General features: G+C 72.5%; 53 protein-coding genes and 3 pseudogenes (1 of these 56 only partly in view). 21 read left to right on the top strand and 35 right to left on the bottom strand.

What is annotated here, in order from left to right:
- Window positions 1–325 carry the 3' portion of a TIGR03086 family metal-binding protein gene (locus AB0O36_RS14600; RefSeq protein ID WP_365109132.1) on the top strand. Its footprint begins 278 nt before the window's first position, so 325 of the gene's 603 nt are visible here — the last part of the coding sequence; its start codon lies off the left edge, out of view; the stop codon is at window positions 323–325.
- A gap of 86 nt (window positions 326–411) precedes the next feature.
- Here the strand turns inward: AB0O36_RS14600 and AB0O36_RS14595 are convergent, their stop codons facing one another.
- Together AB0O36_RS14595 and AB0O36_RS14590 are read right to left on the bottom strand one after the other, a co-directional pair.
- Complete coding sequence (locus AB0O36_RS14595) at window positions 412–552, bottom strand: hypothetical protein (RefSeq protein ID WP_365109129.1); 141 nt, start codon at window positions 550–552, stop codon at window positions 412–414.
- A 142-nt stretch (window positions 553–694) separates the two neighbouring features.
- Window positions 695–1,345 carry a GAP family protein gene (locus AB0O36_RS14590; RefSeq protein WP_365109127.1) on the bottom strand — a complete coding sequence of 217 codons (651 nt, stop codon included), beginning with the start codon at window positions 1,343–1,345 and terminating at the stop codon, window positions 695–697.
- A gap of 84 nt (window positions 1,346–1,429) precedes the next feature.
- Here AB0O36_RS14590 and AB0O36_RS14585 point away from each other — a divergent pair, with 84 nt between their 5' ends.
- Window positions 1,430–1,783, top strand: a complete 354-nt coding sequence (locus AB0O36_RS14585; protein WP_365109124.1) for a hypothetical protein — start codon at window positions 1,430–1,432, stop codon at window positions 1,781–1,783.
- 10 nt (window positions 1,784–1,793) lie between these two features.
- Here the strand turns inward: AB0O36_RS14585 and AB0O36_RS14580 are convergent, their stop codons facing one another.
- The gene (locus AB0O36_RS14580; RefSeq protein ID WP_365109122.1) at window positions 1,794–2,825 is read right to left on the bottom strand and encodes an MBL fold metallo-hydrolase; all 1,032 of its coding nucleotides are present in this window, start codon (window positions 2,823–2,825) and stop codon (window positions 1,794–1,796) included.
- Between the two features lie 252 nt (window positions 2,826–3,077).
- Between AB0O36_RS14580 and AB0O36_RS14575 the strand changes: the two genes are divergently transcribed.
- From AB0O36_RS14575 to AB0O36_RS14565, 3 genes are read left to right on the top strand one after another with little or no spacing between them, the layout of a single operon-like run.
- On the top strand, window positions 3,078–3,569 hold the full coding sequence (locus tag AB0O36_RS14575; RefSeq protein ID WP_365109119.1) for a hypothetical protein: 492 nt from the start codon (window positions 3,078–3,080) through the stop codon (window positions 3,567–3,569).
- A gap of 36 nt (window positions 3,570–3,605) precedes the next feature.
- The gene (locus tag AB0O36_RS14570; protein ID WP_365109116.1) at window positions 3,606–4,523 is read left to right on the top strand and encodes a hypothetical protein; all 918 of its coding nucleotides are present in this window, start codon (window positions 3,606–3,608) and stop codon (window positions 4,521–4,523) included.
- Window positions 4,524–4,575: 52 nt separating this feature from the next.
- Window positions 4,576–4,962 (top strand): glyoxalase superfamily protein, encoded by a 387-nt coding sequence (locus AB0O36_RS14565; RefSeq protein ID WP_365109113.1) that lies wholly within the window; start codon window positions 4,576–4,578, stop codon window positions 4,960–4,962.
- A gap of 4 nt (window positions 4,963–4,966) precedes the next feature.
- Here the strand turns inward: AB0O36_RS14565 and AB0O36_RS14560 are convergent, their stop codons facing one another.
- The 5 genes from AB0O36_RS14560 to AB0O36_RS14540 all read right to left on the bottom strand — a co-directional run bounded on the left by AB0O36_RS14560 (window position 4,967) and on the right by AB0O36_RS14540 (window position 9,219).
- Complete coding sequence (locus AB0O36_RS14560; RefSeq protein ID WP_365109110.1) at window positions 4,967–5,365, bottom strand: nuclear transport factor 2 family protein; 399 nt, start codon at window positions 5,363–5,365, stop codon at window positions 4,967–4,969.
- A gap of 83 nt (window positions 5,366–5,448) precedes the next feature.
- Window positions 5,449–6,354: an NAD-dependent protein deacetylase gene (locus AB0O36_RS14555; protein ID WP_365109107.1), complete on the bottom strand. Its 906-nt coding sequence runs from the start codon at window positions 6,352–6,354 to the stop codon at window positions 5,449–5,451.
- Between the two features lie 74 nt (window positions 6,355–6,428).
- Entirely contained in the window at window positions 6,429–7,445 is a 1,017-nt protein-coding gene (locus tag AB0O36_RS14550) for a MerR family transcriptional regulator (protein WP_365109104.1), read from the bottom strand.
- Window positions 7,446–7,451: 6 nt separating this feature from the next.
- Window positions 7,452–8,111, bottom strand: coding sequence for a HEAT repeat domain-containing protein (locus tag AB0O36_RS14545; protein ID WP_365109101.1), 660 nt, complete (start codon window positions 8,109–8,111; stop codon window positions 7,452–7,454).
- A gap of 178 nt (window positions 8,112–8,289) precedes the next feature.
- The gene (locus AB0O36_RS14540; protein WP_365109098.1) at window positions 8,290–9,219 is read right to left on the bottom strand and encodes a serine hydrolase; all 930 of its coding nucleotides are present in this window, start codon (window positions 9,217–9,219) and stop codon (window positions 8,290–8,292) included.
- Window positions 9,220–9,434: 215 nt separating this feature from the next.
- On the opposite strand from AB0O36_RS14540, the gene AB0O36_RS14535 reads away from it, so the two are divergent.
- Window positions 9,435–10,133 (top strand): ribonuclease H, encoded by a 699-nt coding sequence (locus AB0O36_RS14535; RefSeq protein ID WP_365109095.1) that lies wholly within the window; start codon window positions 9,435–9,437, stop codon window positions 10,131–10,133.
- Window positions 10,134–10,152: 19 nt separating this feature from the next.
- On the opposite strand, the gene AB0O36_RS14530 is transcribed toward AB0O36_RS14535, so the two are convergent.
- The 3 genes from AB0O36_RS14530 to AB0O36_RS14520 form a co-directional block, all read right to left on the bottom strand.
- On the bottom strand, window positions 10,153–11,052 hold the full coding sequence (locus AB0O36_RS14530; protein ID WP_365109093.1) for an ADP-ribosylglycohydrolase family protein: 900 nt from the start codon (window positions 11,050–11,052) through the stop codon (window positions 10,153–10,155).
- 181 nt (window positions 11,053–11,233) lie between these two features.
- On the bottom strand, window positions 11,234–12,547 hold the full coding sequence (locus AB0O36_RS14525) for a M20/M25/M40 family metallo-hydrolase (protein WP_365109090.1): 1,314 nt from the start codon (window positions 12,545–12,547) through the stop codon (window positions 11,234–11,236).
- A 156-nt stretch (window positions 12,548–12,703) separates the two neighbouring features.
- Window positions 12,704–13,540 (bottom strand): peptidoglycan recognition family protein, encoded by an 837-nt coding sequence (locus AB0O36_RS14520; protein ID WP_365109088.1) that lies wholly within the window; start codon window positions 13,538–13,540, stop codon window positions 12,704–12,706.
- Between the two features lie 395 nt (window positions 13,541–13,935).
- Here AB0O36_RS14520 and AB0O36_RS14515 point away from each other — a divergent pair, with 395 nt between their 5' ends.
- Window positions 13,936–14,352: a TipAS antibiotic-recognition domain-containing protein gene (locus AB0O36_RS14515; RefSeq protein ID WP_365109085.1), complete on the top strand. Its 417-nt coding sequence runs from the start codon at window positions 13,936–13,938 to the stop codon at window positions 14,350–14,352.
- Window positions 14,353–14,416: 64 nt separating this feature from the next.
- On the opposite strand, the gene AB0O36_RS14510 is transcribed toward AB0O36_RS14515, so the two are convergent.
- From AB0O36_RS14510 to AB0O36_RS14475, 8 genes are all read right to left on the bottom strand, one after another.
- Window positions 14,417–14,554, bottom strand: coding sequence for a hypothetical protein (locus AB0O36_RS14510; RefSeq protein ID WP_365109082.1), 138 nt, complete (start codon window positions 14,552–14,554; stop codon window positions 14,417–14,419).
- A gap of 185 nt (window positions 14,555–14,739) precedes the next feature.
- On the bottom strand, window positions 14,740–15,645 hold the full coding sequence (locus AB0O36_RS14505; RefSeq protein ID WP_365109079.1) for a hypothetical protein: 906 nt from the start codon (window positions 15,643–15,645) through the stop codon (window positions 14,740–14,742).
- A gap of 269 nt (window positions 15,646–15,914) precedes the next feature.
- Window positions 15,915–16,364: a nuclear transport factor 2 family protein gene (locus AB0O36_RS14500; RefSeq protein ID WP_365109076.1), complete on the bottom strand. Its 450-nt coding sequence runs from the start codon at window positions 16,362–16,364 to the stop codon at window positions 15,915–15,917.
- Between the two features lie 38 nt (window positions 16,365–16,402).
- Complete coding sequence (locus tag AB0O36_RS14495) at window positions 16,403–17,131, bottom strand: YafY family protein (protein ID WP_365109073.1); 729 nt, start codon at window positions 17,129–17,131, stop codon at window positions 16,403–16,405.
- Window positions 17,132–17,247: 116 nt separating this feature from the next.
- Window positions 17,248–17,676, bottom strand: a complete 429-nt coding sequence (locus AB0O36_RS14490) for a hypothetical protein (protein WP_365109072.1) — start codon at window positions 17,674–17,676, stop codon at window positions 17,248–17,250.
- 9 nt (window positions 17,677–17,685) lie between these two features.
- Window positions 17,686–17,934, bottom strand: a complete 249-nt coding sequence (locus tag AB0O36_RS14485) for a hypothetical protein (RefSeq protein ID WP_365109069.1) — start codon at window positions 17,932–17,934, stop codon at window positions 17,686–17,688.
- A 392-nt stretch (window positions 17,935–18,326) separates the two neighbouring features.
- A complete protein-coding gene (locus AB0O36_RS14480) occupies window positions 18,327–18,815 on the bottom strand; it encodes a hypothetical protein (protein WP_365109066.1) in 489 nt (162 codons plus the stop codon).
- A gap of 58 nt (window positions 18,816–18,873) precedes the next feature.
- Window positions 18,874–20,637: an NlpC/P60 family protein gene (locus tag AB0O36_RS14475; RefSeq protein WP_365109063.1), complete on the bottom strand. Its 1,764-nt coding sequence runs from the start codon at window positions 20,635–20,637 to the stop codon at window positions 18,874–18,876.
- A 276-nt stretch (window positions 20,638–20,913) separates the two neighbouring features.
- Here AB0O36_RS14475 and AB0O36_RS14470 point away from each other — a divergent pair, with 276 nt between their 5' ends.
- Window positions 20,914–21,729: a hypothetical protein gene (locus AB0O36_RS14470; RefSeq protein WP_365109060.1), complete on the top strand. Its 816-nt coding sequence runs from the start codon at window positions 20,914–20,916 to the stop codon at window positions 21,727–21,729.
- 31 nt (window positions 21,730–21,760) lie between these two features.
- Here the strand turns inward: AB0O36_RS14470 and AB0O36_RS14465 are convergent, their stop codons facing one another.
- Complete coding sequence (locus tag AB0O36_RS14465; protein ID WP_365109057.1) at window positions 21,761–23,185, bottom strand: beta-propeller fold lactonase family protein; 1,425 nt, start codon at window positions 23,183–23,185, stop codon at window positions 21,761–21,763.
- A gap of 753 nt (window positions 23,186–23,938) precedes the next feature.
- The gene (locus AB0O36_RS14460) at window positions 23,939–24,943 is read right to left on the bottom strand and encodes a zinc-binding dehydrogenase (RefSeq protein ID WP_365109054.1); all 1,005 of its coding nucleotides are present in this window, start codon (window positions 24,941–24,943) and stop codon (window positions 23,939–23,941) included.
- Between the two features lie 197 nt (window positions 24,944–25,140).
- On the opposite strand from AB0O36_RS14460, the gene AB0O36_RS14455 reads away from it, so the two are divergent.
- Window positions 25,141–25,701: a DUF6817 domain-containing protein gene (locus AB0O36_RS14455; protein WP_365109051.1), complete on the top strand. Its 561-nt coding sequence runs from the start codon at window positions 25,141–25,143 to the stop codon at window positions 25,699–25,701.
- A gap of 38 nt (window positions 25,702–25,739) precedes the next feature.
- Here AB0O36_RS14455 and AB0O36_RS14450 read toward each other — a convergent pair whose 3' ends face one another.
- The 5 genes from AB0O36_RS14450 to AB0O36_RS14430 form a co-directional block, all read right to left on the bottom strand.
- Window positions 25,740–26,417 carry a DUF5825 family protein gene (locus tag AB0O36_RS14450; RefSeq protein ID WP_365109049.1) on the bottom strand — a complete coding sequence of 226 codons (678 nt, stop codon included), beginning with the start codon at window positions 26,415–26,417 and terminating at the stop codon, window positions 25,740–25,742.
- A 107-nt stretch (window positions 26,418–26,524) separates the two neighbouring features.
- Window positions 26,525–28,432, bottom strand: a complete 1,908-nt coding sequence (locus tag AB0O36_RS14445) for a RiPP maturation radical SAM C-methyltransferase (protein WP_365109046.1) — start codon at window positions 28,430–28,432, stop codon at window positions 26,525–26,527.
- Window positions 28,433–28,658: 226 nt separating this feature from the next.
- Window positions 28,659–30,578, bottom strand: coding sequence for a prolyl oligopeptidase family serine peptidase (locus AB0O36_RS14440; protein WP_365109043.1), 1,920 nt, complete (start codon window positions 30,576–30,578; stop codon window positions 28,659–28,661).
- The gene (locus AB0O36_RS14435) at window positions 30,575–31,837 is read right to left on the bottom strand and encodes an MFS transporter (protein ID WP_365109040.1); all 1,263 of its coding nucleotides are present in this window, start codon (window positions 31,835–31,837) and stop codon (window positions 30,575–30,577) included. Before AB0O36_RS14435 ends, AB0O36_RS14440 begins: the two co-directional genes overlap by 4 nt.
- Before the next feature lie 406 nt (window positions 31,838–32,243).
- Entirely contained in the window at window positions 32,244–33,374 is a 1,131-nt protein-coding gene (locus AB0O36_RS14430) for an NADH:flavin oxidoreductase (protein WP_365109038.1), read from the bottom strand.
- A 229-nt stretch (window positions 33,375–33,603) separates the two neighbouring features.
- Here AB0O36_RS14430 and AB0O36_RS14425 point away from each other — a divergent pair, with 229 nt between their 5' ends.
- On the top strand, window positions 33,604–34,134 hold the full coding sequence (locus tag AB0O36_RS14425; protein ID WP_365109035.1) for a MarR family transcriptional regulator: 531 nt from the start codon (window positions 33,604–33,606) through the stop codon (window positions 34,132–34,134).
- A gap of 122 nt (window positions 34,135–34,256) precedes the next feature.
- Window positions 34,257–35,024 carry a maleylpyruvate isomerase family mycothiol-dependent enzyme gene (locus tag AB0O36_RS14420; RefSeq protein WP_365109032.1) on the top strand — a complete coding sequence of 256 codons (768 nt, stop codon included), beginning with the start codon at window positions 34,257–34,259 and terminating at the stop codon, window positions 35,022–35,024.
- 7 nt (window positions 35,025–35,031) lie between these two features.
- Here the strand turns inward: AB0O36_RS14420 and AB0O36_RS14415 are convergent, their stop codons facing one another.
- Entirely contained in the window at window positions 35,032–35,979 is a 948-nt protein-coding gene (locus AB0O36_RS14415) for a DMT family transporter (RefSeq protein WP_365109029.1), read from the bottom strand.
- Window positions 35,980–36,060: 81 nt separating this feature from the next.
- On the opposite strand from AB0O36_RS14415, the gene AB0O36_RS14410 reads away from it, so the two are divergent.
- Together AB0O36_RS14410 and AB0O36_RS14405 are read left to right on the top strand one after the other, a co-directional pair.
- Window positions 36,061–36,963 carry a LysR family transcriptional regulator gene (locus AB0O36_RS14410; protein ID WP_365109026.1) on the top strand — a complete coding sequence of 301 codons (903 nt, stop codon included), beginning with the start codon at window positions 36,061–36,063 and terminating at the stop codon, window positions 36,961–36,963.
- Window positions 36,964–37,203: 240 nt separating this feature from the next.
- Window positions 37,204–37,464: a hypothetical protein gene (locus AB0O36_RS14405; RefSeq protein WP_365109024.1), complete on the top strand. Its 261-nt coding sequence runs from the start codon at window positions 37,204–37,206 to the stop codon at window positions 37,462–37,464.
- A 102-nt stretch (window positions 37,465–37,566) separates the two neighbouring features.
- Here AB0O36_RS14405 and AB0O36_RS14400 read toward each other — a convergent pair whose 3' ends face one another.
- Window positions 37,567–38,112, bottom strand: a complete 546-nt coding sequence (locus AB0O36_RS14400) for a CGNR zinc finger domain-containing protein (protein WP_365109021.1) — start codon at window positions 38,110–38,112, stop codon at window positions 37,567–37,569.
- A gap of 130 nt (window positions 38,113–38,242) precedes the next feature.
- Here AB0O36_RS14400 and AB0O36_RS14395 point away from each other — a divergent pair, with 130 nt between their 5' ends.
- The gene (locus AB0O36_RS14395) at window positions 38,243–39,595 is read left to right on the top strand and encodes an MFS transporter (RefSeq protein ID WP_365109019.1); all 1,353 of its coding nucleotides are present in this window, start codon (window positions 38,243–38,245) and stop codon (window positions 39,593–39,595) included.
- Between the two features lie 187 nt (window positions 39,596–39,782).
- Window positions 39,783–40,928 (top strand): hypothetical protein, encoded by a 1,146-nt coding sequence (locus tag AB0O36_RS14390; protein ID WP_365109016.1) that lies wholly within the window; start codon window positions 39,783–39,785, stop codon window positions 40,926–40,928.
- A 31-nt stretch (window positions 40,929–40,959) separates the two neighbouring features.
- On the opposite strand, the pseudogene AB0O36_RS14385 reads toward AB0O36_RS14390, so the two are convergent.
- Window positions 40,960–41,668: pseudogene (locus AB0O36_RS14385) on the bottom strand (hypothetical protein).
- A 217-nt stretch (window positions 41,669–41,885) separates the two neighbouring features.
- On the opposite strand from AB0O36_RS14385, the gene AB0O36_RS14380 reads away from it, so the two are divergent.
- Both AB0O36_RS14380 and AB0O36_RS14375 read left to right on the top strand, forming a co-directional pair.
- Window positions 41,886–43,268 carry an FAD-binding protein gene (locus AB0O36_RS14380; RefSeq protein WP_365109013.1) on the top strand — a complete coding sequence of 461 codons (1,383 nt, stop codon included), beginning with the start codon at window positions 41,886–41,888 and terminating at the stop codon, window positions 43,266–43,268.
- Between the two features lie 74 nt (window positions 43,269–43,342).
- Window positions 43,343–43,453, top strand: a pseudogene (locus AB0O36_RS14375) (IS5/IS1182 family transposase); the annotation flags it as partial.
- A gap of 17 nt (window positions 43,454–43,470) precedes the next feature.
- Here AB0O36_RS14375 and AB0O36_RS14370 read toward each other — a convergent pair.
- Window positions 43,471–44,283, bottom strand: coding sequence for an alpha/beta fold hydrolase (locus tag AB0O36_RS14370; protein ID WP_365109011.1), 813 nt, complete (start codon window positions 44,281–44,283; stop codon window positions 43,471–43,473).
- Between the two features lie 90 nt (window positions 44,284–44,373).
- On the opposite strand from AB0O36_RS14370, the gene AB0O36_RS14365 reads away from it, so the two are divergent.
- On the top strand, window positions 44,374–44,718 hold the full coding sequence (locus AB0O36_RS14365; protein ID WP_365109008.1) for a hypothetical protein: 345 nt from the start codon (window positions 44,374–44,376) through the stop codon (window positions 44,716–44,718).
- A 252-nt stretch (window positions 44,719–44,970) separates the two neighbouring features.
- On the opposite strand, the gene AB0O36_RS14360 is transcribed toward AB0O36_RS14365, so the two are convergent.
- Window positions 44,971–45,552 (bottom strand): TetR/AcrR family transcriptional regulator, encoded by a 582-nt coding sequence (locus tag AB0O36_RS14360; RefSeq protein ID WP_365109005.1) that lies wholly within the window; start codon window positions 45,550–45,552, stop codon window positions 44,971–44,973.
- A gap of 111 nt (window positions 45,553–45,663) precedes the next feature.
- Between AB0O36_RS14360 and AB0O36_RS14355 the strand changes: the two genes are divergently transcribed.
- The 3 genes from AB0O36_RS14355 to AB0O36_RS14345 all read left to right on the top strand — a co-directional run bounded on the left by AB0O36_RS14355 (window position 45,664) and on the right by AB0O36_RS14345 (window position 48,786).
- Window positions 45,664–46,542, top strand: a complete 879-nt coding sequence (locus AB0O36_RS14355; protein WP_365109003.1) for a hypothetical protein — start codon at window positions 45,664–45,666, stop codon at window positions 46,540–46,542.
- A 373-nt stretch (window positions 46,543–46,915) separates the two neighbouring features.
- Entirely contained in the window at window positions 46,916–47,299 is a 384-nt protein-coding gene (locus AB0O36_RS14350; RefSeq protein ID WP_365109000.1) for a hypothetical protein, read from the top strand.
- A 119-nt stretch (window positions 47,300–47,418) separates the two neighbouring features.
- Window positions 47,419–48,786 (top strand): hypothetical protein, encoded by a 1,368-nt coding sequence (locus tag AB0O36_RS14345; RefSeq protein ID WP_365108997.1) that lies wholly within the window; start codon window positions 47,419–47,421, stop codon window positions 48,784–48,786.
- A gap of 241 nt (window positions 48,787–49,027) precedes the next feature.
- Here the strand turns inward: AB0O36_RS14345 and AB0O36_RS14340 are convergent, their stop codons facing one another.
- The 4 genes and pseudogenes from AB0O36_RS14340 to AB0O36_RS14325 all read right to left on the bottom strand — a co-directional run.
- Window positions 49,028–53,470, bottom strand: coding sequence for a caspase family protein (locus tag AB0O36_RS14340; protein WP_365108995.1), 4,443 nt, complete (start codon window positions 53,468–53,470; stop codon window positions 49,028–49,030).
- On the bottom strand, window positions 53,467–53,970 hold the full coding sequence (locus AB0O36_RS14335; RefSeq protein ID WP_365108992.1) for a hypothetical protein: 504 nt from the start codon (window positions 53,968–53,970) through the stop codon (window positions 53,467–53,469). The genes AB0O36_RS14340 and AB0O36_RS14335 overlap by 4 nt, the downstream gene beginning before the upstream one ends.
- Window positions 53,971–54,261: 291 nt before the next feature.
- Window positions 54,262–54,493: pseudogene (locus tag AB0O36_RS14330) on the bottom strand (IS630 family transposase); the annotation flags it as partial.
- A 222-nt stretch (window positions 54,494–54,715) separates the two neighbouring features.
- Window positions 54,716–55,500: PP2C family protein-serine/threonine phosphatase (locus AB0O36_RS14325; RefSeq protein WP_365108989.1), on the bottom strand; the 785-nt coding region annotated here is incomplete at its 5' end.

Genomic DNA, 55,500 nt, shown 5'->3' with positions numbered 1-55,500 from the left:
CGGGGCGTGGAACGACCCGGCCGCCTGGACCGGCATGACCCGCGCCGGCGGCATCGACCTGCCCGGTGGCGTCGCGGCCGCGGTGGCCGCCGACGAACTGGTCATCCACGGCTGGGACCTGGCCCGCGCCACCGGCCAGGAGTACGCACCCGACCAGGCCGCGCTGCACACCGCGTACGCGTTCCTGCTGGCGGCCGTCGACGACGAGGGCCGCGCCGGCATCTTCGGCCCGGTGGTGCCCGTACCGGACGACGCCCCGCTGCTGGACCGGGCAGTCGGCCTGAGCGGACGCGATCCGGCCTGGACGCCGCCGCCGTCCCCGTGACAGCGCCACCGGCCCCGGCAACCGGTCGTCCCCAAGCGCAAGCGCGAAGCCCTGCCGCCCCGGACGGCCGCGCGGAAGCCGGCCCGCTACCAGCGGCAGATGGCCCGGCGCCGCACGCCGAAGAACCGGCCCGACACCGCCGGATACCGGAAGGCCCGCGCCCGGGCGGCGAAGGTCTCGAAGAAGATCGCCAGGCAGCGGCAGGACACGGCCCGCACGTGGGCCAAGTCTGTCGTCCGTGAACTCTGCCCGCGTGATGCTCGTCCGGGCCGGCCTCAACCCGGCTGGTGCTGATCTTGTAAGAGCTGTCCCCTGCCAGGGGACAGCCGAGGTGAGCTGGGAATCCCCGCCCTCAGGACGGGGAGGAGGTCAAACCTGTACGAGTCCCTCGACGAGCACGAGCACCCCGATCGCGGCGATGACGACGGCCATGACGGCGGCGGCGTTGCGCTCCAGCAGGCTGCGGGCCCGGGCGAGCGGCCCCACGACACGCTCCCCGAGGACGAGGCGCAGCAGAACGGGAAGGACCACCGTGGCTGCGGCGCAGGCCGTGAACAGGGCCACGGCCGCCACCGCACCCGCCGGGGTCGGGGCCGGCTCCTCGGTCGCGACCGCGATGCCCGCCGCGGCGGACAGCAGGAAGACCTTCGGGTTGCACAGGGACAGCAGCAGCCCGAGCCGGAACGCCCGGCCCGGCGTGGCGCCCGCCAGCAGCCGCATCCAGCCGGGAGCCGCCTTGCCGTGCCGCACCAGCCACTGCCGGATCCCCACCGCGACCAGGAGCGCGCCGAACCCGATCCGCACCCAGGCCGTCCAGGAGTGCCCTCCCTCCAGCCGCTGGACGAGCGGGGTCAGTGCCACGCACACCGACACCGGCACGGCGACCCCGGCCACCCAGCCGGCCAGGAAGGCCCCACCGGCCGCATGGGCCCTCGGGGCGAACTGCATGAAGAGCGCGGGGATGAGGGTGAACGGCGAGAGCGCGATCACCGCGGCGAAGAGAAGGACCTCCGCGGTCACCGCCGGCTCCCGTCCTTGATTGCGCCGGGCCCGCGCCCGTACCCGTAGGCTCTGAGGACGATCCGGAGCGCAGCGGACGGAGGCTTGAGGGGATTGCCGGACGAGAGCGAGGCGAGGCGGCTCGCGGAGGAGTTCGGGCGCGGCCGGACCGCCCGGTGGGATGAATGGGCCTTCGAGCTCAGCCGGTGGGAGGTTCCGGACCTGACCGGAACGTTCGCCTTCAGCTGGTATCCCACGGCGAAGAACGAGCGGGGGCGGCCGATCCGCGTCGGCGGGAACTGGCCCATCCTCGTGGACCGGAACACCGGCGCTTGCCGGCTCGTACAGGGCCCGACCGAGTTCTCGGCCCTCCTGGACCGAGCACGGGCGCGCGAGGCCCGCCGGCCGCCGGGGGGACCGGGTACCGGCCCGGGGGAGGGTACCGGCCCGGGCGGCTGAACGCCGGGCACTACCTCAGCCCGGGCCGCGACCACGGCGCGTCGGGGTCGGCGGACTCCGGCCGGAGCCCGATTTCGTGGAGCGCGTTGACCGTCATCATGGCCGTGAACATCGCATTGGGGTTGGCACCGCCACCTCCCAGCGCGGCAGCGGCCTCCGCGTAACCGCTCGCGAAGTCCGCCGCCCGGACCTCCCTCCCCTCCCCGGCCAGCCTCAGGGCCGCCGCCTGCAGTGCGGTGGCCTGTTCCAGCAGCCCGTCCAGGTCGGCCGCCGCCTCCGGGCCACGGCGCACGGCGAAGGTGTGGCCGTCGGTGAGGAGTCCGGCCGAGCCCTCCTCCAGGAGGAGCGCGACGGCACCGAGCACGGTCTGGATCTTGAGCTGGTCGGCGTCGGCCATCGCCCCGCAGGCTCCGTTGCCCTCGTCGGACAGGTGCAGGACGCCGCAGTCCCTCAGGTGCACGATCACGTGTCCGGCCGTGTGGCCCTGGCTGCGCAGGACGCGGACCGCACCGTCCGCGAAGGTCCACCCGGTGAACCGGACCGAGCCGATCCGGACCACCTCCAGCGGCAGCTCCTCGAAGGTCCGGGTCGTCGCGCCGAAGGGCCGCATCGGCCGGAAGACCGACAGCAGCGTGTCCGCCAGCACGGGCGGTGCGGGCAGCGAGCCCAGCCCGCCGATGCGCTCGAAGGACCGAACCCAGTACGACGCCGGGTCCCGCATCTGGTCGAGGTCGGGCGCCGGTACGTAGTGCTCGACCGGCACCCCCAGCTCGTCGGCCAGATCGTTGTTGCCGACGTGGTCGACGTGGCCGTGCGTGGTCAGCACCAGTGCCCGGGACCAGGACCCGACCCGGCCCGTCGCCTCGCGCAGTGCCGCACGGAAGGGCTCCGTGACCCCGGTGTCGACCAGCACCAGGGTGTCGCCGGCCCGGTGTACGAGAGCGTTGGCGACATCCGGCCGGCCGTGCTCGACGTCCAGCTCCTGCCCGAGGACCAGCACGGTCCTGTCGTCGATCCCGACGAGGTCACCGAGCGCGGCCATGGTTCCTCCCGCAGTCCCGTCCGGATCCGCCCCGCCGCGGCACCACCGGCACCGGGAAACGGGCACGGGCCTCCACATCCCAGGCTGACCCACCCCTGAAGGCTCTGCAAACAGACCCCCGTTCCCCCGTCCGGTCGACACCCCGGACCCGGTCGGAGACGATGGACTGACTGCTGCCGGTCCACGCGAAGCCGTACCGGACAGCGCGGGCCACGAGCCGTTTCCCCAGGAGCCCTGCCGAGGAGTGCCACCATGCGCCGACGCGCACGCACCTCCGCCGCCGCCGCCCTGATCGCGCTGGGCGTCTCGGCGCTCGCCGCATCGCCGACGGCGGCGTACGCCGCCCGACCCTCCGCCGCACCTGCTGCGGCCTGCACCGTGTCCGCCGCAGACTCGGCGGACCGGGTCACCGTCGCGGGCCAGGGGTTCACACCGGGGCAGGCCCGACTGTCCTCGCCGCGCGGAGGCACGACGTCCTTCAACGTCCCGGACGGCGGCACCTTCCGGATCGGGAACAAGCCGGACGACAGGTACGCGGTCACCCAGGGCGGCGGCACCACCGTGTGCACGGGAGGTACGAAGCCGACCACCACACCGGGCACGACCTACAAGGCGGGCCTCATCGGGGGCTGGGACGCCGTACGCGCCAACTGCGACGCCAAACCCCCGGCCTCGGCCAACAAGGCGTTCTCGGACGGCTGGGCCAAGGGCGCGTCCGTGGCCAAGGACGTCTTCTGCGGGTGAACGGGCACGTCCTGTCGGATTGTAGGATCGGCGCCCGTGACAGAGATCGACTACGGGCAGTTCCACGAGTGGCTCGAACAGGCACGCGCGGCGAACACGGCCAACACGGCCAACACCACCGACTCCGACGCGAGATGGGAGCTGCTGCGCAGGTTCCAGGAGGAATGGGGGTACCAGCCCGCTCCCGAGGAGCCCAAGCCGTACGTCAGCCGCCTGGGGGCGGCGGACCCCCAGGTGCCGGACGAGGACGAGGACGAGGACGAAGCCGAAGCCGAAGCCGATGCCGGCGCGGACGGCCCGCAGGACGTGGACCCGTCGCTGGCGGTGCCCGCCGCCCTGTCCGAGTGGTGGGGCCTGTCCTTCAACTCCTTCGCGGACCGGCCGGAGGTCTACGAGACCAACCCGGTCTGGCCGCCCACCGTCCGCCCCGACCCCACCGGCTACGGAGTGGCCGGCGGGCTGCCCGAGGGCAATGCGTTCGCAGGCCCCGAAGAGGACCTGCGCGTCTGTGTGTTCATGGCCGAGAACCAGTACTGCAACGAGTGGGGTTACGCCGCCGCCCGCGCCGGCCTCGCCGACCCGCAGGTGCTGGTCTCCGGGCTGGACGAGGAGGGCAGGCCGACCTGGGTGCTCCAGAGCCACTCGGTCTCCGAGTTCTTCCTCCAGCTGGCCGTCACCCGGCTGCCCGCCGACCACGGGTGGATGGTCGAGGAGGGCGTGGCGGACCCCGGGGTGGCGGACCGCGTCCGGGCCTCGCTCCGGCCGATGGGCTTCCTGCCGTGGCTCGAACTCGGCGCCCACACGGAGTACTTCGGCGGCCTCGACGTGATCGTCGCGCTCAACAGCGGCTACGGCGACTCCGAACTCGTCGCCTACGGCCGCACCGCCGAGGCCATGGAGCGGCTCGCGGAGACGCTCGGCCTCGACTGGACGGATTGGCTCTCCGACGTGTGAGGTCCTCGGTGATCCGCTCTCCTCCACGGGCCGCCTGGGGGAGAGTGGGTCCATGGTTCACGTACTGGGCAGCAGGATGCTGCTGCGTCCCACCGACCCCGACCGTTCCCGCGCCTTCTACGGCGGCACCCTCGGTCTCGCCGTCCACCGCGAATTCGGCACCGGACCGGAGCGCGGCACCGTCTACTTCCTCGGCGGCGGGTTCCTGGAGCTGTCCGGCCGCGGTGATGCCCCGCCCGGGCCGGGACTGCGGCTGTGGCTCCAGGTGGAGGACGTGCACGAGGCGCACCGGGAGCTCCTCGCCCGCGGCGCCGAGGTGCTGCGGCCACCCCGGCAGGAGCCCTGGGGGCTGATCGAGATGTGGATCGCGGACCCCGACGGCGTACGCATCGCCGTCGTGGAGGTGCCGGCGGACCATCCCCTGCGCTTCCGCCCCTGAACCGTCACCCGGCCCGGCCGGCCGCCTCCCGGGAGATCCGCTCGAACTGGGCGCCCATGGCCTCGGCCAGCGCATGGGCGGCGGTGAGGGGGCGGACCATGACGGTGAACTCGTCGATCTTCCCGTCGTCGTCGAAGTGGAGGAAGTCGCAGCCCTGGATCTGCTTGCCGGCCACGGTGGCGGTGAAGACGAAGGCGTGGTCGCGGCCGTCGGGGTTCGCGATCTCGCGGACGTACCGGAAGTCCTCGAAGACGCGCATCACCGCACGCAGCACCGCTGCGGTGATGGGCTTCCCGGTGTACGGCCTGAAGGCGATCGGGCTGGTGAAGACGACGTCGTCGGCGAGGAGTTCCTCGATCGCGGCGGCGTCCCGGTTCTCGACGGCGGTGCGGAACGGGTGCATGGTCCCCCCTGTTTTTGCAACAAGTTGAATAATGCCTCCCGAGGGTAGACCGCCGGGCCCGATCGGCCAAGACCCCGCCGCGATCAGCCGCGGGCGCCGGCCGGGCCGTCGACGGTGATGCCCAGCCGGTCGGCCACGGCCGCCAGGGTCGAGCCGAGGGGGAGCGCGACCCGGGCGGCGGCGTGCCGGTCGCCCCGCGTCGCGTCCCGGTTGACGATCAGCACCGGCTTTCCGGCCTCGGCCGCCTGGCGGACGAACCGCAGCCCGGACATCACCGTCAGCGACGAGCCCAGGACCAGCAGCGAGTCCGCCCGGCCGACCAGCCCGCGGCAGTGCTCGACCCGCGATGCCGGGACGTTCTCGCCGAAGAACACCACGTCCGGTTTGAGGACACCGCCGCACCGGGAGCAGGGCACCACCCGGAAGTCCCCGACCTGCCCGTCGGTGAGGTCGGCGTCACCGTCCGGGTTCATCCCGCGGGCCACCGGCTCGAAGCCCCGGTTGGCCTCCTCCATCCGCCGGGCGAGTTCGCGGCGCGAACCGGAAGCCCCGCAGGACAGGCACACCACCCGGGCCAGGCTCCCGTGGAGCTCCACCACGCCCTCGCTGCCGGCGGCCTGGTGCAGCCCGTCCACGTTCTGCGTGATCACCCCGGCGAGCAGCCCGTGCCGCTCGAACGCGGCCACCGCCCGGTGCCCGGTGTTGGGCCGCGCCCGGCCGAACGTACGCCAGCCGAGGTGGCTGCGCGCCCAGTAACGGCGGCGCGCACCCGCGCTCGCCGTGAAGTCCTGGTAGGTCATCGGAGTGTGCCGGCTCAGGCTCCCGCCTTCGCCCCGGTAGTCGGGGATCCCCGACTCGGTGGAAATCCCCGCCCCGGTGAGCACCAGGACGCCTCCGGCCCCCAGCGCGTCGGCCACCGGCCCCGGATCCGTCGTCGCCGGCGGCAGGTCCTCGGGAGGGGTCCAGCTCAGGGTGGGCCGCATACGCATGCGTCCAGAGTACGGAACGCACGGCCCCGGCCACGGTGCCGCCGGGGACCGGAGGGGAAATCCGGGGCACCCGGTCAGCGGGTGTCGCGCAGCCCGATCACGTACGCCGCGGTGAGCGCAACGGTCCGGTCCTCGTCCCGGGACAGCTCCGCCAGAGCACGTGCCGCCGTGTCCCCGGGGATGTCCGCCAGCGCCTGGGCCAGCCGCTGCCGCTGCCGCAGCCGGGCGGGGGACCCGGCGGTGCCGTTGCCGAGGCGGTCGACCAGCCCGGCGGCGATCCGGTCCGCCAGCACGGGGTCACGCGCCAGGGCGCTCAGGGCGTCGGCCGCATCGACGTCGTTCGCCTCCTCCACGACCATCTCGATCAGCTCCGGAACCGCGTCGGCCACCTCCCGCGCCCCGAGCGCCAGAGCCGCACTCCTGCGGACCACGACGTCGTGGTCGGCGAGGGCGTCCACCAGCAGCACGGTCGCGTCCCGCTCCGGCACCTCGGCGACGGCCTGGACGGCGCGCCTGCGGACCTCGGCCACCGGAGATCCCAGACCCTCCGCCAGCAGAACCAGCCCGGCACCGCCCGACTGCGCCAGGGCCCAGCGAAGGGCACCGGCGACGATCGGATCCGCCTCGCTCAGCGTCGCCTCCACCAGCGCCTCCACCGGCACCGAACCCCCCTCGCCCGCGGACAGCGCCGCGCGCTGGCGCTTCCCCGGGCTTTCCGATCCCAGCGCATGCAGGAGTGCGACGGCCTGCAGCACGTCCTCCCAGCCCGCGGGCCCGGCGGCATCGATCCGCCGGAGCCGGGTGAGCAGCTCGGTCTCCGTGGCGATGCGTTCCCGGGCCTGCCGGATCAGGTCGTCGATGAGCTCCGAAGGCCTGAAACCGGGATCCTCCAGCGCCCGTGCGACCTCGCGCAGCGACAGCCCCAGGGAACGCAGGCTCTCGATGTGGAAGATCCGCCGGATGTCCTCCTCGGAGTACTCCCGGTAGCCGGCCCCGGTACGCCCCGTCGGCCGCAGCAGGCCGAGCGACTCGTAGTGCCTGAGCATGCGCGCACTGACCCCGGACCGCCGTGCCACGTCGCCGATCAACACCGTCCGTCACTCCTCCCGGCCGGGCGGACCCACGGCCACGATCCGCTTGGCCTCCTCGATCGCGAACTCGAACCCGACATCCGGGTCCCGCGACATCCTCTCCGTGGCGATCGCGTGCCGGCGCACCCCGGGAACCCCCGACGCCATCGCGGCGCGCACGGCCGGCCCCGCCGCCTCGCCGAGTGCGATCAACGCCCGGCTCAGACTCATCTGCGTCTCGCGACCGCCGCGCCCCAGCTGCGTGGCCATGGCCTCCGCCAACCCGGCCTCTCCGCCCTCGGGCACCAGCACCACCGCGGTCCGCCAGGCGCTCCGTGCCACCGCGTCGTCGGCGTCGGTCAGCAGCGCCCGGGTGATGGCCGGCCACGCCCGCCGGTCCCCGACCTTGGACAAGGTGTGCAGGGCCTGGCTCCGTGCCTGCGCACGGTCCGAACGGAGCACCTCGACGAGCCTGGGCACCGTCACCGCGGACGGGTGGCGGGTCAGCGCCCACGTCAGCATGTCCCGTACGAAGAACTCCGGCTCGACGGCGCACCGCTCGATCAGCACGTCGACGGAACGGGGGTCCGCGGCCGTGCCGACCTCCATGGCCGCCCGCAGCCGCACCGACGCACTACCGCTCTCCAGAGCCCGTACCGCTTCCGTTTCCCCTTCCCGCATACCCATCGGGACCACCTCCTTGCCGACAGCGAAGACCCTGCCACCGTGTCAAGGTCAAGCGTGTCGAGGCCGAGTGGCCACGGCGGACCGGGCAGGGGGAGAACGGCCCACGGCCGCGGCGGACGCCCACGGGGCACCCGCCACGGCCGTGGCGGTTCACTGCAGAACGGTCACCCGGAAACGCTCAGAGTGCGGGCGGCGCCGGCGGGATCGCCTCGGCCGGGCTGACCGGCGGCGCGATCCGCTGCGGGGCGATCGTGGTCGGCACGAGGTCCTTGTGGACGGCCTTGGCGATGGCCTGGATGGTGGCGACCCCGTAGTCCATCGTGCTGTTGTCCTGGGTCAGCACCGTCATGTAGTAGTCGTGCCCGCCGCCCTGGAAGGCGCCGACGCTGTGCACCCGCCAGCCGTTCGTGGCGCGCGGCAGCCAGCCGTTCTTCACGTGCACCTTCACGGTGGACGGCGCACCCGCCGGCGTGCCCCAGCGCTGCGAGGAGACGACCTGGTTCATCAGCTTGAGGATGTAGGCCCGGGAGTTGTCGCTGAGCACCGTGTTCTTCGCGGTGATGAGCTGCAGCAGGCGCTGCTCGTCCTGGACGGTGATCCGGGTGAGCCCCCAGTAGCCGTCCGCACCGGGCACGGTGTGCGTCATGCCGGCCGCCGTGAGGAAGCCCTTGATCTTCGTCATGCCGAGCTGGCGCCACAGCGCGGTCGTGGCGTTGTTGTCGGACTTGGTGATCATCGCGGTCGCCAGGTCCACCTCACGCTGCGTGAGGTAGCGGTTCGTCTTCTTGGCGTCCCACAGCAGGGCCGACAGGACGGTCACCTTCACGACGCTGGCCGAGTCGTAGGAGGACGTCGCCCGGAAGGTGCAGGTGGTCTTCGTGGCGCGGTCGTACAGCCCGATCGAGATCGTTCCCTTGCGGTTCGCCATGGCGGCCGTGATGTCCTTCTGGAGCTTCGCGGCGAGCCCGGCCTTGGCCGACGTACAGGTGACCGTCGGCGCGGCAGCGGTCGCGGCCGAGGCGGGTACGGCGGCGGCGAGCGGTACGAGTACCCCGGCCGCGAGACCGGCGGACAGCGTGCGGGCGCGCCGGGATATCCGGTGAGTCATTGGAGGCTTCCCATCCCCTTTTGATGCCGAGCGAGTGCAATCGCGCCCGCTCCACCGACATGACTCACCGGTCGTTCAAAAGGTTGCACGAAATCCGAAACTTCGTTCCTGGACCGCGCGGGACCCGGACGGGCAGCCGGTACGGCCGGTCCCGGCGGTACGGCGGTCCCAGCGGCACGGCGGGGCGGGGTGTCGCGATGCGGCATCATCAAGGGATGTCTGATCGCATCATCGCCGCCTGCGACGGGGCGGCCAAGGGAAACCCGGGCCCGGCCGGCTGGGCGTGGGTCATCGCCGACTCCGAGGGCCGCCCCGAGCGCTGGGAGGCCGGTCCGCTGGGCCACGCCACCAACAACGTCGGTGAACTCACCGCCCTCCGGCGCCTGCTGGAAGCCGTGGCGCCGGGCACCGCCGTCCAGGTGCGGATGGACTCGCAGTACGCCATGAAGGCCGTCACCCAGTGGCTTCCGAACTGGAAGCGCAACGGCTGGAAGACCGCCGCCGGCAAGCCCGTGGCCAACCGCGAGCTGGTGGAGAGCATCGACGAACTGCTCGCGGCCCGCGACGTCGAGTTCCGGTACGTCCCCGCCCACCGGGAGGACGGCGACCACCTCAACGCCATCGCCGACGTGGCCGCCAGTGACGCGGCCGCGACCCAGCAGCCCGCCGGCACCGCCCTGGGAGCCGCCGACATCCCCGCACCCGCCCCGGAACGCACCACCCCGAGCCGCCGCAAACCGGACTCCGCGCGCGCCCGCAAGACCTCCGCCGCGTCCACCCCGGGCACCGGCTCACCGACCCTGAAGGCGAAGTTCAAGGGCACCTGCCCCTGTGGCCGCCCCTATGCCGTCGGAGAGTCGATCACCAAGGTGGGCACCCGCTGGGGCCACCCCGACTGCCGCCCCGCCTCCTGACTCCCGCCCCCCACACCGGCTACGCCGGCAGCGGTTCCAGGGCCGCGTGCCAGGCGGGGGGCAGGGCGGAGACACCCGTGCGGGCGGCGATCACCCCGCCCGCCACGGCACAGGTGGTGTCGATGTCGCCGCGCCCGCGGACCGTCGCCCACAATCCCTCCTCCAGGTCGTCGAGATGCCCCGCCGCGCACCACAGGGCGAACGGCACGGTGTCGGGACCGGACATCCGGTAGCCGGAGCCCAGCACCTCCGCCGCGTGCCGGACCGAGGTGCGCTCCGGCATCCGGGCCGCGATCCGCACCCCCGACCGGACGTCGCTTTCGGGAAGCCGCTCGGCGACCGCCCTGAGGAAGTCCGGCCGGGCCGGCGCGGGCCCGCCCCGGCTGCGGGTCGCCAGGGCCGCGGCGAGGGCGACCGCCACCGCCCCGGCGACCGCTTCCGGATGGTGGTGCGAGACCACGCTCTGCCGAACGGCCTGCTCGGCGACCACGTCCAGGTCGGCGGCGTGCCAGGCGCCGAGCGGAGCGGCGCGCATCGCTGCGCCGTTGCCCCAGGAACCCTGCCCGCCGAACTGGCCGGCCACGACCTCCCGCCAGGACTCGCCCGCGCCGATCCGGCGGAGCACGTCGTGCATCGAGGCCCCGTACCCCCGGTACGCGTCATCGGCGTACGCCGCCGCGAACCGCAGGGCGAGGCGGTCCTGATCGACGACGCCGGCGCCTTCGGCGAGTTCCCGCACCAGAACGAGCGCCTGGGCGGTGTCATCGGTCCACCGCCACGGCGACTCCGGGGGTGGCGTCCGCTCGTCCAGGGGCGTCCGACCCTCCCGGCGCAGGATCCCGAACCAGCGGTCGCCGAAAGCGTCACCGAAGGCGAGGCCGTACAACGAGTCGCGAACGGGAGGAGGCAGGTCGATCATCGGGGAAGTCTCGCAGCGTGACCGCACCCCTGCACGCCGATTTCGGATCGCACCGGCCCCGGGACGTCCCGGGGCCGGGACGTCCGGCCCCGGACACACCGGCGCCCCGCCACCGCAGGGACGGTGACGGGGCGCCGGGGAGCGAGCCGGGCCGGGACCGGGCGGAAGCCCCGGGCCCCGCTCAGCCCCGGTGCGCCGTGCGCTCCGCGAGCCAGCCGGCCATGCCGCGTACGCCCACGCCGATGGCCCGCTCGTCCGGGGAGAAGGCCGGGTAGTGCGGGAAGGCGGTGTCGATCGGGGCGCCCGGGGTGCGCACGCCGAGGAAGCTGTACGTCCCGGGGATCTTCTTCAGGAAGAGGCTGTAGTCCTCGCCGTTGAACGGGAACGCGGCGTGCAGGGTGGTCACCGAGCGGGGGCCGAGGCGGTGGCGCAGGTGCCGTGCCAGGGCGCGCGCGTCGTCCTCGGGGCAGACGAGGGCGGGGAAGGGCTGATCGTTGCGGAAGGTGACGGTGGCGTCGGGGAAGGTGCGGGCGAGGCTGCGGATCCGCTCGCGGACCTCGGACCACCGGTCCTCCGGCCAGCACCGGTAGACGGCACGCAGCGCGCTCCGGCCCTCTGCCGCGTCCATGGGCAGTGCCCTGGTGACGAGGAACTCGGCGAGCGGACCGTTCGGCGTGCGCACCTGGTCCACGAGCCGTTCCAGGTCGGCGTTGTCCTTGGGGAAGGGCACGGTGCCCAGGGCCTCGTAGGCAGCCCCGAAGGCGGCGGCCGTGGCGACGTGGTCGGGGCCGCCGAAGGTGACGGTGGCCGCGTCCTGCCCGGGCAGGCCCACGCCGGGGGTGACCGCGAAGGTGCCGACGGGGAACGGGCCGCAGTGCAGGGCGTGGATCTCCCGCGGCCGGTACCTGTCGAGGACGCCGGCCCCGATCATCGCGGCGGCTCCCGTGAGCGCCTCCTCGGCCGGCTGGAAGAAGAAGACGACCGTGCCGGCGAGGCGGTGGCGCAGCCCGGCGAGGACCTCGGCGACCCCGATGCCGATGGTGGCGTGCAGGTCGTGTCCGCACGCGTGTACCGGGTCCGCCGGGGGCGGATCGGTCTGGACCCCGTTGCCGGGTACGGCGTCCACATCGGCCCGGTAGGCGACGGTACGGCCGGGCAGGGCGCCGCGCAGCACGGCGACGACGCCGTACCCGGCCACGTCCTTCTCCACCACCAGTCCGGCGGCGCCCAGCCGGGCCGCGATGACGCCGGCGACGTGCTTCTCGTTTCCGGCCGTCTGCGGGTTGTCGTACAGGTCGCGCCGCACCGCGATCAGGTCGGCGTCGAGGCGGGCGGCGGCCGCCTCGACGGCGGCCTGGTCGATACGGGCCCGCCCGGCGCCGTGCCCGCTCGCGTGGGCGGTGCCGCCCACGGCGAGTGAGGTGGCGATGCCGGCCGCGGCACCCAGGACCACCCGGCGACCGGGATCGGACCCGGACCCGTGGTTCTCGCTCATTTGTGTTCCCCCTGACACTGAAGATCCTGCTGTCTGACGATCCGTCAACCACGCCTGTGGGGACGGGTGAAGGACAGCATTGACCATCGGTGATCATGAGGCAACTGGAGGTGAAACCTCCGTACGAGCCCGCTCCGACGGAGGCGGGCGGTCCGGCTACCGGCGGGTCCGCGCAGGACCAAGCAGCCCCTGCGGCAGGTACTCCGAGAGCGAGTCGGTGAGGGCCGACGGGTCCCCGGACCAGTCGCGGAGCAGGTTCAGCGGGTGGCGGGGCACGGGCACCGGATCGGTGCTCCCCAGCCGCCCCGCCACGTCCTGCCGCAACTTCGGCAGCAGCGCGTAGAGCGCGTCGCCCGGGCAGGCCGTGCTGTTGAAGTCCCTGTGCCCGTAGATCTCGGAGGCCGGCACGCCGTACTGCCGGCAGATGTGTGCGCACAGGTCGGCGAGGGCGGAGAACTGCGCCTCCGGAGGCTGCTCCGTCACATACGTCCCCTCGTTCTCGATGCCGATGGCCACGCTGTTCTGGCCGACGCAGTGGGCGGCCCGTACCAGCCGGTCCCCGGAGTTCAGCGCGGCGAGGCTGTGGTGGCGGCCTTCCAGGACGAAGGCGCCCCGGCTGATGGTGAAGTGCTGACCGGTGTCGATCCAGCCCTGCAGGTCCATGTGGTACGTCTGGATGGCGCGGGCCAGCTCATGGGCCCGTTCCTGCGAGTAGTCGGTGACGTTGGCCGTGGCCGTGTGGTGGACGACGATCCGCTCGGGGCGCGAGGCGAGGACGACGACGGACTCGGACGCCTCGCGTGCGCCCCAGCCGGCGCACCCGGTGATCTCGGGCACGGCAGAGCCGTCCAGCCCCGGGAACGACCCCGGGCCGGCGGTGGCGGCCCGGGCCCGGGAGGCGCCGGCGGTGGGCAGGACGGTGGCGGCTCCGAGCGCGAGCGCGGCGGAGACCAGAGCCCGGCGCGAGAGCCGGGCGGACGGGGTGAACGTCATGAAGCAGCCTGTTCCGATGGGGGAGGGGCACCCATACAAGTGGGTCCGGCCGCCCGGAGCACGCAGGCGCTCCGTACCCCTCACCCGCCGATTCCCCTCCGGCAGCCCACCTGCCTCCCACCGCACACAGCCCGAGGCCCACTGCACAACGCCCCCCGCACGCCACACACCACCCACACCGCCCACCATCAGCTGCCACACCCACCACACACGTTTCACCCAAACGTGCGAGGCGCCAAGGACGGAGCGCCGGAGGGTCCAAGAAATGGTTTGCCGACCCGGTGGCCGTGTGTCACCTTTCGGCCCGGACCGGAAGTTGATCACCGGCGACCGGTCGATGTCGACATGTCGGCGGCCGCTCGGGGATCCACCGGAGGGGTGACGAAACAATGGGAATGGGTGCCGTGGGGAACAGCTACGAGGATGAGTGCCGCCGGTCGTTGGCCGAGGAGCAGGCGAAGAGCCTTGCCGGGACCAACGACTGGGAACATGTGGACAGGGAGCGGGTCCACCAGGACTGGGACGTCCTGTACCGGGAGATCACGGCTTTCCTGGACGGTGGCTCCCTGCCCGGGGACCAGCAGATCCAGGAGCTCGTCCGCAGGCACTTCGACATCGTCTGCCGCTTCTACACCCCCTCCAGGGAGGCTTACGTCGGCATGTCGCTCTTCTACGCCGAGGACGAGGCCATGAGGGCGTTCCACGATTCCTACCACCCCGGGATGGTGGAGTTCCTGGGCGCCGCGATCAGGGTGTTCGCCGAGCAGGGGAGCGGGTTCGCCCCCAGCGCAGGGGCCGAGGCTTCGGCGTAGTCGGGCGACACGGCCAGGACATTGATGGGCGGGTGCGGTTCGGGCCCAGGGGCTGCAACAGCCTCTAGCCCTGCCGGGCGTCGTCCCGGTGGAGGACCGTGCGGCCGCCGGCGATCACCACGGCGATCACGCAGAGCGCGATGATGGTCTCGGCCCACAGGAAGGCGAACCAGATGGGGACTCCGTCCGGCCCGGCACCCACGCGTCGCGGTGCCCGCAGTGCGATCGTCGCCGACGGGGCCAACGATCCACCGCATCCCGGCGCGCGTGTCGGCGTTGACCGGAGTACCGGTCTCCGACACGACACGACAGGACGTACGTTCAGTCGCGACGCCCAAGAACCGGCCTCGGACGGTCGAGCAGGTCGGCGACCGCGCGGGCCGGCGGCTACACGCCGCCTTCGATGACCGACCAGTCCGAGGAGACGCCGGGCAGTGGGCCGACGAAGGCATAGTGGCCACCGCTGAGCGTCGAGGTCGCTGCGGCCCCGTCGGACCGGTAGAACAACAGGCTGTCCGAGGTCCGGTCCACCGTGTCCCAGACGACGGAGGTTCCGCTGTCACGGAAGGCACCGACCTTGCCGTCGACCGCCGTGCCCACCTTGTAGAAGAACTCGGCATCCGTGGCCGAGAAGGCCAGCACGGAATCCTTGGTCGCGGTCATGTCTCCCAGGAAACCGTCCGCTTCCCTCGCCCCCACCTGCGTGTAGACGCCGTTCCGGAGCGTCCCGTACGCCAGCGCGCTCCGGTGGTCTTCGTCCGTCTCCCCGATGCCCTTCGCGAACACCATGGTGTCGCACGAGCCGGCCGTGATCACCCAGCCTTTGCCGAGGTCGTCGTAGGTTCGCGCCTGCCGGTAGAGGCCGTTCTTCAGGCTGCCCGTGACTCCACGGCCGCTCGACTCGTCGTAGAAGAGCACGGAGTCACCCGATGCCACGACGTCGAACCAACCCTTGAAAGAGCCGGCGAAGACCTTCGCTCGTGTGTATGTGCCCGCCGTGAACGTGCCGGTCTCACCGTCCCCGGTGTGCGGGTTGTACAGCAGCAGCGTGTCACGGCTCACGGCGGCGCGCGTGTAGTTCTCCGGGAGGGTGGACGTCGCCTTCTGACGCCAGTGCCCCGCTGAGAGGGTTCCGGTTGCGGCCGCACCGGTCCGCCCGTTGTAGAACAGCATCGAGGAGTTCGGGGACGTCTGCCTGCAGTACTGCGAAGCGGCTGTCGCGGGCGTACCGGGCCCGGCGGACAGGAGGGCCGTCACGGCAGCGGCAAGTGCGGTCGCCAGGGCCTTCTTCATCGCGCTCCCCTCTCCCTCGCACTCGAACGCGTGCGGCACGGGGGGTGTACGGGATCCCGCCCACCGCTCGCCGGGGGCGGCGGGCCGGTACGTCCCCCCGAGCGGTCGGTCGTCCCCCAGCTCATCGTGCGCGGGATCCGGCACGGTCGCATCTCGGCCCCTTCCGCCAGTCCGCGACGATCCCCACGACCCTCGGCGGCGACAGGCCGCGTCGGGACGGGCCGAGCGGGGCCGGACGCACGGCAGACCGCTCGGCGGGTCACGGCCGATCACGCTGCAAAGCGACGGTCTCCGGTCAGCGACCAGACGCCCGCGATGCGCCCGTCGACGATCGCCAGCAGGTCGATGCCGCTCTTGGTGACGACGTCGCCCGAGCTGCCGACGTAGGTGACGGTCCACCGGGCGGCCACTTCTCCCTGCGTGCCGTCCACGGTCGGCAAGCCGTCGACCGCATACGTGAGCCCCGGGAGCTCCTGCCGGTGGGCACTGATGAACGCGCCCAGGTCCGGCCGGTCGAGCGTGGAGTCGGGGCCGGTACCGGGAACCGTGTTGCCGAACCGGAGCCGGAAGCCGGGCGCGATCAGCTCCGCGACCAGCGCGAGATCGCCGTTCCAGAGCCGGGTCCACCCGTCCAGCAGCGCGACACCCTGCGCACGCGTCAACGTGGCGTTCGTGGCGTTCGTGGCGTTCGTGGGGGACATGGCAGTCGTACGGGGCATGGGGAAACACCTTCCTGTTGTCGGTCGGCCACCAGCCTCTACGCCTCGGGCGACAACCCCCTGTCGGTGTTTACGAGTTCGTCGAGGCCGACGAACTCCCAGCCCAGCGTGTCGAGCTCGGCCAGGTCCACCACGCGCGGCGGCGCCGTCTCGGCCAGTACCTCGACGTGCCGGATGCGGTCCAGCCGGAAGCCCCGTACCGCGGAGCGCAGCCGGCACCAGCCGATGAGGTACCAGTGGTCGCCGCCGAGGAAACCCTGGGGTTCCACGCAGCGGTCGGTGGCGGCGCCCTGCGCGTCGGCGTAGGACAGGCGCAGCACCCGGCGCGACGAGAGCGCCTCGCTCAGCGCGTGGGGCACGCCGACGGGCTGCCGGGCGGGCGCGGCGAGCCGGACCCGACCGGCCAGCTCGCCCACGCCGTGCCGTTCGCGCTGCGGCATGACGGCGAGCACCTTCTGCAGGGCGGACCGGGCGTCCCGGGCGAACGGCGTGCCGGCCAGCGCGTGCAGGGCCACCGCGAGCGCAGTCGCCTCCGCCGGGGTGATCGTCAGCGGCGGGAGCGTCCGGTCCTTGGCGAGTACGTAGCCCCCGTTGCGTCCGGTCTCGGCGTAGAGGGGAACCCCGGCCTGCTGCAGGGCGACGAGGTCGCGCTCGATGGTCCGGGTGCTGACCTCGAACCGGCCCGCCAGCCAGCGCGCACTGCGCGGCCGGGGCGAGGCCGCACGCAGTTCTTCAACCAGGGCGTACAGACGATCGGTTCGATTCATGGACAACGACCGTAACCCAGCCCCCAGCCCCCAGCCCCCAGCCCCCCGACACCCGCCCCCGGCGGCGCGGGGGCGCAGGCCGGGGTACGACGCCCCCTCCGAACGCGGGTGGCGACCTATGTCTCGAAGCCGCGGACCGGAGCAGGAGCGACCGCGCCCCCGGCACGCGCGGCGGCCGCCGCCGCGTCCAGCAGCAGCCAGCCGTCGGCCTCTGCCGCCCGACGTGCCTCCGGCTGCCATCCGCCGGCCACCGCCGCGTCGAGCAGGGCCCGGACGGCGCCCGGTTCGTGCAGGTTCAGGGAGGCGCCCCGCACGTACCCCACGTCCCCGGAACCCAGGGGAGCTCCGCCCGGAACGAACCGGTCCGGGCCCTCGGCGAAGACGATGCGGAGCGGGCCGCCGGTGCCGGCAGGCTGTGGGTACAGCGTGAGGGTCTCGCGACAGGACCGGCCGCCGTCCGTCGCGTCGTGGCCGTGGCGGAGCGTCCACAGGTACGCGCGACCGTCGGCGACCAGGCGACGGGGCTTCCTGGGATTCCGGGGCACGGGGTCACACTACTTCTCGGGCACCGGGTGGAGGACGATCGCGGAGCCGCCCTCCCGGATCTCAATGGCCTCATCGTCATCGCCCTCCAGCACGGCGGTGAAGTCGTACAGGTTGCCGTCGAAACGAATCGTGTCGCCGTACACCCGGTACGAGCCCTCGTTCACGCCGATCTTGAACGCGGGGCAGTGCTGCGCGTTGCACACCACGTTGTTCAGCCTGGAGAACGTGCCGTCCGCGGTCAGTGTCAGGTCCTGCACGTACCACGTGATGCCCGGCCGGGTCCGATCCACATCCTGCGCCCACGATCCGACGGCCCCCGATCCGACCACCCACGGTCCGACCGCGTGGGATCCCCCGTTCACACCGGGCGAGTCCGGGACCGTCCGAGCCGCAGCCGGTTGCGTCAGGGCCGCCACACCCACGACCGCGGTCACCAGCAGCCGGACGGACACGGCCACCGCCGCGGCCGGAACAGTGGACCCCGGTCGCCTACGCATCGTCGTTCTCACAGCCATGGCACCACCATCCCCCACCCCGACCCCCTTCGCGGCGTTCCACCACGGTGCTCCACGCCCCGCATCACCTCATCGACGCAGCCGCCCGTGCACCGGAAGGGGGTGGCCGCACGCCCGGCCGGTGGCCGCTCCGGTCAGGGAGCGGGGAGCCGGGTACCGCACCGGGCGCAGTAGCGGGCGTCGCGGTCGGTGGCCAGACGGCCACACGCGTCGCAGACCCGATTCAGCAGGCAGGCCGGCTCGCCGGCGTCCGAACCGGGCTCCGGGGTGATGTTCAGGGGTGGGCGGCGGCGGTGCGCGGTGGTGTAGGCCAGCCCCTCGGCCCCCGCCCGGACGGCCCGCGTGGTCCCGGCCGGCAGCCACGCGACGCATCCGGGCGCGAGCGACACGGTGCGGTCCGGCGTACGGATCTCACCCGAGCCCGCGACCACGACGAGCAGGACCCCCAGGACCGTCTCGGTGTGCTCGCCGATGACGGCCCCCGCACCCAGCCGGACCAGGTTCGCGTCCAGGTCACGCCCGCCGTCGCCCAGCGCCCACACGACACGGATCCCCCCGGCACCGACCGGGCCGGTGTCCGGCGGGGCGAGGAAGACCGGCGTACCCGGAACAGACGTACCCATACCCACTCCACGGACGGACGAGGACCACGGTTCACGACCGGATTCCTATCAGAGGCCGTCAGAGTCGGTGCACCGTGCGCAGTGTCCTCCCGTACGTGCCGCCCCCGTCCAGCACCGAGGCTCCTGCGACGTCGGCCATCGTGGGGCCGTCGACCGTCATGCGGCTGGAGACGAAGCGGGCCTTGCCCAGCGCGTCGGTGCCCAGGTGGATGCCCACGTGGTCCACCGTCCCGTCCTCGTCGGCATCCCAGAGCAGCAGGTCACCGGGCTGCAGCAGGGCCCGGACCTCCGGGGTGTACCCGGTGGTGCGGGTGAGGCGCACACCGGGGGCGCGTTCGTCCATCTGCTCGGACGTACGCGGCAGTCGGGCAGGGGAGGCGTCGTACATCTCGGCCACCGGAACACCCATGTGGTAGCCGTACACCATTCGGGTGTAGCCGGAGCAGTCGAGCGAGCCGAGGAATGCCTCGTCCGCCTTCTTGAACTTGCCGTTGGGGAAGGTCCAGCCGACGCCCATGTACTCGTGGAAGTCGGCTCCGATGGTGTGCTTGCCCCGCAGGTCGGCCGGGCTGTACGTCGCCTTGCCGAGCACCTGCCTGCCGGCGGCCGGCCCCGCACCGCAGGTCACCCCGGGCGCACCGGGCAGGAACATGGCCGCGTACGCGAGGACGTCGGGGGCGGTGGAACCGATCCAGCCGCGAACGGTCTGCTCCAGGGCCGGGGTCCACGTTCCGTCGAAGGGTTCGGGCAGCACCCGCACCCAGTCGCCGTGGGTGACGCTCGGCGGGGTCGCCCACGCGGCGTCGATGACCCGGAACCCGGTCGCGGACAGGGTGACGGGCAGCTGGGTGCTGCCCTGGTTGGCGAGTGCCCGCAGACCGATCCGGCCCGTGGCGACCGTGTCGTCACCGACCTCGACGCGCCACGCGGCGGGCTGCTCCGATGACGCCCGCCATGCCTTGACCCGGATGCGGGAACCTTCCCGCCGGACGCGTATGCCCCACGCCGTCCCGGCGGGTACGTCCGTGGCGAGGGTGTGGGTCGGCGCCAGCGGGGTCGCATTACCGCCGCTGACCTTCTCCACCCGCAGCTCGACGGCACCGGTGGTGAGGAACGACAGCCGGGCCCGGTGGTGGTGGTCGGGGGAGAGGTAACCGAAGACCACGGCGTACGAACAGGCGTCTCCCGTCGGCACCTTGTCGAATCCCGCGAACGCCTCGACGTCGACGTCGGTGATCCCGTCGTCCTTCAGGGTGGCGTAGCGGCTCGCATTGTCCGTGGTGAGCGCGATGACGCCGCGGCCGGGCCTCACCGAGAAGTCGTCGGCCTCGGGCCCCTCGGTGGTGTCCCACGTGCCGCCGCCCGGGGAATCGCCCCAGTGGGAAGGCTTCCCGGCCTCCGGACCCGTGTCGGGCAGGGTGCGGTTGAAGTCCTCGGTGAACGGCCGCTTGTTCTCCGTGAAGGTGCGCCGTGGGCCGGGCACGACGACGGTGCGGGCGCCGTGGGTGAGCAGGGCGACCCGGCGCCCTCCGGAGGCGATCGCGGTACGCGTCGGGGTGCCGGGCAGAACGGTGGCGGTGAGCTTGGCCTCAAGTGTGACCTGCGTGAACCAGGAGGGATCCAGGGGTGCCATGGTCACGGACGACGCGGGACCGGCGAGCCCGGTGGGAAGCGAAATCGGGGCCGAGGGGGCGCCCGCAACGGCCCCCTCAACGGCCCCCTCAACGGCCCGTGCGGCGGGCGCGACGGCGAGGGTGGAAAGCGGAACGGCAGCGGAGGCGCCGATGGCCGACAGCAGGGTACGCCGGGACATGTGTGTCATGCATAGATCATCCACGGGCCCGTCCACACGGGCCCGTCCACACGGGCCCGTCCACCCTGCGCCGCCCGGGAGTTGCCGGCACCCGGCGCGCCGCCGCCCGAAGGGGCGCTCACGGCGCCCACCGTCCTCCCTCCGGCAGCGGCCAGGACGCGGCGGCTGGAGGTGCCACCGGCAGCACCACGGCCAGAGTGGCCGGAACGCGGCCTTTCGGAACCGGTGGTGCGCCGGTTATCACTGGCGAGTGCGCTCAGATCGCCGCAGCCCGGGAGGCGCCTGATGACGGCCCCGCTGATGACGAACTTCGACGAGGTCTACGCCCTGCCCGACCCACGGGGCTATTTCACCCGGCTGCGCCCCCTGGCCTACCGCACTCCGCAGCATGCCCAGCACGTGTTCCGTGAACTGCTCGGTGAACTCGGCCCCGGCCCGCACACCGTACTGGACCTCTGCTGCTCCTACGGCATCAACGCCACCCTGCTCAACCACTACCTGACCCTGGACCAGTTGTACGCGCGCTACTCCTCTCCGGAGCTGGCCAGGCTCAGTACCGCCGAGCTCATGGCCCGGGACCGGGCGTTCTACAGCACCCGGCGGCGCCGCGACACGGTCCGCACCATCGGGCTGGACTCATCCCGACCCGCCGTCACCTACGCCCACGCAGCCGGCCTGCTCGACGAAGGCCACTGCGCGGACCTGGAGACCGCCGAGCCCGGCGAAGCCCTCCTGCGGGCCGCAGCCGAGGCGGACCTGATCACGGTCACCGGCGGCAGCAGCTTCCTCACCGAGCGGACGTACGGCCCGCTGGTGGCCGCCAACCGGGGCCGTGCCCCGGTGGCTTCCTTCGTCCTGCGGCAGCACGACTACCGCCCGGTCGCCGCCTGTCTGGCGGATGCGGGGCTGGAGGACTGGCGCTCGCCGGTCAGTTACCCGCAGCGCAGGTTCACCGATACCGGAGAGCAGCGCCGGGTCATCAACGCGGTCGTCGCGCGGGGCGAGGATCCGACCGGCAAGGAGGCGGCGGGTTGGCATCACGCCTGGCTGCACGTGGCCAGACCGGCCGGACCGGCCGGTCGGGCCGGCCGGCCGAGGTAGAGCGGAGGGCGAGCCGATCATGCCGGTGCGTTCAGTAGGGCTGCCGGAGGGGCCTGCCACGGCCGTCCTTCACGCAGACGGTCGCGGCGGACGGACCATGGGCCTCGTCGCCGCCGAAAGCGGCCGTGAAGCATGCCTCGCCGCCCTGCCCACGCGGAACCCGGCACGTGGCCCGGCCCCTGCGGTCGGTGGTCTCGGTGCACAGCGCGGTGGAGCCGGTGGTGAAGGCGATGGTCCTGCCCTGCAGGGCGCCGTCGGCCGTGGTCAGCCTGGCCTTCAGGGTGAGCCCGCGGGCGCCCGGGGCACCCGGCGAGTTCGTCCCCTTCCCCTTCCCCTTCCCCTTTCCCTTCGTCCTCTCCGCCTTCAGCGTGAGGGTCGTCGGAGTTCCCGAAGTGACGGGTACGGGTCCGACCGCCACGCCGACGGGGAGGTCGCCGACGGGCACGGTGGCGATGACGGCCGGCGGGTTGGCGGTCGCGTCGATCACCGAAACGGTGTCCGAGCCGGAGTTGGTGACGTAGACGCGCGTGGCGTCCGGGGTGACCGCCACTCCCTCCGGGAGCGTCCCGACGGGGACGGTGGCGGTGACGCTGTTGGTGGCGCTGTCGATCACCGACACGGTCCCCGAGTTGGAGTCGGCGACGTACACGGTGGCGCCGCTGACGAGGGCGGCCGCCACTCCGAAGGGGAAGCCGCCGACGGGGATCGTGGCGCTGACGCTGTTGGTGTCGGTGTCGATCACCGAAACGGTGCCCGAGTTGGAGTTGGTGACGTAGGCGGTGCCCGGAGCGGCCGCCACGCCTTGGGGGAACTCTCCCACGGGGATGGTGGCGATGACGGCCGGCGGGTCGGCCGTGTAGTCGATCACCGACACCGTGTTCGAACCGGGATTGGTGACGTAGACGTTGTCGCCCACCGCCACACCACGGGGGCCCACCCCGACGGGGACGGTGGCGATGACGGCCGGCGGGTTGGCGGCTGCGTCGATCACCGACACGGTGCCCGAGGCGGAATTGGTGACGTAGACGCCCGTGCCGTCGGGGGTGATCGCCACCCCCGACGGGAAGGCCCCGACGGGGATGGTGGCGGTGACGCCGCGGGTGGCGGTGTCGATCACCGACACGGTGTTCGCGTCGTGGTTGGCGACGTAGAGGCGGGCACCGTCCGGTGTGAGCGCCACCCCCTCGGGGCCGGCGCCGACGGTGACGGTGGCGACGACGGCATGGGTGGAATCGATCACCGAGACGGTGCCCGCGGCGAGATTGGCGACGTAGGCGAAGGAGCCGGGCTGCGCGGCGGCGGCGGTCGTGGCCGTGGACAGGGGGACCACCGTCCCGGTCAGCACCGTCAGGGCCGTCGCCCAGACCCGCAGCCGCGTCCACCGCGGACGGCCGCCCCGGGGGCTTCGCGCCGCCCCTCCCCGCTTCCGTGCCCTCGCCCCTGCGATACCCGACATCAAGACCTCCTGCAGCGTACGGGGACCGATGTGCCGTCCCCGTGCTCCCGATCAAGGGCGGCGGCCGATGATGCCCTGCCAGGGATGTCCGGGACCGCCGCGGCGCTGGTGACCGCCGCAGCCGACGCTAGACGCGTCCCCTGCCCGAGCCGCTCAGGACCCATGGACGGGGGCCGGACGGACGAGCCGAATGCCCTGTACGGCCCAACCGAGCCGTCCGGGGACGCCGGTGACACAACTCTGCCCTGTGCACACGCGGTTCTTCCGGAAACGGTGCAACGTCGGCCCGCTCGACACCGAGTTCGGGCGACGGGGGCCGGGACCCTGGCCCCGGGGTGTGGGATGACGTCGGCTCTCCACCCACACCCCTGGTCACCCTCCGTGTTTATCGGGCGCAGATTCGGTGACAACAGGTAGTGACAACCAGTCAATACCCGACGAAAGGCAGGAAGATGAACCTTGTTACCGTGCTCATCCTCGTCGCGGTCTTCGCGTTCGTCGGCCTCTTGGCCGCGGCCCCCAGCGCTCCCGTGCGGCGCAACCCCTTCCCCGGCCGTCGACGGCGGGCCGGCCACCACCGTTCGGCCGTTCCCCACCCGACGACCGGGCTCCCCGGTCAGCGGGGGCTGCGACACCGGAGTCACTGACCACCGACGGACTCCGCTGCGGCGGGGCGCGACGGCACTCACGGCAGGTGGCGCTCCCGGCCATGGACGGAGCCGCCAGGATTCCGGAATACCGCCCATGGGGGAATCACGGCTCCAGGACCACCTTGCCCATCGTGCCCCGGCGCTCCAGCGCGCGGTGCGCCTCGGCCGCCTCGGAGAGGGGGAAGCGATGGACGGCCGGTACGAGGCGGCCCGCGGCCGCCTCGGCCAGGGCGCGGGTCTCCAGTACCCGCACGGGGTTGTCGCCGCCGACCCTGCCGAGCATCGCCGGGCCGAGCACGCCCTCGGAGGTGATCCCGCGCGCCGCGAGTTCCTCCTCGGTGAACGTCAGAGGGCCTCCCTCGTGCAGGCCCCCGCTGGACCAGCCGAACACGAGGTGCTGTCCGCCGGGGCCGAGGAGGTCCACGGCGGCCCGCCCGGGCTCGCCGCCCACCGAGTCGAAGACCACGGTGGCCCGCCGCTCGCCGAGGAACGTCCTGACCTGCTCGGGCCAGTCGGGGAGGTTGTAGTCCACCGCGAGATCAGCGCCGTTCGCCGCCACCGCGGCCGCCTTCGCCGGGCCGCCGGCCAGGCCGACGACGGTGGCGCCGGCGTTGCGGGCGTACTGGACCAGCAGCGTGCCGATGCCGCCGGCGGCCGCCGGGACGAGCACCACCGACTCCGGGCCGAGGGCGGTGAACTGCAGGATGCCCATCGTGGTCCGGCCGGTACCGATCATGGCGACGGCCGCGGTGGCGTCGAGGCCGTCCGGTATCTCGTGCAGTCGCGCCGCGTCGGTCACGGCGAGTTCGGCGTACCCGCCGGGGGCGTTGCCCAGGTGGGCGACGACCCGCTTGCCGAGCCAGCCGGGGTCGGTGCCCTCGCCGAGCGACTCGACGGTTCCGGCCACCTCGCGGCCGGGGACGGTGGGCAGGTCGGGGAGGGCCGGGAGGGGACCCTGGTGGCCCTCGCGGATCGCGGTGTCGAGGAGGTGCACACCGGCCGCGGCGACGGCGATGCGGACCTGGCCGGGGCCCGGCACGGGGTCCTCGGTCTTCTCGTGGACGAGGTTCTCGGCAGGGCCGAAGGCGTGCAGGCGGACGGCGTGCATGGGGACTCCTGGTACTCGGGCGAACGACCGTGGGATCGGTCGAGGCGTGCTGGTACGACCCAACGCCCTCAAGTGCACTTGAGGTCAACCCCCGGCGGCGCCGGTCGGCGCAGCACAGGGCTGCTGCACGGGGGGTCCCGGTGTCCGTATGGCGGTCCCGTCGGACGCCGGCGCGGGGACATCGTCATCATGTGCGCATGACGCGCAGCGACGACCAGCACACCGACTCTCCGGCGATCACCCTGCTCAAGGAGCTGGGGGCCGAGACCACCAAGCACTCCGGCGGTACGCTCCTGACCCACCTCCTGCGCGTCGAGGCGCTGCTCGCCGCGTGGGGCGCACGGCCCGCCCTGCAGACCGCGGCCCTGTGCCACGCCTTCTACGGTACGGACGGCCTGCCCCTGAGCCTCCTGGACCTCGCCGACCGCGCCCGCCTCGCCGACGCGATCGGTGTGGAGGCGGAAGCGCTCGTGTACTTCTACGCCAGCTGCGACCGCAAGGCCTCCTACCCCACGCTCGCCTCTCCGGACGAGGCGTCGGTGACCTTCCGGGACCGTTTCACCGGCGAGGAGTTCACCCCGTCCCTGCAGCAGCGCCGCGACTTCGCCGAGCTCACGGTGGCCAACGAACTGGACCTGGCGAAGGTCAACGCGTCCTTCCGCGAGCGCAACGGGGCGGACCTGCTCGAGCTCTTCACGCGCTGGGCCCCGCTCCTGTCGGAGGCGACCCGCCGGGAAGTGACCGAAGTCCTCGGCTGAACAGCGCGGGTGCGTGGACGGCCCCGGGGGCCGGCGGGTCAGATCACCAGGGGCGCCTCCGACCAGCGGCGGACGCGGTACGGGGCCCACCACAGGTGGTCGCCGAGACGGAGGACGAGGGTCTCGCCCATGAGGTCGTCCAGGACCGGCTGCGGGATCGAGTCGGCGCGGGCGCCGTCGGTGAGGGCCTCGATGGCCGCGTGGTACTCCGGCTCGTCGATGGTGAAGCGGCGGAGCTCGCCGTACCGCCGGTCGCGCACCTGGACGAACCCGGGTCCGTGCCGGAACACGCATTTGCAGATGTAGTACGTGGTGCGCCACGCGAGGGCCGTCGCGGCCGGGTCGGCGGTGCCGAGGACGGCGGTCGGCGGGTGGAGGTGCCCGTAGGGGCGCCATGCGTCGGGGTCCGGGCCGGTGCGGAGCTGCCAGTCGACCGAGATGGCCATGCTGGTCAGGTCGCCCACGAAGCTGAGCGCCCGGACGGACCAGGCCCCGTCGGCGGGATCCGTCAGGTCGACCGGGCGGGGGAGCCTGACGTGCCGGGCACCGGCGGCGAACAGCCGGCGGGCGGCTTCGCCGCCGTTGCCGTCGATCTCGTAGCGGCCCAGCGACATGGCGGGCAGCGCGCTCACCTCCGGGTCGTAGTCCCGCGAGGCGGTGACGGTGAAGGGCGCGAGGCCGGTGAGGGGCGCGGTGCCGGTGAGTGCTGCAGTCATCGTCGTCTCTCTGTGGGGCAGTCGTCGGGCAGTCGTCGGGGAGCCGTCGGGGAGCCGTCGGGGATTCGCCGCGCAGTCGGGACGACCAGCGTGCGGCGGTCAGGCGGTCAGGCGGTCGTCGCGGCGAGTTCGGCGTCGCGGGCGGAGGTGTGCCGCATGAAGTCGATCCGCAGGAACTCCTCGTTGCGTGCGGGCGGTGCGATCTGCACGAACTGCCCGCTGTCCTCGAAGACCACCCCGAGCGCCCGCCACCGTGCCAGTACCTGCCGCACCGTGTCCTCGTCCACGTTCACGGGGTGGCCCCCGTGGAGCTTGCGCACGGCGGCCTTCACCGTGTGCGGCTGGTCGAGCAGCCGGAACAGGCCCAGCTCGAACGGGTCGGTGAGCTCCAGGTACGTCCAGTCGAAGGCCCGGCGCCTGCTGACCAGGACGATCCGGTCCTCCAGGTCCCAGTGGGTGAGGCGGCTGCCGGCGTAGTTCCGCTTCCAGCGCGCGATGCCTTCGTTGAGGCGCTCGACGACGTCCTCGCCGATCCCGCGGGGCGGCACGTCGAAGACGTACGCCAGGTCGAACATTTCGGCCTCGGGAAGGTCGTAGGTGAGCCGGTACGGTTCGGCGGGGCGCAGTTCGGAGAAGCCCAGCGCGGGATCGTTGAAGTACGGGCTGAACCGCTCGATGGCGATCCGGGAGGACGCGCCCACGGGCGGGTTGAGGTGCTCCAGCGCGGGCAGCTGGGCCACCACGTCGTCGTAGTCCGCGGCGTCCTCGCCGGGGAAACCGTGCAGGTAGTTCCAGGCGACGGAGAGGCCGACGGTGGCGGCGTCGCGCAGCATCCGCACGTTCTGGCCGCCGGTCACGCCCTTGTCCATCAGGGTCAGCACCCGGCTGTTGAGGCTCTCGATACCCGGCTGGACGAAGATCAGGCCCGCGTCGGCCAGGGTCTGGAGCTGCCCCTGCCGCATGTTGGACTTGATCTCGATGTGCATGCGCAGGTCGTACCCGCTGTCGATGATGCGCGGCAGCACCGTCTTCACGTACCCCATGTCCAGGATGTTGTCGACGACGTACATGTCCAGGACCCGGTGCCTGCGGGCCAGTTCGACGACCTCGTCGTAGAACACGTCCGGACTCTTGCTGCGGAACTGCATGAAGGAGCCGTTCAGCCCGCAGAAGGTGCAGTGGTGCTTCTCGCCCCACCAGCAGCCCCGCGCGCCCTCCACGACCAGCTTGGGTTCGACCCAGTTCCGTGCGTGGGAGGACGCGAGCCGCTCGAAGTACCCGGCGTAGTCCGGCGGCAGGATCGAGGCGGGCGGCAGCGGTCCGGTGGACATGGCGTTGACCACGGACGTGCCGTCCGCGTCGCGCCAGCACAGCCCCGGCACCCCGGACAGCGGCTCGCCGGCGTCCAGTGCCCTGAGCAGAGCGGGGAACGACACCTCGCCCTCGCCGCGCAGGACGTGGTCGACGAAGGGGAAGTTGCGGTGGACGGCCTCACCCTGCTTGCCGTCGCAGTTGGCACCGCCCATGGCCGTCACGATGTGCGGGGCGAGGCGCTTGACGTATTTGGCGGCCGCCAGGGCGGCGGTGTTCTGCTGGAACGTCGAGGTGAAACCCACCACGTCCGGGGCGAGTTCGACGATCCGCTCCGCGATGTACCGGACGAAATCGGGTGCGATCTCGTGCAGCGCCCGCGTCATCTCCATCTGGTCCCTGCGCACCCGGCCGCTCATTGCGGCGGTGAACTCGGGAACCCGCCACTGCGGGTCGTCGTACAGGGCGGACGAGAACACCCAGTCGCCGCAGCCCAGGAAATAGGAGCCGAGCGAGTAATAGGAGTAGTCCTCGAGGGTGAATTCCGTGTGCTTGGTGATCCAGTCCACGTATTCGATGTTCGCGTGCAGGACGTCCGCTTCCCCGTCCGGGACGTGCTCGTCGACGCTGCGCCTGAGGATTCCGAGAGCCAGCGACGGCAGATCGATCGGGGCCCAGGGCATGTTCACCAGGAGTACGCGCACGGCTGGCCTCTTCTCATGTGATCAATGCGGCGAAGCACGAAGTCGGTCATCGGCGGGTGGGGCCGGCCCCGTGCACGGGGTACGGGGCCGGCCCCGTGGTGCTACTTCTCCTCGTCCTCCATCTCTTCCGCGGAACGGAAGTAGATGACGACGCCGACGCCCGGCTTGCGGCTCTCCTCGTCGCCGTCGAGCGGGTCGCCGTGGATGATGTCCTTCTGCATGGTGTTCACCTCCTCTCCGGGTGAGGGGACGCCTCGGCCCGCGCGGGCGCCGGAGGCAGCCCGCGGCCGAGAAATCTGAGGGACCGCCTGATCACGGCCAGGTGGTCGGCCCCGTCGTAGCCGTCATGGCCCGAGTCCAGCCACATCAGCTCGTGGGGCACACCGCCCGTGCGCAGCACGTCCAGGTACGCCTCGACCTGCTCCGGGGGGCACTTGGCGTCCCGCCGGGCGGCGATGACCAGCAGCGGGGAACGGATGGCGGCCGCGTACGAGGACGGGGAGGCGTGGGCGTAGGCGTCGGGCACCTGGTCCGGAGTGCCGCCGAACAGCGCGGTGTCCAGCGCCTGGAGGGCGGGCGTGGAGTGCCGGAAGGCCGTGACGTAGTCGGCGATCGGCTTGACGGCCACGCCGGCGTTCCACAGATCCGGACGGGTTCCCATGGCCAGCAGCGTCAGATATCCGCCCCACGACGTGCCGCACAGGCCCACGGCGCCCTCGCGGCCGATGCCCCGGTCCAGCAGCTCGGCCCGGACCCGGACCAGGTCGGCGACCTGGGTGTGCCCGACGCCCTCGGAGTAGGCCGAGCGCCAGCGGGGCCCGTAGCCGGTCGAGCCCCGGTAGTTGACGCGGGCCACCGCGTAACCCGAGCCGACGAGGGCCTGCACCATGGGGTCGTACGCGTCGCGGTCGTGGTCGGCCGGGCCGCCGTGGACGAGGAAGACCAGCGGGTGCGGTGCGGGACGGTCGGCGGGTGCGGTGACGAAGGTGTGGACCGGGCCGCCGGGCCCGGGCGTCCACAGGTCCCGGCGCCGGCCGAACCGGGGGAGCCGCCACCGGCTCTGCCCGGGCAGCGGCGCGCCCGACAGGGACAGCGCGCGCGGCACGTTCACCGCGTCGGTCCAGATGAAGTGCACGTCACCGTCGGCGGCCGGCGAAGCGTCCAGGACGCTGCCCTCCGGGGTGGGCACCGGGGCCAGCTCGCGGCGCTCCAGATCGGCGGTGAACAGCCGGCTGCGCCCGTGCCGGTCCTGCCGGACCAGGACCCGCGGGCCACCGGGGCCGGGGTACCAGCGGGCGGTCGTCTCGGTGTCGAACGAGCACCAGGGCAGCAGCTCCAGCCCGTGACCGGGGGCCCAGGTGCCGAGGTGGTAGCGGCCGGCCCGCTCGCGCATGACCAGCAGCAGGGTGCGGGCGGGCACCGGTCCGGGTAACGGCGGCGTCCCGGATGACAGCGGCGGCGCGGGTAACGGCGGAGTCCCGGACAACGGCGGCGGCGCGGGTACCGGCGGCGGCCCGGGCAGGGGGGCGAACGCGAGGGCGGGCGCGAAGCCGAGCGCCCAGGTGCGTTCCCCGGCGCCGGAGAGCACCGCGACGGTGCTCCCGTCCGGGGCCAGCAGCGTCACGGCACGGGCTGAGTGCGCAGGTCCGGACACCGCCAGCAGCCCGCCGTCCGGCGCCAGGTCGCACAGCGTGCCGGACTCCGTCGTGTGCAGCACGGATGTCCCGGTCCCGCCGCGCCGCCCCACATGCACACTGAGCCCCTCGGGGCTGCGGATGCCGATGGCCACCCCGCCCCCGGCCGCCAGTGCGAGCCCGGCCGGCCGCCCGCAGGGCACCCCGGCCAGCGCCGGACGGTCCGGCCCGCCGTCGAAGGGCTGGGTGCGCCAGCCGCCGCTGCCGCCGCGGTCCTCGTCGAACCACCACACGGCCTCGTCGCCGTCGATGGCGCACAGCAGCGTGCCGTGCGGACGGTCCGTCAACTGCCGTCCTGAGCCGCTGGAACGATCCCAGGTGAAGATCTCGCACCGGCCGTCGGCGTCCCCCGTGTACACCATCCGGTCCGGGTTGCGGGGGCTGGTCACCGGCAGTACCGGCCGGTAGACGCCGTAGCTGCGCGCGGCCGCCTTCGGCGGGGCGGGTGTCACGGTGCCTCCCGGGACACGAGTCCTGCCTTGAGGGTCGCGTAGAGCGCCAGCCCGGCGAACCCGCCCGCGCAGCCCCACGCGACCGTACGTCCCCCGTACGCCGCCACCAGGACCCCCGCCGCCACGGGCGCGAGCACCGCGACGCCCTGGCCGGCGGTCCCCAGCACCGTTCCCATCCGCGCCAGCAGCCGGTCGGGGGTGACCAGCACCGCCCGGGTCTGCAGCACGACCACCACGGACGGCACGATCAGCGACACTCCGCTCAACAGCAGCCCGTAGGCCCAGGTCCGGGACGCGAACGCGAGCCCGGCCGCGGTCGGGACCATGGCCCAGGACGCTCCCGTCACGATCCGCGCGGCGGGAACCCGGCGCACCAGCCACGGCGCGGCGAGTGCGCCCAGCAGCCCGCCGACGCCCGACAGGGTGAGGATCAGCCCGATCGACGAGGGGGCGGCGCCCCGGGCGTGCGAGGCGAACACCGCGTGGAAGTACAGCGCGCCGAGCAGCGCATTGATCCCGGCCGTCCACACCACCACGAAGCGGAGGAAGGGCTCGGCCCACACGAAGCGCAGCCCTTCGCCGAGGTCGCGGGTGAACGAGCCGGCCGGAGCCTCCCGTTCGGGCGTCAGGTCCGTGCGGATCGCCTTGCTCAACGCCGCGACCAGCAGGAACGACACCGCGTCCGCGAGCACCGGCACCCACCGTGCCAGCTGGTACAGCACGCCCCCCAGCGTCGGCCCGACGATCTGCACCGCCTGGTCCCGCGCCTGTAAGGACCCGATCGCCCGGGCGTACCCCTCGGCGGGCACCAGCCGCCGGATCGTCCCGGATGCCGCCGCCCCGTAGGCGGCGCCGGCCGCCTGCTCGACCGCGGCCGCCACGAGTACGTGGACGAGGACGACGTGGCCGAGGGCCACGGCCGTGAACACCGATCCCATGGCGCCCGCCGCGACCAGGGCCGCCGCGTACATCATCGGTTTGCGCGGCCACCGGTCGGCGAACACGCCCGCGACCGGTGAGACGACGAGTCCGCTGACGAGTGCCACCGACGCGACGAGTCCGGCGAGCCCGGCCGGATATCCGGCGCCCAGCAGGATCAGCGGCAGGAAGAGGGAGGACGCGCAGGTGCCGAGACCGTCGATGGCACCCGCCGCCCAGAAGAGCGAGAAATCCCGTCTTCGGAAAGGCGACCGGGTTGATCGCTCTTTTCCGGATAATTCACTGAGGGAAGGTCTTAATTTCTCTTCGGCCTCGCCCATCAAGAATCCCGCTCGGGGGATATTGCTGACGCGAACGCACGCACAATACCCCCTGGGAACAGGCGGACCACGGCCGTCGAGGGTAGCGATCGTAGCGAACGGATAGACGCGTCACAACAGTGTGTTCGAATGGATTTCTCGATCAAGGAATGGGCCCTGGGGTCCGGTAATTGATCTACGCGCCTGTGCGCCGACGAACCACGGGCGGACCCGGGAAATCGCTCACCCTCTCCGCAGAGTTCGGTGCGGTGCGCATCGATATGGCGTCCGAGTGGGAAAACCTCTTGCCGGAGCCCGTGCGCGGACAGCGGTGATCAATGAGCAGGTGAGCGGCACGGGCACACGCCCGTGCCGCTCACGGCACTCACCGCGCCACCGCTGACGGCGGCCGGCCACCGGCTCCCTGCTACCGGCTGAGCGACGCCAGCGCTGCCGCGTCGTACGGCTTCAGCTCGTCGAAGCGGTTGCCGAGGACCTTCGCCGCCCACTGCGGGTCCTGGAGCAGCGCCCGGCCGACGGCGACCATGTCGAACTCGTCTCGCTCCATGCGGTCCAGGAGGTTGTCGATGTCGCCGAGCGCCGCGCCCTCGCCGACGAAGGCGCGGATGAAGTCGCCGTCGAGGCCGACCGAGCCGACGGTGATGGTGGGCAGGCCGGTGAGCTTCTTGGTCCAGCCCGCCAGGTTCAGGTCCGAGCCCTCGAACTCGGGGATCCAGTAGCGCCGGGTGGAGGCGTGGAACGCGTCGACGCCCGCCGCGGCCAGCGGGGCCAGGATCGCGTCCAGTTCCTCGGGCGTCTGCGCGAGCCGGGCGTCGTACGCTTCCTGCTTCCACTGCGAGTAGCGGAAGATCACCGGGAAGTCGGCCGCGACGCGCTCGCGGACGGCTTCCACGATCTCGGCGGCGAACCTGGTACGCGCCACCGCGTCGCCACCGTACGCGTCGGTGCGGCGGTTGGTCCGCTCCCACAGGAACTGGTCCAGCAGGTAGCCGTGGGCGCCGTGCAGTTCGACGCCGTCGAATCCGATCCGCTCGGCCTCCGCGGCCGCGTCGGCGAACGCGCCGATGACGTCGTCGAGGTCGGCGCGGGTCATGGCCCTGCCGGTCCCCTCGGTGCCGTCGACCCGGATGCCGGAGGGGCCGACGGCGGGTGCGGCGGCGTACGGCGCCTCGCCCTGCTTGCGCACCATGCCTATGTGCCACAGCTGGGGCACGATCGTGCCGCCCGCCTCGTGCACGGCGGCGGCCACCTTCGCCCACCCCGCCAGCTGCTCCTCGCCGTGGAACCGCGGCACCCGGTCGCTCTGCCCGGCGGATTCGTGGCCGACGTAGGTGCCCTCGGTGACGATCAGGCCGACGCCCGCACGGGCCCGGCTGGCGTAGTACGCCTGCACGTCCTCGCCGGGTACGCCGCCGGGGGAGAACATCCGGGTCATCGGCGCCATCGCGATGCGGTTGGGCACGGTCAGGCCGTTCAGCCTGACGGGCCGGGAGAGGATCCCGGCCGCGCGGGAGGCGGTGGACGTGGTGGCGGTCATGAGGGTCCTCCGGGTTGGGGCTGTGGCTCGTCGATCGCGACGGAGCGCGGATGCATGTGCATGGTACACATGCTATGTATGATGCACAGCGACGGACATCACCCCCGGAACCATCCGTGCGTGGAGCCGCCGGCAGGCCCGTCCGGGGCGGGAACCCGGTCTGTCCGGGGCGGGAACCTCCGGTCCCCGGGTCCGCGATAATGGGGCGCCGGAAGGAGCGGGAGGCGCAATGCTGGAGAAGCTGGAACGGGAGCTGATGCTGCTCTCGCGGCACCAGGTGCTGGCCCGGCGCGAGCGCGACCCCGAACGCCTGGAGCGGTCGGCGTACCTGCTGCTCAGCCGGATCGACACCCAGGGCCCCATGTCCATCGGACAGCTGGCGGAGGCGTTCGGCCTCGACACCTCGACCGTGAACCGCCAGACGGCCGCGCTGCTGCGCTGCGGACTGGCCGAGCGCGTCACGGACCCCGACGGCGGCATGGCCCGCAAGCTGCGCATCACCACCGAAGGCGGGCGCCGGCTCGCCGGAGACCGCGAGGCCAACCGGTCCTGCCTGGCCCGGGTGGTCGCCGACTGGTCCCCGGAGGAGATACGGCAGCTGGAGGACGTCCTGGTCCGGCTCAACCGAAGCGCCGAGGCCCTCGAAGGACGGTGCTGGCCGCGCACGGAGGACGACGACGCCCGCGCCGCCTGCCACCACCCGCCGGCCCCGCAGGAACCCGACGCGCCCGCGCCTGATTCCCCCGCTCCTGCTCCGTAGCCGACGGAGCGGGGTGTTCCGCCGTCGCGCACCGGACATGACGGCATGCACCGGATGTGACGGAGTGGGCGGTGGGGCATGGAGGGTGTGGGGGCTGAGACAGGACTCGGAAGGAGACGGGCATGGATCCCGCACAGCACGCCGCAGCCGTCCTCGAGGAGACCGCGGTGCTCCGTGCCGCCGTCGGCGGGGCCGACCTTTCGGCACCGGTGCCGTCCTGCCCGGGGTGGACCCTGACCGACCTGCTGCGCCACGTCGGATCGGTGCAGCGCTGGTTCTCCGTCCTGCTCCGCCGGCGTGTACCGGAACGGCCCACGAGCCGGCAGGTCGACCTGCAGCTGCCCGACACCTCCGAGGGGCTGCCGGGCTGGCTGGCCGACGGGTCCGCCGGTGCCGCAGAGGTGTTCGCCGCCACCGATCCCGACGCCCCGATGTGGGCCTGGGGCCTCGACCAGCACGCCCGTTTCTGGATCCGCCGAATGCTCTTCGAGACCCTCGTGCACCGCGTCGACGCCGAGCTCGCACTCGGCCTGACCCCCGCGATCGACCCCGCCCGGGCGGCAGACGGCATCGACGAGTTCCTGACGAACCTGCCGTTCGCGGAGTCCTTCGCCCCGGGCACGGCCGAGCTCCGAGGCCACGGCGAGGTCATCCGCTTCTGCTGCCCGGAACAGGGGGCGGGGGCCGACTGGCGGGTCCAGCTGCGCCCCGACGGCTTCGGCCTGCTTCCCGTGGACGACCGCGCCCCCGGCGCGACCACCGAGGTCCGCGCCCGCGCCGCCGACCTGCTGCTGTTCCTCTACGGCCGGCTGCCCGCGGCGGACACCGCCCTGCAGGTCAGTGGAGACCGCGCCGTACTCGCCGTCTGGACTGCCCACTCGGCCTTCTGATGACGGCTCAGGCCCGGTTGCCTGCCACGACCCGTGCAGGGCGCGCGTCGTCCCGCTCCGGGCCGGGGGCGGCGGCGCGGTGGGCGCGTTCGATGGCCTGGCCCCAGTAGGTACCCGCGACCATGAGCGTCGCGCCGAGCGCGGCGAGGAAGGTGAAGCGTTCGCCCGCCAGGCCGATGCCGATGGCGGCGGCCCACACGGGTTCGGTGCCGAGCAGGAGGCTGGCCCGGCCGGCGGAAGTGCGCTGGATGGCCCAGGTCTGGGCCAGGAAGGCGAACACGCTGCAGAACAGGGCCAGGTAGACCAGCTGGCCCCAGGTGCCGGCCGTGGCATGGGCCAGGCTCGGCAGACCGCCGGCGGCGGGCACCAGGCACAGCCCCGTACCGACGACCATCTGCACGGACGTCAGCTGCAACGGACGCAGCGAACGGCCGGCGGTGAGCCGGCCCACGAGCACGACGTGTCCGGCCCGGACCACGGCCGCCGCCAGGATCAGCGCATCTCCCGCACCGGGAGCACGCAGGCCGTGGCCGGCGGTGAGCAGGCCGACGGCCACCATGCACAGTCCGGCGGCGAGGTAGAAGCGGGGCGGCACCCCGCCCCGGCCGCCCGCGCGGTCCAGCAGCGGGGTGAGCACCAGGGTCAGGCTGATGAGCAGTCCCGCGTTCGCCGCACTGGTGCGTGCCACACCGTACGTCTCCAGCACCAGGACCGCCGCCTGGGTCACGCCCAGCAGCAACCCGACGCGAAGCTCCTCCCGGGTCCAGCGGTCCCGCCGCCGGCGGGCCGTCGCCAGGACGACGGGAACGATCGCCAGCGCCGAGACCAGGTAGCGGGCGAACAGCACCACCAGGACCGGGACGGCGTCGGTGGCGGTCTTCGCCGCCAGATAGCTGGAACCCCAGACGAGGGCGACGAGAAGGAGCACCAGATCGGTGCGACGGGTGTCGGGCATGTGGCCCACCCTCGCCGACCAGCACATTGAAGCCAAGAACCAACTTCTCAACCAACCCTTTAGCGGCACTACAGTGTGGTGATGGACGAGAGACAGCTACGGGTCCTCCGTGAACTGGGCGAACTGGGCAGCGTGACGGCCGCGGCCGAGGCGCTGCGGGTCACGCCTTCGGCGATCTCACAACAGCTGCGCCTGCTCCAGCGCTCGGTCCCCGTTCCCCTGACCGAGCGCGACGGCAGGCGACTCGTGCTCACACCGGCCGGAAGAGCCCTGGCCGGGGCCGCGGTCGAGGTCGAAACCGCCCTTGCACGAGCCCGTCGAACCGTCGACGACTTCCTCGGCCGGACCGGCGGCCCGGTTTCGGTGGCGGCCTTCCACAGCGCCGCGGCAGCCTTTGGCCCCCGCCTGCTGAGCGCCCTGTCCGCCCCGGGCTCCCCGCGGCTCGCGCTCGCGGACGAGGACGTCGCCCAGGCCGACTTCCCCCGGCTGACCCGCTCGTACGACATCGTGATCGCCCACCGCCTCGACCACGCCCCGCCCTGGCCGCGTTCCGTGTCGGTGACCCCCCTGCTCCACGAGCCCCTCGACGTCGCCCTGCCCACCGGCCACCCCCTGGCCGGCAAGCCCGAGCTGACCGCCGCCGACGTAGCCGACGAGCCATGGATCACCACCCACGACGGCTTCCCGCTGATCGCCGTCATCGAGGCCGTCGCCGCCGCTGCCGGCCGTCGCCTCCACCTGGCCCACCGCATCAACGAGTTCACGGTCGCCGCCGAACTCGTCGCCGCCGGCGGCGGCATCGCCCTGATGCCACGCTGGACCGCCCGCCCCCACCCCCAGGTGACCCTCAGGCCCCTGACCGGAGTCCACTCACGGCGCCACATCGACGCCCTCCACCGTCCCGAGCGCACCGCACGCAGAGCCGTCCAGACCGTCCTCACCCAGCTCCAGACCGCCGCAACGGCCATCAGCGACCCGGCGTAGCAGCGGAACCGCCGGTGACACCGGACGCCCGCCCGTCCGGCCCGCAGGCGTTCGAGACGGGCAGGGGGCGCAGCCGGTGCCGGAACTCTCCGGTGCCCGGTACCGGCAAGCGGATCCGGGCGGTGCCCGGTCGGTTGACCGAGTCCGTTCTTCCTCCTGAAGGCATCCGGGGCCACGCCGCTCCGCCGGCTGGCCGGACCGATCGAGTCCGGGAACACGCTGCTGTTCACCACCGTCGTGGTGGGGGCACCGCTCATGGTCGGGTTCGTCACCGCCGCCTACTACATCAGCGCCACACGCACCACGGGCGACCGCAGGGTCCGGATCTTCGTATGCGTGGGCACCGTCGTGACGGCGTGCCTCGTGGACCTCTACGTCAACGCCTGGGCCCTCGGAGGCTTCCTCGTGAACCACTACCTGGTGCCCAACCTCGCGGTCATAGCCGGGGTGGGGGTCTACACGATCCTGAGGTACGACTCGACCCGCCGCCCCGGCGCCTGAACGGCCCCTCCTCCTGCGCGGCACCGGGCCGGCCGCGGCCGGCCCCCGTCGCCGCCCTCGGCGGCACGGCACCCCGCGGGAGGGCGTGGGGCCCCGCGGGGTTCAACCGCTGAGGTCGCGCTGCCGCGTGGCATAGCGGCGGGATTTGGTGCGGTTGCCGCACACCCGCATCGAGCACCAGCGGCGGCTGTGGTTCTTGGAGGCGTCCCAGAACACCCAGCCGCAGGTGTGCTCGGCGCACCGCTTGAGCCGGTGCACGTGTCCGGTCAGGACGACCTCCGCCCAGGCCACGGCGAGCCGGGCGAGAGCGGTACGGGCCGGCGGGCCACCAGGGGCGAACGTGAGCGGTGCGCCGGGGGTGCCCAGGGAGACGAGGAGCGGCACATCGGCGAGCACCGCGTCGGCGAGGACGAGCCGGTGCGGTGCCACCGGGTCGTCGGTGTCGAGGGCTTCGCGCATGCCGGCGCGCAGGATGAGGAAGGCCCCGTGCTCGTCGTCCGTGAGCTGCAGCGGGGGACCGGCCAGCTCCCGGCCCGTCAGCCAGTCCGCCAGCGCGGCAGGAGTGGCGACGTCGTCGTCGCCACTCTCCAGGTCGACGGTGTTGGTGAATGCCTCGATCAGCTCGGCGGCCGGGGAGGGGTCGAGCACGGGTGCGCCGCCTTCCTGACGGGAGTTGGTGACGGGTCATCGAACGGATTGACGGCTCTTGGCCGATTGGCGCTGCAGTCCCACGATACCGCTGCCATACTGACCACCAAAGCCACTTAGGAGGTTAGTCATGGCGAGTTCGACGGACCGGCGAGTGCCCACGGCGCAGGCGGCGGCGTCCCCGTCTGCCGCGGCCCCGCCCCGCGCACCGCAGGGAGCGGCCCAGGGCCCGACGTCGAAGACAGCCGCCGCCCCGCGCGCCCCCGGCAACCGCAACACCGCGGTGCTGGTGGGCTTCACGGCGATCACGAACCTCGCCGACGGCGTCACCAAGGTCGTCCTGCCACTGATGGCGACCCGACTCACCGACTCGCCGGCCCAGGTCGCCGGCGTGGGCCTGACCCTCACGCTCCCCTGGCTGCTCGTCGCCCTGCACGTCGGTGTCCTGGTGGACCGCTTCGACCGGCGCCTGCTGCTGTGGACGGCCGACCTCGCCCGCATGCTGGTCGTCGCCGCCCTGTTACTGCTCTCCGCTCAGGACGCCGTGACCATCTCCGCGCTCTACATCGGCGGTTTCGTGCTGGGCGTCGCCGAAGTGGTCGCCCTGACATCGGCCGCCACCCTCGTCCCCTCCGCCGTGGCACCGGCCGGCCGGGAACGGGCGAACGCCTGGGTGGCCGGCGCCGAGACCGCCTGCAACGAGTTCTGCGGGCCCTTCGTCGGCGGACTCCTGGTGGCCGCCGGCGCGAGCGTGGCCCTGGGCTGGACCGGAGCCGGCTACCTGATCGGCACGCTGATCCTGGTGCTCCTCGTGGGCCGGTTCAAGCCGGAGGCCGACGACTCCCGCCCGGCCGGCACCGTCAACCGGCGCATCGGCGAAGGCATCCGCTTCCTGTGGCGGCAACGCCTGCTGCGCCTGATGGCCCTCGCGCTGTCCGTGCTCTCCGCCTGCTGGGGCGCGTGGCTCGCGCTGATGCCACTGGTCGCCACCTCACTGATGGACCTCGACGTCAGCGAGTACGGCATCCTGCTCAGCGCCCTCGGCGCCGGCGGCCTGGTCGGTGCGCTCACCGTCACCACCGTCAACCGCCTCCTGGGCCGCCGCTGGTCCATGTTCGCCGACCTGGTCGGCACCGCGGCCATGGTCGCCACCCCGGTCGTCTCCACCAGCCTCTGGGTCGTGGCCGCCGGCGCGTTCCTCGGCGGCATGGGCGGCATCCTGTGGACGGTGAACTCCCGCACCATCAGCCAACGGCTCGTCCCCGACAGCATGTTCGGCCGCTACAACGCCGCGGCGCGGCTGTTCAGCTGGGGCGCGATGCCGCTCGGCGCGGGTCTGGTCGGCGTCCTGGCCGAATGGTTCGGCATCCGTACCGCGTTCGCCGTGTTCACCGTAGCCACCCTCCTGATCATCGTCCCGTTCCTGCGGACCGTGACGCCGAAGGCACTGGCCGACGCGGACGCGGCACCCGCCCGGGACTGACGCGCCCTGCACCGCACCGCGCAGGAGCACACCGCCGACAGCAGAGCGGGCTCGTCCGGCGTACCCGGCTTGCCGCGATCCGGTCTCCCCCACCCGGGGGAGACCGGATGATCCACGTGACGGATGTGTGCAGCACTGACGCCGAGGAGCCTTGCAGGGTCGTCGAACAGGCTCCACGGAGGTCACGATGGTGGTTCCAGCGAACTCGGAGGCCAAGGCAATCCCCAGGCCGCCGGAGGCAGGCCCGGGGCGGGTGGGGTGGTCGCGTCGGTGGCCGGCGTGGGCGCCCCGGGCGGCTGCCCTGTGGGGCGCGGTGTACGCCGCCGTCGAGATCACCTGGGCCGCGGCCGGAACCACCGTGCCGTGGAAGGCGCACGCCTCCCACGCGCCGGCGGTCCAGCTCCTCCTGGCGGCCCTCGCGCTCCTGGCAGGCACGGCCTGCCTGGCCACCACCCGGACACTCGGCGGCCCCGCCCGGGCCGCGGTGGCGACGGCACTGACGGTGACGCTCCCGGTGTTCGTCGTGGGAACGATCGGCCTGCCGATCCACTTCGTGACGCTGATGTTCCTCTCAAGGGTCGAGAGCGCCACCGGCCTGGCCCAGGTGCTGCTGAACACGGCCGGCGCCGCCCTGCTGTTCCTCGTAGGCCTCTCCCACCGCCGACGGCTGCGCGGCCACTGCCCGCGCTGCGGGCGGCCGCACCCCGGGACCGGTGACGGCCCGCTGGTCCACCCGGCCGCCTCGCGGGCGTCGAACAGGACCCGCACGGCGGCCTGCCTGCTCATGTGCGGGCTCCTGCCGTGGGCAGCGGTCAAGAGCATCTGGCTCCTGGGCGGCGATGCCCTGGGCGTGACGGCCGAAGACTGGCAACGGACGACGGGGGACGGCGCGTCGGGGCCGGCGAGAGCGGCCGCGTCGGTCGGGATCGACGTCACGGTGCTGGCGGGAGCCGTCGGGGTCTTCCTCCTCCTGGGGTTGCTGCACACGTGGGGGCAGGTGTTCCCCCGCTGGACCGTGTTCCTGGCCGGACGACGCGTCCCTCGCCCGCTGCCGCTGGTCCCCGCCTGGCTGACCGGCGTCCCCTTGGCCATGTACGGCACCGTCCTCGTCGTCCTGGCCCCGCTCATGGCCACCGGCCTGCTGCCCGCGATCGAGCCCTCCCCGCCGTTCACCACCGGCTCGGGACTCACCTGGATGGTCGCCTTCGGCGGCCTGGCATTCGGGGGCCTGGGACTCGGCCTCATCGTGGCCGCCCGCTCCTACGCCGCCCGCACCCGCCCCGCCTGCGCCGCCGCCCGCGCCGAGACCGGGGCGGCGGGGAGCAGCGCCTGAACGTTCCCGGGCCGGGCCGGTCGCCCTGTGGTCACCTCATGCCGGGCCGACCGGGCCGGGTGCGGACCGCGGGCTGGATCCCGGGTGACCGCGGTGTGCTCTCCCAGCGCCACGTGGTGAGACGAGGGTGCCCCGGCAGTTCGGCGCGGCCGGTGGCCCACAACAGAGTGAGCCAGGGATCCGCGCCGCCCGGCGCCTCCGGGAACAGACGGGCGAGCACCCGCGAGCAGAGAGCGGAGGGCGGGGTCCAGGCAAGCCCGAAGCCTTCCGCCACATCGTGCACGTGCACCAGCGTCTCCACCACCCCCATCGCCGCGAAGCCCTCGGGGTCCGACACCCCGGCGGCGTGGTGGGCGCGGACCCGGGGCGGCGTCGTACGCACCATGGCGACCAGCAGCGCGCCGCACGCCTCCAGCACCTGCACCAGCCCGGCCGGACCCGCATCGCGCTCCGCGCAGAGGAAGTACGCGGGTCCCTCCGGCCTCTTCCGGCTCAACGCGAACGGCACATGGGTGTCCAGCGGCGGGCTCTGCGGCCCCAGCTGCACGGCGTAGTACAACAAGGTCGTTGGCAAGGTGCTCGACGGTCTCCCAGCAGTCCCACTCCAGCGAACCGGCCTTACCGCCCCATCCCTCCGGGGGCGCGTCCCGAAGGACGCCCACGGCGAGCCGCACGGCAAGGTCGACGTCGTCCGCGGTGACGGGAGACAGGACTGATCCGGTTTCGGCTGATCGAAACATGACAGCACCGTACCGCTACCGTTCCGGCCGGAGCGACCTGAGCCGAACTCCCCCGGAAGGAACAGCCATTACCCAATCCGGCACGGGAGTGATCACAATGTGCAGGGAATGTGTCGGTGCCGGAGCGAGTGCGCGCGCTGCGGACCGGCACGCCCTCGCCACCGACTCCAACGACGTCGGAGGCAGCCATACGTACCCGAGTTGATCTGGAGCAAGCGTGACGTCCCGACTTCCCACCCCGCAGCCGGACCCGGCCGCCGCCCCCGGCGCAGACAACCCCTTCGACACGGTACCCGCACTGGACGGCGAGCTGTGCTTCGACCAAGCCGCCCTGGACGCGGTGTCCACGGACTTCGGTGGCCTGGTCCACCAGCAGGCCGCCGCCGTCCTCAGACCCGGCTCGGCCGAGGACGTCGCCACGATGGTCCGCTACTGCCGGGAACGCGGACTGAAGGTCGCCGGGCGGGGCCAGGGGCACTCCACCAACGGACAGGCCCAGGTACCTTCCGGGCTCGTCATCGAGCTCAGCGCCCTGGATGCGATCGAGATCCACGACGACACGGCCATAGTCGGGAGCGGGGTGCTGTGGAGCACCCTGGTTCGCGCGACCCTGCCCCTGGGCCTCACCCCGCCGGCCTTCACCGATTTCCTCGAACTGTCCGTGGGCGGCACGCTCTCGGCCGGAGGGCTGGGCGGGCAGATCGGCCGTTTCGGCACGCAGGTCGACAACGTGCTCGAACTCCAGGTCGTCACCGGCGAGGGCGAGATCACGACGTGCTCGCCCACCGAGCGCCCCGATCTCTTCCGAGCCTCCCTCGGAGGCCTCGGACAATGCGGGATCATCACCCGGGCCACCCTCTCCCTGGTCCGCGCGCCCCGCACCGTACGGCACTACGTCCTGACCTACCCGACGGTGGACGCGATCACCGCCCAGCAGGCACGGCTGATCGAGGAAGGACGGTTCGACTACCTCGTCGGCCAGGCCCTGCCCACCGAGGCCGGCTGGACCTACATGATCGAGGCCGCCGCCTACGACGGAACCGCAGCCGACGACGCCCGGCTCACCGGCGACCTGGAATACGCCACGGTAGAGGTTCAGGACGTGCCCTACTTCGACTTCCTCAACCGGCTCGCGCCGGCGGTGGACGCTTTGAGGTCCATGGGTGAGTGGCAGAGGCCCCACCCCTGGTACGACAGTTTCCTCCCGGCATCCACCGTGAACACCGTCGTCACGGAGACGCTCTCCGGCCTCAAGGCCGGCGCGATCGGCGCGACCGCGGTCATCCTGCTCTACCCCGTCCTCACCGCCAAGTGCAGCACCCCGCTCCCGGTCATGCCGGACGAGGACCTCGTCTACCTCTTCTCCCTCCTCAAGGTCTCTTCCCCCGGAGCGGATTCCGCCGAGGAGATGGTCGCCGCAAACCGCATCCAGTACGACGCCACGCGCGATGCGGGCGGCTGCTGGTACCCGATCGGGTCGGTTCCGCTCACCAAGGACGACTGGGCCGGCCACTTCGGCTCCTTCTGGGCCGAGTTCGAGACCGCGCGCCACCGCTACGACCCCGACGGCATCCTCACGCCCGGCCAGCGCATCTTCTGATCCCGCAGGGCCCAGGATCCGCAGGCCGGCTGCGTAGGTGACTGCGCAGGGCGCACTCGTCGGCGGGGGACTGACGGCTCCGGCGCCGGTTCACCGAGGGTGCCGTACTCATCGTGTACGGCACCCTGGTGCCCACCCGGGACCACGCGATCGCCGCGCAGTCGAGGAACTACCGGTATTCCAGCCGTGGTTGCTCAGGGCCTCAGGGCAGGTGCGCCAGCAGCAGCTCGGTCAGGGGCCTGGGGGTGCGCAGCGGCAGGTAGTGGTCTGCGTCCGCGATCAGTCGGCCACGGGCGCCGGGGATGCCCGCGACGAGCCGTTCGGCGATCACGCCGATCTCGGGGTGGTCACGGTCCCCGTGGATGACCAGGGTCGGCGCGGCGATGTCGTCGAGCCGGGCTTGGGCATCGCGGTCCGGGAAGTGTTCCACCTGCTGCTCGCTGACGAGGCGCAGGTGCGCGTTGTGCGTCACCATCCGCTCGATCAGTTCTCCTCCGGGAGCCGTGCGGCCCATGGAGGCCCAGACCGACAGCTCCAGCTCGGCCAGGGCCGCCGCGTCCCGCTCGCGGCGGGCAGCGGCATAGGCCGACGACTGCGCGTCCGGCGGCCAATCGTGACCGCTGACCGAGGTGCCGACCAGCCCGAGTGCGCTGACCCGCTCGGGATGGGCGAGGGCGAAGTCCAGCGCGGTCTCCCCGCCCATGCTCAGCCCGACCAGCGCAGCTGCGTGAAAGCCGAAGTAGTCGAGCACGGCCCCCAGATCCTCGACGTCGCAGAACATCCGGTCCGGGGGCGTGGAGCGCCCCAGGCCCCGGGCGTCGTAGCGGATCACATCGTGGTGGCGGGCCAGTTCGGGAACGACGGCGTCCCATAACCGCGAGTCCATGCCGGCGCCGTGCAGCAGCACCACCGGAGTGCCGGCGCCACTGCGCTCGGCCCACAGCCGACCGCCGCCAGGAGCGGGAACGTGTACTTCATGTGTGGCCAGGCCGTCTGAGTTGCCGTGCGATCTCATACCGCGATCATTTCACTGCGCTCGACCAGGCGGCTTCCTTCGGATCATCCGATCGTTCTGTGAGGACCGTATCCAGGCCGGGCAAGACCGTTGACGGTCTTCGTCGCGGGCGTCTGCGTGTTCTGGGTGCTGACCCAGGTCACCCGGCAGATCGCGCTGGACGACGCGAGGGAGCACGCCCGCAACGTCCAGGGATGGACGCGCGTCATGATCCTCGGTTCCAAGAGGCCGAGCCTGCCCGCGCCCGGCACCGTGGAGGAACGACTCCCGGCCAAGGACCTGCTCCTGCCGTACCGGTACACCGGCCTCCGGCTCCTTGCCGAAGGGAACGGGCGGTACTACGTGGTGCCGAACGACTGGAAGGTGGAGAACGGCGAGCCGATCTGCGCCGTCCGGGAGAGCGACGACGTGTGGATCAGCCTGCAGTCGGCCTGAGGAGCCTCCGGTCCCGGTCGATCGCAGGCGGCGTGACCTGCCGTCGGGTCGCACGATTGCCGGGGGCATGGATACGTACCTTCCGGACGGACTGCTCGACCACGACGAAGACGAACCGCGGCGGCCGCCACTCGCCGAGTGCCGCCTCCCCGGAGCCCCCAGGATCCGGGGCGCCGCGCACGACGGGAACGCCACCCTCCTCGGAGCCGTGGGGTCCGAGTGGGGCGGCCGGGTCCTGAAGGCAGCGGTCGGCTACGGGACCTCCGCGACGGGGCGGTCACCGACGAGTGCCCGAAAGGTCTCGGCGGGGTCGTCGTCCAGCGACGGGAGGCTGCCGCTGAGCTGCAGAGTGGCGAATCCGTGGGCCAGGGACCAAGCGGCCAGTCCGGCCAGCCGGGCATCGCGGCCGCGCTTGGCGGGAGGGAGGTTCTCGACTCCTGAGCGCAGCGCGCGGGAGGTGCGCTCCCTGGCTGCGGTGAGCTCCGGGTCATCGCCGTGGAGCAGCTGGGGCCGGAACATCACCTCGAAGTGGGCCGGATGGTCCAGGGCGAACTCCACGTACCGCGCGCCCATTTCGCGCAGCCGGTGCGCCGTACCGGCCGGCACGGCGGTCAGGGCGGCAGCCAGCAACTCGAAGCCCTCCGTGGCGATCGCTGTCAGCAGCCCGGCCTTGTCCTTGAAATGGTGGGCGGGGGCGGCGTGCGAGACCTCGGCGCGGCGTGCGAGATCGCGGAGGCTGATCGCGGCGACGCCGTCGCTCCGGATGACCTCAAGCGCGGCGGAGACGATGGATCGGCGGAGATCTCCGTGGTGGTAAGTGCGTGTCGCAGCCATGACCGGCAGGCTATCCCATATCTAGTCGTTGACAAGATGGCGAGGGTGGCGGCAATCTGGTCAGTGTCAAGTTCCTGTTGGACACGCGACAGTGACAGCGGAGGAAGCGACATGAAGCACAACCTGAGCACGGTCCGGCAGATGTGGCAGTTACTGGAGCCGGTGCACGCCACGCTCTACTACGCGCCGGAGGCTTTCGAGGAGGCCGCGGCCCTCGGCTACGCCACCGACGAGCGCTGGCCGAGCTACTTCGCCTACCGCGCCGCGCCGCTCGGCCCAGCCGGCCCGCAGCTGGTGAACGCCCTCTTCTACAGCCTCAGCCCGCAGATGGTGGAGCGCTACACCGCACCGGCCTGGCGGACCGCCGCGCCCGAGCGGGTCCTGGAGGCCCGGAGCGCGGCAGTGGACCGCGCACTGCGGAAGCTCCTCGGCGACCGGATCGGCTCGCCGGAACTGCGCGAGGCCGCAGACCTGACCCGCCGTACCGCCGAGGCCGCGGACACCGCAGGCCGCGCCCTGGCCGCCGCCAACGCCGCGCTGCCCTGGCCCGACGCGCCGCACATGGTGCTCTGGCAGGCCGCCACCATCCTGCGCGAGCACCGCGGCGACGGCCACATCGCCGCCCTCCTGGCCCACGGCATCGGCCCCACCGAGTCCCTGGTCTCGCACGCCGCCGTCGGCGCCGCGCCGGAGGAGGTGTTCGGCAGCCGGCAGTGGACGGACGAGGAGTGGAGCGCCGCCCGCGAACGCCTCGCCGCCCGCGGCCTGGTGCAAGCCGACGGCAGGGCCACCGACGAGGGGCTCCGGGTACGCACTGCAGTCGAGAAGCTCACCGACGAGCTCGCAGCCGCCCCTTGGGACGCGCTGACGCCCGGCGAAACGGCGCGTCTGGCCGAACTGCTCGTGCCGCCGGTCCTCGACATCGTCGGCACCGGGCTCCTCCCGCTGCAGAGCACCCTCGGCATCGGCATGAAGTACGACTACGAGTGAGTGGCGACGTACGGGCCGGCAGCCGGGCGGACTGCAGGAAGGTCAGCAGCCTCGGGGTCCTCACTCCGTCGAGCGATTGAACTGCGAAGACGCAGCGCGGCAGAACATCCGCGATCCGTCAGCTCGTCCTCCAAGCCCAGGCCCCCATCATCGCGAAAGCACTCGGCTTCCACGACAAGACCGCCACGAGCCTGGTCACCGAGGCCGGCGGAGCCCGGAGCCGATACGCCCCCGGTGACCACACACGGTGAGTTGTCGCTCCACTCCCGCCGGCATGCCTCGTCACTCGGGAAAAGTGCAGCCCAGTTCGCGCAGGCGGGGCAGGCAGGCTTCGAGGCACTGCTCCACCGACGCAGCATCGGTACGCACGAGGATGTCGTCACGCAGCGGGGCGCCACTCACGCACCAGCTGGAGCCTTACGACTGGTCGAACGAGGAAACGGCGGCCTATGAGGCCGCCATCGAAGCGGTCAACGGTGCCGTGAGCGCCTACAGTGCGCTGATCGCCGCGGAGGAGGGCAAAGCAGAGCCCGACCAGGGCCTGATCGAGCGCGCCCACGCCGCACGGTCCCAGCCGCCCCGGGATCGTGAGGGTCTGCGCTCGGGCGACCGCGAGCAGATCGCCGCGGCCCGCAGGCACTACGCCCAAGTAGCCCGCGATGTCCGGGGAGGTATGGCGCTCCACTTCCAGCTGCGCGCGGCTGCGTCGCAGGGTGGTGTGGCCGGGCGAGAGCGGCGTGCCGACGCGGGCCGGTGAGGTACTGCGCCGATGCTGTCAGCATGAGCCGCCGGCCGCAGGTGATCGTGCATCCTCCCGACGGACGAGGGCTGCGGGAGGTCAGTGCGGCCGGACAGCGTGTGGGCCGTGCCTGGTCGATGCGGGACCTGCGCCGGGTGCTTGGCCGGGCGGGCTGGGCGGACGTCGACCTCGCCAACCCGGGCGCTGTGCGGTGGCGGGCGGATCCCGAGCTGTGGCCCGACAGAGCGTGGCGGCGGAGGGCCGGCGGCTGCCTGATGGCCGGCGGCCTGCTGGTGTCCGCGGCGGTGCTGTTCCGTATCGGGCTGTGGGATGCGATGGGGGCCTTGACGTTCGGCGGCCGGGTCATGGGGGCGGTGTTCCTGGCAGGGGCGCTGGCAGAGGTCGTCGCGGCCTTCGCTGCGGCGGACTACTGGGGCAAGCGGCGGGTGACGTTCTGCGGGCCGGTCGTGGTTGTGGGTGTGGTCGTCGCGGCGGTGACGAGTGTGATGCTGCTGGTCCTGCAATGGGAGGGCGGGTACCGGCGAGGCTGGCTGTGGCTGTGGGTCAGCCTGGTGGTGTGGTGTGGCTGGGCGGGGTGGGAACTGACCCGGCAGAGGACCTGGCAGGGCGTCCCGCACCCGCGGCGCTTCGCGCTCGGAGTGGTTCTCTCTGGCGCTGTGGGCGCGGCGAGCCTGGCGTACTCCTCGATGTACAGCCCCTACATTGCCCCTCCGAAGGTGCCCTTCAGCGCTTCCTTCGGCCGGCCCACGCTGAACACCGCGCACACCTCCCTCTACGTGCCGGTCCGCCTCACGTTCAAGAACGACGGGCCGGCCAGTATCCACGTCGTCGGCACATTGTGGTCGGCCACCCTGTGGCCGTCGGCGTACACCGTGCCCCGAACGGACTTCGACACCTGGCAGAGCGAACTCGGATCCGGCTACGACAGCTACCGACACGAGCGCTTCACCGGCACCTCCGGTGTCCTGGCGGCGGGAAGGATCACCGGGCCAGGCGACCGGCTCGACCCGGGCGACGACTTCTCCAAGGACGTGGTCGTCGAAGTACCGCTGAAGGCGGGGGAGGACGGCCGCGTCGAGATCCACGCCATCATCTCGTTCATCCGGGCCGACCGCGGCAAGCTGGCCAACAGCTACCGCGACTCCGTCCAGTACTCCTGGAACACCGACTCCGATGCCCATGAGCACCGGCAGGACCCACCCGGCTGGCTGGCCCAGCCGAGCGACGATTTCTTCCGCTACCGGGCACGGATCTACCGCAGCAGCGCCATCATGCGCATCACCCAGCCCCCGGACTGGGCGGCCATGTGGTGGGTGATCCCCAAGCAGGACGGCGCCACGCCGTACATGCGCGTGCACATCGCCCGCGACGCCGACAGCCAGGAACGGCTCAGCGACGCGCAGCAGGAACCGTACGGGATGAAGACCCTTGAAACGGCTGCCGACCAACCCGTCGCCTTGCTGAAACAGAACGCTTCCCCATGAAGCACAGAGCGCTTCTCCCGGCCGGAAGCGGTGCATGGTGGTACATGAGGGCGGCCGGGCACGAGGACGACGTCGCGCCACGTTCTGTGGATACCGGCGTACGGGCACCGGCCGGAGACCGGCACCACCGCGGCCCAGCCAGGACCTGGCTGTCCTCGTCGAGGGCGGCCGGGCGGTGGTCGGGCAGCTTGGCCTTGGCGAACGCATCCCGGGAACGTGGCGCCGTGCGTGTGACGGTGGCTCAGGCGCAGGTCTTCCGGAACGGAAGATCGGGGACGTACTTCTTCCACTCCTCCGGCGTGAACCCGCCCCCCGCTGTCGTGCAGGCCATCCCTGTGGGGTCCGCGACGATGCGGGGGAGGCGGCCGAGGTCCCACAGGATGGCCCGGCCGTCGGATCCGGCGGTGACCGCGTAGCGTTTGTCGGGATGGAACGCGATGGCGTTCACGCCGTCGCTGTGGCCCGTGAGCAAGGCGGCCTGGTGCGGCCGGGTCGGGTCGCCGACGTCCCACAGGTTGACCTCGCCGCTGCTTTGGAGGCCCGCCACCAGCGCCCCCGCCGGGTGATAGGCGAGACCGGCGATGTCGTCCTCGGTCTCCGGCACACGGGCGAGCCGCGCGGGCTCCTCGGGATCCCTGACGTCCCAAAGGATCAGGTCCGCGTCATAGTCGAGCGTGGCCAGGGTGCGGCCGTCAGGCGAGAAGCCGGGCGTGCCCTTGCCTTCCGGGAGGGCCACGCCCTTCCCGCTGTCGGCCCGGCGCCGCAGTACGACCTCCAGCGGCCCTCCCATGGCCAACAGGCCGCCATCGGGCGCGATCGCGTTCTCGGTGGCGAACGTGAGGGCCGTGGCCAGGGCCCGGCCTTCCGCGGAGTCCGGGGCCTCCTTGGGACGGGACGGATCCCGCAGGTCGTAGAGGCGCACGCCGGCACGCACGTATCCGATGGCCAGCGTCCGGCCGTCCCGGCTGAAGGCGACGCCCCAGACGAAGCGGTCCCCGGGCACGACCGCCAGTTTCTCCGGCCGGCGGGGCTCGGCCGTGTTCCACAGCGTGACGTCCTGGCTGTACCCGCCGGTGGCGAGCATCCTTCCGTCCGTGGTGAACGCCGCGCTGGTGATCGAGGCCCCACCCCCGACCACCTCCGCCGCGACGACGGGCCGCCCCCAGTTCTCCAGGTCCCACCGTATGACGCGGCCGTCCCGGCCCACCGAGACCACGGCACTGTGCTGCGAGGTGAACGCGGCATCGACGACCCCGTCGGTGTGTCCGGAGAACCTCGCCCGTACCTCCACCTTGGGCAGTGCCGTCATGGCGTACAGCGCCAGGTCCTTGTCGGCGGAGCCCGCCGTGAGCAGGCGCGAGCCGTCTTCGCTGAACCTCACTGCGCTCACCGCGCCGCGGTGCGCCGGCCATCGGGCGATCTCCGCCGGCTTGGCCGGGTCGCGTACGTCCCAGACCCGGACCTCGTTGCCGTTCGTGGTGACGAGCCGCCGGCCGTCCGGGCTGAAGGCCCGGCACGTGCCGGTGTTCGGCAGCCGGGTGAGGGCGCGCGGCGCGGCGGGGTCGCCGATGTCCCAGAGCGTCGTCCCGGGCAAGGTGGTCAGTGAATGGCGGTCCTTGGGTTCCTCGGTGCCGGTCGTCAGATCGGTGTGGCTGAGGAGCGTCTTGCCGTCGGGACTGAACACGACGGCCGAACTGTCGTACACGTCGCCGACCGTCCCCAACTGTCGGGGAGAGGAGGGGTTCTCGATGTTCCACAAGGCAATGGCACCCTTGTGCCCGCGTTCGCCCTGACCGGAGGCGGCCAGGAGGGTGCCGTCGGAGTTGAGGGCCACGCCCTGGGCGGGTTCCGTCAGACCGGGGATGCGGAGCGTCGCGGCCGGCGCCCACGTGCCGTCCGCCGGCAGGGACGCGATGCGCCACACCACGACCGTGCCCTGCGGGCAGGTCCCGGCGAGCATGCGGCCGTCCCGGCTGAAGACGAGCGCCGCGTAGGCGTCCAGTTCGCAGCCCGCCGTCAGGCGTACGCCGAGCCGGGTGCGGGTGGCCCGTTCGTCGATGCGCCACAGGGATACGCCGCCCCGGGCGTCGACGGCCGCCTCCAGCGTGCCCGTGGGATCCAGGACCGCGTAGTCGTGCTTGGTGCCGGTGTCGATGCTGCTCGTGAGGGCGTCCGTCCGGACGAGGGTGTCGACCACGGCCGCCCGGGATGCCGACGTCGGATCGATCCGCTCCGCTGCCAGGGCCAGCTTGAGTGCGATCAGGGGCTGTTCGTCCCGCAGGCCGGTGACGCGCTCCACGAGCGCCTGGTGGATGGCCCGCCGCCGCTGTCCGTCGGCTGACGCGCGCTGCTGGAAGGCCAGGCCCGCTGCCACGAGCGCCAGGCACAGGCCGACCACGACACCTGCGAGTGCGGCCTGCAGACGCCGGGTGCGGCGGGTCTCGCGCTGCCGCTCGGCCAGCTCCGCGCGGCGGCCGGCCGTGAGGAACTCCTCGTCCAGGCGCGGGAGCCGGCGGTGCCGCAGCCGCTCCTCGCGGATCAGTGCGTACGCTTCGCCCAGCCGGCTGCCCCGCAGGTGGAAGTCCGGGTGGCGGTCGGCCGCGGCCCATGCCTCGGCGGATTCCGTCAAGCGCTGGCGTACGACGAGCCCCTCGCGGTCCTCCTCGATCCAGCTGCGCAGTCGGGGCCAGGAACGCAGCAGGGCCTCGTGCGCGATCTGAACGCCGTCGCGGTCGACGGTGATCAGGCGGGCGGCGGTGAGCCGGTCGCGCAGGGCGGCGGCGGATTCGCGCTGCTGGGGCGTGAGACCGTACAGGAGGCCGTCCCGGGCGACACGGCGCCGTACGACCGCGTCACCGTCCGCGTCCGCGGGCGTGAGGTGGACCAGACGCATCAGAAGCTCCCGCAACAGCTCCTGTTCCCCGGAGGAGAGCAGGCGGTAGAGCGTCTCGGTGGTCGTGGTGACGGAGTGCCAGATGCCGCCGGTGCCCTCGTACCCGGCCAGGGTGAGGGTGGCGCCGCTGCGGGCCAGCCAGGTCTCGCGCAGGGCGTGCGCCAGGAAGGGCAGCGCGCTTGCGGCGTCGGGCCCGGTGCGCAGGTCGCGCAGGAGGCGGTCGGTGAGCCCGGTTTCCAGGGACAGGCCGACGGCCCGCGCAGGCCTTTCGATCACCGCACGCAGTTCGTCACCCGCCATCGGCGGCACCGTCAGCTGGCTGTCCTTCAACGCCCGGACGAGAACGGGGTGCGCGAGGCAGCTGCCGTACAGGTCGGCACGCAGCCCCAGCACGGTGCGCGGACCGTCGGCGAGGAGTTCGAGGAACCTCTCGCGCTCGCCCGGGTCCTCGCACCGCGTGAAGACCTCCTCGAACTGGTCGACGACGAGCAGGCCGCACGACTCGCGCCCGGGCAGCGGCGGGGGCAGGACCCCGCCCGGGGCCGCGATGGCGGCGTGGACGGCGTCCGCGTCGCGGCCGGTCGCGCGGGCCCACAGCTCGGCGAGGGCACGGACCGGCCGGGGGCCGGGGGCGCTGAGCAGCAGGGCCGGCCAGAGCCGGGGGAGCGGGCCGGTGCCCGGGTCCGCCGCCGAGCCGCCGGGGGCCGTGCGGCTCCGTTCGAGTCCGGCGAGCAGCCCGGCCCGCAGGATCGAGGACTTGCCGACCCCGGATGCGCCGACGAGGACGACGGGCGTGGCCGGGACGGAAGCGCAGACCATGTCGATGAGGCGCTCGGTGAGGGCCTCCCGGCCGAAGAAGTGACGGCTCTCGGCCGCCCTCAAGGCTTCCATGCCCGGGTACGGGCAGGGCACGTCGGCGGGAGGCAGAACCGGCGCCGTTCCCGATGCCGTGCGGTAGGCGCGGTTGCGGGCGACGGGGAGGGATCCCAGGGTGCCTTCGCCCTGGCGCCGGGGCCGTACCGGCCCGTCGCGGAAACGGCGTTCCAGGGCGGCGTACAGGCTGTCCGTCGTGTGCCACAGCGGCCCGGCCGGGTCACCCGTGGTCAGCAGGTCCAGCACGTGGCCGCTGAAGAGAGTGTGGCGCGAGCCCGGCGGGGCGAAGGACAGGTCGTACCCGGAGGCTGAGGTGAGCAGCAGACTGCCGTCGGGGCGGGCGGACGCGAAATGCTTCCACGCCTGTGCGGCGGAGTCCGCGGACGGCAGACCGGCGCGGCCCGAGAAGCAGCAGTCGAGGACGACGATGCTGCCGCCCACCGCATCACCGAGCAGGTCGCGCACGGTCCGGTAGGGCACCGCACCGGCGATCCGGTCCTCGTCCGTGGTGGCGTGGGTGGCGAGGTAGAGGGCATCGCGGGGGCCCAGCAGGCCGTGACCGACGTAGTACAGGAGGACGGGCCCGGTGGCCTTGGCTACGGCGCGCTCGACCGCGGCGATCACCGCGTCCGCGTCCGCGTCGTCGGGGACCCGGTGGATCCGGTCGGGGTGGGTGATGCCGCAGCTGTCGCGCAGGGCGGCGGCGAGGTCGTCCAGGGTGGTGGTGACGCCGGGCAGGTCCGGCAGCCGCGAGCCGGCAACGTGACGCCCGGTGCCGATCAGCACGGCGTACGCCCCGGAGGCGCCGAGACCGGAGCCCGGCGCGGCGAGCGGTACGGCCTCGTTCCCCGCGCCAACCGCTGCGGTGGCCGTCGGCGGTGACTGTGCCGGCTCGGCGCCCGGCACCGGGCCGCTCACGGCAGGCGTGGCGTGGGCGTGGACTCCTCGCCCCCACCGTCCGCGGGCGGGGCGTCTCCGGCCCCGCCACCGGTGGGGAGCTCGGGCGCCGGCATCGGGGGCGCCCCGAGCAGCGTCGCCAACTCCCTTGCCAGATCAGCACTCTGACGGGCATCCAGACCGCGCACCCGGGTGGTCGAGACGGTGACCTCCGTGCCGTCGGCCCGGCTGATGGTGACCGTCTGGTCGCCCCGACGGCTCTGCACCCAGGCCACCACGGCGCCCGCGAGAACGGCCACGACGCCACCCGGCGCGAGTACGGCGATCAGCACATCGGTGCCCAACCCCATGGCGTCGGAGGGAAGCGGCTCGCCCCGGTGCCGCCGCACGCGACCGCGGAGTTCCGGCTCCTCCGACAGATGGCGACGGAGCTCGGGCAACGCCCCGGCGCCCCCGCCCGTACTCCCACTCTCGACCGTGATGACGACGCGCACGCAGGCCCCCGTTCCTGTCCACCGCATCCCACTCCCCGGATCGTAACCACCGACTGCCCCTCCCGCAGGCCCGATTGACGCCCATCGGCGTCGCGCACCGGCGCATTCCCGCCATGATCATCCCGGGCGGCAGCGGATCGGGCCTGACCGCGGCGTGCGGCGTTCCCCGCCAAGACCGTCACCTTGTTGAGCCCCGGATCAGCTTGTATCGGCGGTGCCGGGTCGGTAGTGGAGCGGGACGTTCACCGCGCCGTGCACCCCCGTACGGGACCTCTGCGGGCGGCATGAGGCGAGCCGGCCGGCTCAAGCCCAGTCGACGCCGAGCTGCTGGTATGCCGCTATCGGCAGGTCCCGGTGGTCGCGCCAGGAGAAGCTCTTGTGCCAGTCGCGTAGGCCGTCGTCCTGGCGCGGCCGGTCGATCAGGCGGGACCGGTGGCCGGGCTTGCAGCAGTGCAGCGCTGCGATGGATGTCCGTCTGCGGGAGTGGCCACGGACCCGCACCATCGGGTTCAGCCGGCTGTGACCAGGTCCTGGCCTGCGGCGGGGTCATGGAGAATCCGGCTTCGTCCTCGAAAACCAGCCAGGCTCCACGGGCACAGCACGCTGGGCATCGGTCACCGACAACGGCGGAAGCATCGGATGGACCGGACGTGTCGGGTGAGTGCGTCGAGTTCGGGGCAGTGGGCGCGGACAGTCCTGAGCCGGAGTTGTTCGGGCTCGGTGAGGGTTTCCGGGCGTCTGAGGATCCGCTCCGGAGACCGTGCGGGCAAGCCTATTGATTTCCGTCGCGCTGGCGAGCGGCGAGGATCGCCACGTCGTCCTCGTATGCACCGTTCGCCAAGCGGGCCATGAGCGTGTCGATCATGTCATCGAGGGGACTGTCCGCCGGCAGGCTCACGGTCTCGAGTGCCTGCACCGAGATGTCGATGTCCGTGTCGCGTCGCTCCACCAGGCCGTCGGTGTAGAGCAGCAGTGTGGTGCCGCGGTCCATTCGAGCGGTGTGCGGTTCGTAGCCGCCGAGCCCGGTGCCGACGGGTGGGCCGGCCGGGAGCCACAGGACTTCGATGCTGCCGTCCGGTCGCACGGCGGCGGGTGGCAGATGCCCGGCGCTGGCCATCGTGCAGGTCCCCGCCCCGGGATCCATGACGGTGAGCAGACAGGTGGCGAGGCGGTCAAGGCCGAGGTGTGCGACCTGGCGGTCGAACTCACCAAGGATCTTGTCGACGCCTGCGCCGGTCGCGGCGATGGTGCGCAGCAGGGAGCGGTACTGGCTCATGGCGACAGCCGCCTGGAAGCCGTGGCCCATCACATCGCCCATGACCAGCAAGGTGCGGCAGTCAGGGAGGGGAATCGAGTCGTACCAGTCCCCACCGACGAGGACGCTGTGGCCGGAGGGGAGGTAGCGGGCGGCCACTTCCACGGCGGGGTGGGGGACGCGTGGCTCGGACAGCAGGGCCCGCTGGTGAGGTTGTTCCTGTTTGGCGGACAGGTTGTATGTGTTGGTCAGGCTGTGATGGTTTCGTACTGGGCTGGGCTTTGGTAGCCGAGGCTGCTGTG

Origin of the sequence: Streptomyces sp. NPDC089799 (genome assembly GCF_040684755.1) — a bacterium.
Taxonomy (GTDB): domain Bacteria; phylum Actinomycetota; class Actinomycetes; order Streptomycetales; family Streptomycetaceae; genus Streptomyces.
This window is presented reverse-complemented; position numbering and strand designations above follow the sequence as displayed.

What these genes read in the sequence shown, in the direction of transcription:
- AB0O36_RS14545 (WP_365109101.1), bottom strand. Translation starts at nt 8,111, where the DNA reads ATGGGTATGCGGGAAGGGGAAACGGAAGCGGTACGGGCTCTGGAGAGC.
- AB0O36_RS14390 (WP_365109016.1), top strand. Translation starts at nt 39,783, where the DNA reads ATGGTGGTTCCAGCGAACTCGGAGGCCAAGGCAATCCCCAGGCCGCCG.
- AB0O36_RS14565 (WP_365109113.1), top strand. Translation starts at nt 4,576, where the DNA reads ATGGTTCACGTACTGGGCAGCAGGATGCTGCTGCGTCCCACCGACCCC.
- AB0O36_RS14505 (WP_365109079.1), bottom strand. Translation starts at nt 15,645, where the DNA reads ATGAAGAAGGCCCTGGCGACCGCACTTGCCGCTGCCGTGACGGCCCTC.
- AB0O36_RS14580 (WP_365109122.1), bottom strand. Translation starts at nt 2,825, where the DNA reads ATGGCCGCGCTCGGTGACCTCGTCGGGATCGACGACAGGACCGTGCTG.
- AB0O36_RS14335 (WP_365108992.1), bottom strand. Translation starts at nt 53,970, where the DNA reads ATGCGGTGGACAGGAACGGGGGCCTGCGTGCGCGTCGTCATCACGGTC.
- AB0O36_RS14370 (WP_365109011.1), bottom strand. Translation starts at nt 44,283, where the DNA reads ATGAGATCGCACGGCAACTCAGACGGCCTGGCCACACATGAAGTACAC.
- AB0O36_RS14530 (WP_365109093.1), bottom strand. Translation starts at nt 11,052, where the DNA reads ATGATCGACCTGCCTCCTCCCGTTCGCGACTCGTTGTACGGCCTCGCC.
- AB0O36_RS14420 (WP_365109032.1), top strand. Translation starts at nt 34,257, where the DNA reads ATGGATCCCGCACAGCACGCCGCAGCCGTCCTCGAGGAGACCGCGGTG.
- AB0O36_RS14410 (WP_365109026.1), top strand. Translation starts at nt 36,061, where the DNA reads ATGGACGAGAGACAGCTACGGGTCCTCCGTGAACTGGGCGAACTGGGC.
- AB0O36_RS14350 (WP_365109000.1), top strand. Translation starts at nt 46,916, where the DNA reads ATGTCGTCACGCAGCGGGGCGCCACTCACGCACCAGCTGGAGCCTTAC.
- AB0O36_RS14430 (WP_365109038.1), bottom strand. Translation starts at nt 33,374, where the DNA reads ATGACCGCCACCACGTCCACCGCCTCCCGCGCGGCCGGGATCCTCTCC.
- AB0O36_RS14475 (WP_365109063.1), bottom strand. Translation starts at nt 20,637, where the DNA reads ATGACACACATGTCCCGGCGTACCCTGCTGTCGGCCATCGGCGCCTCC.
- AB0O36_RS14345 (WP_365108997.1), top strand. Translation starts at nt 47,419, where the DNA reads ATGCGGGACCTGCGCCGGGTGCTTGGCCGGGCGGGCTGGGCGGACGTC.
- AB0O36_RS14460 (WP_365109054.1), bottom strand. Translation starts at nt 24,943, where the DNA reads ATGCACGCCGTCCGCCTGCACGCCTTCGGCCCTGCCGAGAACCTCGTC.
- AB0O36_RS14360 (WP_365109005.1), bottom strand. Translation starts at nt 45,552, where the DNA reads ATGGCTGCGACACGCACTTACCACCACGGAGATCTCCGCCGATCCATC.
- AB0O36_RS14425 (WP_365109035.1), top strand. Translation starts at nt 33,604, where the DNA reads ATGCTGGAGAAGCTGGAACGGGAGCTGATGCTGCTCTCGCGGCACCAG.
- AB0O36_RS14500 (WP_365109076.1), bottom strand. Translation starts at nt 16,364, where the DNA reads ATGCCCCGTACGACTGCCATGTCCCCCACGAACGCCACGAACGCCACG.
- AB0O36_RS14465 (WP_365109057.1), bottom strand. Translation starts at nt 23,185, where the DNA reads ATGTCGGGTATCGCAGGGGCGAGGGCACGGAAGCGGGGAGGGGCGGCG.
- AB0O36_RS14450 (WP_365109049.1), bottom strand. Translation starts at nt 26,417, where the DNA reads ATGACTGCAGCACTCACCGGCACCGCGCCCCTCACCGGCCTCGCGCCC.
- AB0O36_RS14470 (WP_365109060.1), top strand. Translation starts at nt 20,914, where the DNA reads ATGACGGCCCCGCTGATGACGAACTTCGACGAGGTCTACGCCCTGCCC.
- AB0O36_RS14455 (WP_365109051.1), top strand. Translation starts at nt 25,141, where the DNA reads ATGACGCGCAGCGACGACCAGCACACCGACTCTCCGGCGATCACCCTG.
- AB0O36_RS14355 (WP_365109003.1), top strand. Translation starts at nt 45,664, where the DNA reads ATGAAGCACAACCTGAGCACGGTCCGGCAGATGTGGCAGTTACTGGAG.
- AB0O36_RS14525 (WP_365109090.1), bottom strand. Translation starts at nt 12,547, where the DNA reads ATGAGCGAGAACCACGGGTCCGGGTCCGATCCCGGTCGCCGGGTGGTC.
- AB0O36_RS14520 (WP_365109088.1), bottom strand. Translation starts at nt 13,540, where the DNA reads ATGACGTTCACCCCGTCCGCCCGGCTCTCGCGCCGGGCTCTGGTCTCC.
- AB0O36_RS14560 (WP_365109110.1), bottom strand. Translation starts at nt 5,365, where the DNA reads ATGCACCCGTTCCGCACCGCCGTCGAGAACCGGGACGCCGCCGCGATC.
- AB0O36_RS14395 (WP_365109019.1), top strand. Translation starts at nt 38,243, where the DNA reads ATGGCGAGTTCGACGGACCGGCGAGTGCCCACGGCGCAGGCGGCGGCG.
- AB0O36_RS14495 (WP_365109073.1), bottom strand. Translation starts at nt 17,131, where the DNA reads ATGAATCGAACCGATCGTCTGTACGCCCTGGTTGAAGAACTGCGTGCG.
- AB0O36_RS14555 (WP_365109107.1), bottom strand. Translation starts at nt 6,354, where the DNA reads ATGCGTATGCGGCCCACCCTGAGCTGGACCCCTCCCGAGGACCTGCCG.
- AB0O36_RS14435 (WP_365109040.1), bottom strand. Translation starts at nt 31,837, where the DNA reads ATGGGCGAGGCCGAAGAGAAATTAAGACCTTCCCTCAGTGAATTATCC.
- AB0O36_RS14535 (WP_365109095.1), top strand. Translation starts at nt 9,435, where the DNA reads ATGTCTGATCGCATCATCGCCGCCTGCGACGGGGCGGCCAAGGGAAAC.
- AB0O36_RS14515 (WP_365109085.1), top strand. Translation starts at nt 13,936, where the DNA reads ATGGGTGCCGTGGGGAACAGCTACGAGGATGAGTGCCGCCGGTCGTTG.
- AB0O36_RS14540 (WP_365109098.1), bottom strand. Translation starts at nt 9,219, where the DNA reads ATGACTCACCGGATATCCCGGCGCGCCCGCACGCTGTCCGCCGGTCTC.
- AB0O36_RS14575 (WP_365109119.1), top strand. Translation starts at nt 3,078, where the DNA reads ATGCGCCGACGCGCACGCACCTCCGCCGCCGCCGCCCTGATCGCGCTG.
- AB0O36_RS14415 (WP_365109029.1), bottom strand. Translation starts at nt 35,979, where the DNA reads ATGCCCGACACCCGTCGCACCGATCTGGTGCTCCTTCTCGTCGCCCTC.
- AB0O36_RS14480 (WP_365109066.1), bottom strand. Translation starts at nt 18,815, where the DNA reads ATGGGTACGTCTGTTCCGGGTACGCCGGTCTTCCTCGCCCCGCCGGAC.